The organism is Actinoallomurus iriomotensis (genome assembly GCF_030269445.1).
Classification (GTDB): domain Bacteria; phylum Actinomycetota; class Actinomycetes; order Streptosporangiales; family Streptosporangiaceae; genus Actinoallomurus; species Actinoallomurus iriomotensis.
The window spans coordinates 1-57,671 of sequence record NZ_BSTJ01000004.1; the positions used below are offsets into that span (position 1 = coordinate 1).

Annotated in this window: 37 protein-coding genes; 15 read left to right on the forward strand and 22 right to left on the reverse strand. The window is 71.8% G+C overall.

Annotation, left to right across the window (positions count from 1 at the left end; genetic code table 11):
* Nucleotides 1–268: 268 nt before the first annotated feature.
* Nucleotides 269–2,113 (forward strand): substrate-binding domain-containing protein, encoded by a 1,845-nt coding sequence (locus tag QSK37_RS17460; RefSeq protein ID WP_285622055.1) that lies wholly within the window; start codon nt 269–271, stop codon nt 2,111–2,113.
* 16 nt (nt 2,114–2,129) lie between these two features.
* Here the strand turns inward: QSK37_RS17460 and QSK37_RS17465 are convergent, their stop codons facing one another.
* The 3 genes from QSK37_RS17465 to QSK37_RS17475 form a co-directional block, all read right to left on the reverse strand.
* On the reverse strand, nt 2,130–2,858 hold the full coding sequence (locus tag QSK37_RS17465; protein WP_285622057.1) for a hypothetical protein: 729 nt from the start codon (nt 2,856–2,858) through the stop codon (nt 2,130–2,132).
* Nucleotides 2,859–3,048: 190 nt separating this feature from the next.
* Nucleotides 3,049–4,473 (reverse strand): glycoside hydrolase family 28 protein, encoded by a 1,425-nt coding sequence (locus QSK37_RS17470; RefSeq protein ID WP_285622059.1) that lies wholly within the window; start codon nt 4,471–4,473, stop codon nt 3,049–3,051.
* Between the two features lie 33 nt (nt 4,474–4,506).
* On the reverse strand, nt 4,507–7,053 hold the full coding sequence (locus QSK37_RS17475) for a TIM-barrel domain-containing protein (protein ID WP_285622061.1): 2,547 nt from the start codon (nt 7,051–7,053) through the stop codon (nt 4,507–4,509).
* Nucleotides 7,054–7,180: 127 nt separating this feature from the next.
* On the opposite strand from QSK37_RS17475, the gene QSK37_RS17480 reads away from it, so the two are divergent.
* Both QSK37_RS17480 and QSK37_RS17485 read left to right on the forward strand, forming a co-directional pair.
* The gene (locus QSK37_RS17480) at nt 7,181–8,242 is read left to right on the forward strand and encodes a LacI family DNA-binding transcriptional regulator (protein WP_285622062.1); all 1,062 of its coding nucleotides are present in this window, start codon (nt 7,181–7,183) and stop codon (nt 8,240–8,242) included.
* A 613-nt stretch (nt 8,243–8,855) separates the two neighbouring features.
* Nucleotides 8,856–12,713, forward strand: a complete 3,858-nt coding sequence (locus QSK37_RS17485; protein WP_285622065.1) for a glycoside hydrolase family 2 TIM barrel-domain containing protein — start codon at nt 8,856–8,858, stop codon at nt 12,711–12,713.
* A gap of 184 nt (nt 12,714–12,897) precedes the next feature.
* Here the strand turns inward: QSK37_RS17485 and QSK37_RS17490 are convergent, their stop codons facing one another.
* The 3 genes from QSK37_RS17490 to QSK37_RS17500 are packed head-to-tail and all read right to left on the reverse strand — an operon-like array spanning nt 12,898 to nt 20,277.
* Complete coding sequence (locus tag QSK37_RS17490) at nt 12,898–16,545, reverse strand: glycosyl hydrolase (RefSeq protein WP_285622068.1); 3,648 nt, start codon at nt 16,543–16,545, stop codon at nt 12,898–12,900.
* Nucleotides 16,546–16,574: 29 nt separating this feature from the next.
* On the reverse strand, nt 16,575–17,798 hold the full coding sequence (locus QSK37_RS17495) for a hypothetical protein (RefSeq protein ID WP_285622070.1): 1,224 nt from the start codon (nt 17,796–17,798) through the stop codon (nt 16,575–16,577).
* Nucleotides 17,799–17,802: 4 nt separating this feature from the next.
* Nucleotides 17,803–20,277, reverse strand: coding sequence for a pectinesterase family protein (locus QSK37_RS17500; protein ID WP_285622073.1), 2,475 nt, complete (start codon nt 20,275–20,277; stop codon nt 17,803–17,805).
* 642 nt (nt 20,278–20,919) lie between these two features.
* On the opposite strand from QSK37_RS17500, the gene QSK37_RS17505 reads away from it, so the two are divergent.
* The 3 genes from QSK37_RS17505 to QSK37_RS17515 all read left to right on the forward strand — a co-directional run bounded on the left by QSK37_RS17505 (nt 20,920) and on the right by QSK37_RS17515 (nt 27,603).
* The gene (locus QSK37_RS17505; protein WP_285622076.1) at nt 20,920–22,389 is read left to right on the forward strand and encodes an ABC transporter substrate-binding protein; all 1,470 of its coding nucleotides are present in this window, start codon (nt 20,920–20,922) and stop codon (nt 22,387–22,389) included.
* A 235-nt stretch (nt 22,390–22,624) separates the two neighbouring features.
* On the forward strand, nt 22,625–24,172 hold the full coding sequence (locus QSK37_RS17510; RefSeq protein ID WP_285622079.1) for an FAD-binding oxidoreductase: 1,548 nt from the start codon (nt 22,625–22,627) through the stop codon (nt 24,170–24,172).
* A 47-nt stretch (nt 24,173–24,219) separates the two neighbouring features.
* Nucleotides 24,220–27,603, forward strand: a complete 3,384-nt coding sequence (locus QSK37_RS17515) for a hypothetical protein (protein WP_285622082.1) — start codon at nt 24,220–24,222, stop codon at nt 27,601–27,603.
* Nucleotides 27,604–27,706: 103 nt separating this feature from the next.
* Here QSK37_RS17515 and QSK37_RS17520 read toward each other — a convergent pair whose 3' ends face one another.
* From QSK37_RS17520 to QSK37_RS17575, 12 genes are all read right to left on the reverse strand, one after another.
* On the reverse strand, nt 27,707–28,570 hold the full coding sequence (locus QSK37_RS17520) for a DUF6745 domain-containing protein (RefSeq protein WP_285622083.1): 864 nt from the start codon (nt 28,568–28,570) through the stop codon (nt 27,707–27,709).
* 92 nt (nt 28,571–28,662) lie between these two features.
* Nucleotides 28,663–31,194 (reverse strand): amylo-alpha-1,6-glucosidase, encoded by a 2,532-nt coding sequence (locus QSK37_RS17525; RefSeq protein WP_285622086.1) that lies wholly within the window; start codon nt 31,192–31,194, stop codon nt 28,663–28,665.
* 52 nt (nt 31,195–31,246) lie between these two features.
* Complete coding sequence (locus QSK37_RS17530) at nt 31,247–31,648, reverse strand: cupin domain-containing protein (protein WP_285622089.1); 402 nt, start codon at nt 31,646–31,648, stop codon at nt 31,247–31,249.
* Nucleotides 31,645–32,058, reverse strand: a complete 414-nt coding sequence (locus QSK37_RS17535) for a cupin domain-containing protein (protein WP_285578661.1) — start codon at nt 32,056–32,058, stop codon at nt 31,645–31,647. The genes QSK37_RS17530 and QSK37_RS17535 overlap by 4 nt, the downstream gene beginning before the upstream one ends.
* Before the next feature lie 10 nt (nt 32,059–32,068).
* Complete coding sequence (locus QSK37_RS17540; protein ID WP_285622091.1) at nt 32,069–32,890, reverse strand: phosphoenolpyruvate hydrolase family protein; 822 nt, start codon at nt 32,888–32,890, stop codon at nt 32,069–32,071.
* On the reverse strand, nt 32,887–34,113 hold the full coding sequence (locus QSK37_RS17545) for a Tm-1-like ATP-binding domain-containing protein (RefSeq protein WP_285622093.1): 1,227 nt from the start codon (nt 34,111–34,113) through the stop codon (nt 32,887–32,889). Before QSK37_RS17545 ends, QSK37_RS17540 begins: the two co-directional genes overlap by 4 nt.
* Before the next feature lies 1 nt (nt 34,114).
* On the reverse strand, nt 34,115–34,519 hold the full coding sequence (locus tag QSK37_RS17550) for a carboxymuconolactone decarboxylase family protein (RefSeq protein ID WP_285622095.1): 405 nt from the start codon (nt 34,517–34,519) through the stop codon (nt 34,115–34,117).
* A gap of 29 nt (nt 34,520–34,548) precedes the next feature.
* Nucleotides 34,549–35,298: an SDR family NAD(P)-dependent oxidoreductase gene (locus QSK37_RS17555; protein ID WP_285622097.1), complete on the reverse strand. Its 750-nt coding sequence runs from the start codon at nt 35,296–35,298 to the stop codon at nt 34,549–34,551.
* Nucleotides 35,299–35,338: 40 nt separating this feature from the next.
* A complete protein-coding gene (locus tag QSK37_RS17560; RefSeq protein ID WP_285622099.1) occupies nt 35,339–36,151 on the reverse strand; it encodes a carbohydrate ABC transporter permease in 813 nt (270 codons plus the stop codon).
* Entirely contained in the window at nt 36,148–37,089 is a 942-nt protein-coding gene (locus QSK37_RS17565) for a carbohydrate ABC transporter permease (protein WP_285622101.1), read from the reverse strand. Before QSK37_RS17565 ends, QSK37_RS17560 begins: the two co-directional genes overlap by 4 nt.
* A 38-nt stretch (nt 37,090–37,127) precedes the next feature.
* Nucleotides 37,128–38,444, reverse strand: a complete 1,317-nt coding sequence (locus tag QSK37_RS17570) for an ABC transporter substrate-binding protein (protein ID WP_285622103.1) — start codon at nt 38,442–38,444, stop codon at nt 37,128–37,130.
* On the reverse strand, nt 38,441–41,155 hold the full coding sequence (locus QSK37_RS17575; protein ID WP_285622105.1) for an alpha-L-rhamnosidase: 2,715 nt from the start codon (nt 41,153–41,155) through the stop codon (nt 38,441–38,443). The genes QSK37_RS17570 and QSK37_RS17575 overlap by 4 nt, the downstream gene beginning before the upstream one ends.
* 181 nt (nt 41,156–41,336) lie before the next feature.
* On the opposite strand from QSK37_RS17575, the gene QSK37_RS17580 reads away from it, so the two are divergent.
* From QSK37_RS17580 to QSK37_RS17615, 8 genes are all read left to right on the forward strand, one after another.
* Nucleotides 41,337–42,341, forward strand: a complete 1,005-nt coding sequence (locus tag QSK37_RS17580; RefSeq protein WP_285622108.1) for an aldo/keto reductase — start codon at nt 41,337–41,339, stop codon at nt 42,339–42,341.
* Between the two features lie 16 nt (nt 42,342–42,357).
* Complete coding sequence (locus tag QSK37_RS17585; RefSeq protein WP_285622110.1) at nt 42,358–42,480, forward strand: hypothetical protein; 123 nt, start codon at nt 42,358–42,360, stop codon at nt 42,478–42,480.
* A gap of 133 nt (nt 42,481–42,613) precedes the next feature.
* Nucleotides 42,614–44,353 (forward strand): D-apionate lactonase family protein, encoded by a 1,740-nt coding sequence (locus QSK37_RS17590; protein WP_285622113.1) that lies wholly within the window; start codon nt 42,614–42,616, stop codon nt 44,351–44,353.
* Nucleotides 44,346–45,401, forward strand: coding sequence for an NAD(P)-dependent oxidoreductase (locus QSK37_RS17595; RefSeq protein ID WP_285622116.1), 1,056 nt, complete (start codon nt 44,346–44,348; stop codon nt 45,399–45,401). The genes QSK37_RS17590 and QSK37_RS17595 overlap by 8 nt, the downstream gene beginning before the upstream one ends.
* Nucleotides 45,398–46,162: an HpcH/HpaI aldolase family protein gene (locus QSK37_RS17600; RefSeq protein ID WP_285622118.1), complete on the forward strand. Its 765-nt coding sequence runs from the start codon at nt 45,398–45,400 to the stop codon at nt 46,160–46,162. The genes QSK37_RS17595 and QSK37_RS17600 overlap by 4 nt, the downstream gene beginning before the upstream one ends.
* Entirely contained in the window at nt 46,155–46,574 is a 420-nt protein-coding gene (locus QSK37_RS17605; protein WP_285622120.1) for a VOC family protein, read from the forward strand. The genes QSK37_RS17600 and QSK37_RS17605 overlap by 8 nt, the downstream gene beginning before the upstream one ends.
* A complete protein-coding gene (locus QSK37_RS17610) occupies nt 46,571–47,815 on the forward strand; it encodes a four-carbon acid sugar kinase family protein (protein WP_285622122.1) in 1,245 nt (414 codons plus the stop codon). The genes QSK37_RS17605 and QSK37_RS17610 overlap by 4 nt, the downstream gene beginning before the upstream one ends.
* A gap of 13 nt (nt 47,816–47,828) precedes the next feature.
* Nucleotides 47,829–48,611 carry a FadR/GntR family transcriptional regulator gene (locus QSK37_RS17615; RefSeq protein WP_285622126.1) on the forward strand — a complete coding sequence of 261 codons (783 nt, stop codon included), beginning with the start codon at nt 47,829–47,831 and terminating at the stop codon, nt 48,609–48,611.
* Between the two features lie 26 nt (nt 48,612–48,637).
* Here QSK37_RS17615 and QSK37_RS17620 read toward each other — a convergent pair whose 3' ends face one another.
* The 4 genes from QSK37_RS17620 to QSK37_RS17635 are packed head-to-tail and all read right to left on the reverse strand — an operon-like array spanning nt 48,638 to nt 55,625.
* The gene (locus QSK37_RS17620) at nt 48,638–50,332 is read right to left on the reverse strand and encodes a glycoside hydrolase family 43 protein (protein WP_285622128.1); all 1,695 of its coding nucleotides are present in this window, start codon (nt 50,330–50,332) and stop codon (nt 48,638–48,640) included.
* A gap of 35 nt (nt 50,333–50,367) precedes the next feature.
* The gene (locus QSK37_RS17625) at nt 50,368–51,726 is read right to left on the reverse strand and encodes a DUF1593 domain-containing protein (RefSeq protein ID WP_285622130.1); all 1,359 of its coding nucleotides are present in this window, start codon (nt 51,724–51,726) and stop codon (nt 50,368–50,370) included.
* An 11-nt stretch (nt 51,727–51,737) separates the two neighbouring features.
* A complete protein-coding gene (locus tag QSK37_RS17630) occupies nt 51,738–53,210 on the reverse strand; it encodes a glycoside hydrolase family 28 protein (protein WP_285622133.1) in 1,473 nt (490 codons plus the stop codon).
* A gap of 21 nt (nt 53,211–53,231) precedes the next feature.
* Entirely contained in the window at nt 53,232–55,625 is a 2,394-nt protein-coding gene (locus QSK37_RS17635; RefSeq protein WP_285622136.1) for a hypothetical protein, read from the reverse strand.
* A 513-nt stretch (nt 55,626–56,138) separates the two neighbouring features.
* Between QSK37_RS17635 and QSK37_RS17640 the strand changes: the two genes are divergently transcribed.
* On the forward strand, nt 56,139–57,635 hold the full coding sequence (locus QSK37_RS17640) for an exo-alpha-sialidase (RefSeq protein ID WP_285622139.1): 1,497 nt from the start codon (nt 56,139–56,141) through the stop codon (nt 57,633–57,635).
* The last annotated feature ends 36 nt before the right edge of the window (nt 57,636–57,671 follow it).

Sequence of the window (57,671 nt, forward strand, 5' to 3'; positions counted from 1 at the left end):
GGCGCATGAAAGCCAGCGTGGCCGATCACCGACGCGAACCGGCGATCAGCGGGCGTCCTGGTGCGATTCCGCCCGTTCCAGGTGCCTCCCGGAATTCCTGGTGCGTTCCTGGAATCCCCCCGGACGGGGTCTCGGCGGTACAGACAGGAACAAGAACGCGAACTTCTGGATAACTCGCGGCGCCCGGCACCGCCCGGGCCGCAGTGTGGATAGCCGCCCCGCAACGGGCGCTCAGGGGCGAGAACGCGCGAGACGGACGGAGCGGGTGTTGGACTCCTACGCCGATCAGAAGGCGGAGTTCATCCGTGATCTGGTCGTCCGCATGGGCGGAATCGAGGCGGACGTCCTGGCGCGGCGCACCGGGCTGCTGGACGCGACGGTCCGCGCGTTGCTGGCCGGGGACGGCGAGCTGATGTCCTGGGAGGTCGTCAGCGCCTGCTTGGCCGCGGCGGGCGTGGACGGCGTCGAGGTGAGCGAGGTACGCGGCCGGTGGGCGGCGGCCGAGGCCGCCCGGTGGGAGGAGTGGGGAGGGCAACTGGTCGGCGCGTTCGAACGGAACGGGAACGGCAAACCGACGAAGGCGATCGAGACCTACCGGACGAAGGTCCCGTGGCGGCAGCTGACCGAACGGTACCCGGTGACGTTCAAGCCCTGGACCGAGCCGACGTTCACCGTCGACCGGCGGCTGCCCGACCCGTCCACGGCCAACGACATCCGGCACTTCTACGTGCTCCTGGCGGAGCTGCGGAAATGGGCGGGCTCGCCCCGGCAGTCCGAGATCGAGAAACGCTCGTGGGGCACGCTCCCCGACGCCACGATCAGCGCGATGCTCCAGAAGGATCGCTGGCGCACCACCAGCGACCGGGAACGCACCCGCGTCGGTCACTTCGCGCGAGCCTGCGGGCTACCCGCCGCGGAGATCGCACGCTGGGTCGAGGCGTACGAACGGGTCCGGCACATCCTGCCGACGGACGACCTGGCCGGTGCCCGCGCCGAGGGCGCCGAGCTGCGGCGGCGACTCGCCGCCGTCCAGACGGAGGCGGCGGAGCTGCGGGAACGCCTGGCGGCGGCCGAGAGCGAACGACACGCCGGCCCGGAGGCCCGCCCGGACACGACCACGGCCACGCGGCGGTGGAGAGCCGGCCGGCGGTGGTCACTGTCGGTCGCCACCGCCGCGGTGGTGGTGTTCGCCGCCGGTGCCGGCGTGGGCCGGCTGGCCGGCGGAGCCGCCTCGCCCGGCTCCCTGTGCTTCACCGGGACACTGCACCTCGTCGGCTCCACCGCGTTCGAACGGACGGCCGACATCATCCGGCGGGGCTATGAGGACCGGTGCCCGCACGCGAAGATCGAGGTGAGCGCGATCGGGTCGAACGAGGGAGTACGCGCCCTCACCGCCGGCAACGCCGCGTCGACCGTCGCGATGCACGACGGCTATCTCGCGCCCGACTCCGATGAGGTCAGGCTGCGCGGTTTCCGTGGCTACCCGGTCGCCCTGGTCGCGTTCGCCGTCATCGCCAACAGGGACACGAACGTGACCGGTCTGTCCCTGCGCGACCTGCGTTCCATCTACGCGCAGAACACCGGCCCGACCGACTGGAACCGGTTCAAGGGCGGCGCCGACCTGCCGATACGGCTGGTCAGCAGGACCGAGGGCTCGGGCACCCGGGGCATCTTCGAGGAGCACGTGCTGAAAGGACCCGAGCCGGACCTGTCGTCCAGCGACTGCCGGCGCAAGGACGACCTCCGCGTCGCGCTCCACGTCATCCGCTGCGAGCGCAGCAGCCAGGCGCAGGTCCTCGACACCGTCGACACCGTCCCCGGCACGATCGGTTACGCCGAAGTGCACGTCGCTTCGGACGCCCGCCGCTACCCCAACGTGCGCATCCTCGCCCTGGACGGCAGGACGCCGACGGCGTCCCGGGCGATGGACCGCTACTCGTTCGTCGCCCCGGAGATCTTCTACACCGACGGGCCACCGCCCAACGGCAGCTCCGCTTCGGCGTTCCTCACGTTCCTCGCCACCGACGACGCCAGGAGGCTGCTCCAGCAGGCGGGCGCTCCCGCCTGCGTCACCCCGGCCGCACTGCTCTCGGCTCCCTGCCAGGCGAACTGAGACCCAACGCGTCCCCTCAGACGTGGCAGCGCACGTTGACCAGGAGCGTGTCACCGGACAGGCCGGCCAGATAGCCGTCGATGTGGTCTTGGCCCGCCGTCAGCTCCGGTTCGTGGGGGCACCGGGCAGGACTGTGGCAGGCTCCGTGGATCCCCGGGCCACCGTCCTCGTACCACCAGCCCTCCAGGGTGAGGACATCGCGTTGGCGCAGAGCTCTCCGTTCGATGAACTCCTCCCTGCTTACGCGTCCGACCTCGACGACCGGGTCGGCGAATCGCAGGAACTGGTACCGGTAGCGTTCGGTGGGCAGCGTCTCCAGATAGCCGTCGAAGGCCTTGACGAGCGGCTGGGCGCGGTAGTCGGCTGCGGCCTGATCGAGTGAGTAGGTCCGGAACTCGGCCACCTTGCGGTCGTGATAGACCTGCCAGGGCCGAGATGGTGGCAGTTCCGCCGCCAGTTTCCGCCACATCTGCCACGCCGCGTCGGCCAAATCACGGGCTTCCTCGCGCGACGAGGAGAAGTCGAGGAGTTCGCGAGGCCCGCCCGCGCACCAGCCGAAGTCGTTGGAGACCGGCTCGTGCCCGGTCAGCCACCGGTTCGGGAGCTCGTGGATCAGTCTGGGGTCCCGCTCATGGCCGGGAAGAACGTTGAACCCGCCGCCGTGCGCCGTGCCACCGGTGATGCACCAGGAGTCCCAGATATCCAGCTCGTCGCCGCGCAGGTAGTCGATCGCGAAGGGCGCCATCGCCGCTGCGACCGCTGCTTCTACTCGACCGGCCTCTCGCGCAGGTAGACACACCGTAATACCCATTCCGGCCATGGGGACATTGGAGCATTCTTCCGGCACCGTCGACCAGGGAAGATCGCCGCTTCACCATCTCTCAGGCTCCGGACGGCCGGGGCCCGGCACCGGCGGACCGGTGCCGGGCCGGGGTTCAGTTGGTCGCCGGCTCGAGCGGCTTGCCGTTGACGGTGACGTCGTTGAGCACAAGCCCCTCGACGTCCTCCACGATGTCGGTGTTGGTCGCCTTGTCGAACACGCAGTGGGTGAGGGTGATGTCGCGGATCGGGTCGTCGGGGTAGCCGCGCATCTCGAACACCCTGTTGGTGGTGCCGACGTGCAGGTTCTCGACGTTGATGCCGCTCACCGAGGGGTTGTACGGGTGGCCGGGGCCTTCGTCGTAGTAGAAGTCGATCTGGATCGCGGCGTCCGCGATCTGGGTCACCTCGACGTCGCGCATGTGGACGTCGTGGATGTAGCCGCCGCGTACGGAGTTGGTCTTGAGGCGCAGGCCGTATCCGAGGTTCGGGCTGGTCATCCGCAGGTTCTGGGCGAAGACCCCGCTGATGCCCCCGCTCTCCTCACTGCCCATCGTCACGCCGCCGTGGCCGTCGCGCATCTCACAGTTCTCGACCAGGATGTTCCGGCTGGGCACGTTGACCCGGCGGCCGTCGGCGTTGCGCCCGGACTTGATGGCGATGCAGTCGTCGCCGGTGTCGAAGGTACTGCCGGTGATGACCACGTCGGTGCACGACTCGGGGTCGCAGCCGTCGTTGTTGGGCCCGTGGCTGGAGACCGTGACGTTCCGTACGAGCACCCGCTGCGAGAGCACCGGGTGGATCTCCCACATCGGCGAGTTGACGATGGTGACGTCCTCGATGAGCACGTCACGGCAGCGGTACGGCTGGACCATGTTCGGCCGGAGGTAGTGCCCGGGGCCGAAGACGCGTTCGCGCACCGGGACGCCGCGGTCGGCCATGTCCTGCAGTGCGTTCCAGTCGTCGCCCTGCGTCGGGATGCCCTGCGTCCAGCCGTAGCGCGTGCTGCCCGTCCACGGCCACCAGGCGGTGTTGCCGGCCTGCCCGTCGAGCGTGCCCTTGCCGGTGACCGCGACGTTGCGGGCGCCGTACGCGTAGATGAAGGGCGAGTAGTTGTAGCACTCGATGCCCTGCCAGCGGGTGTAGACGGGCGGGTACTTCTGGGGGTCCGTGCTGAACAGGATCGTGGCGCCCTCGCTCACGTGGAGGTCCACGAAGCTGCGCAGGTTGATCGGCCCGGTCAGGTACCGGCCGGGCGGCACGATCACGTGGCCGCCGCCGCGTCGCGCGCAGGTGCCGATCGCCGCCTCGAACGCCCGGGTGCAGTCGGTGACCCCGTCGCCCTTCGCGCCGAAGTCGGTGATCCGGTACTCATGGTGCGGGAACTTCGGCGCCCGCACCCGTCTGCGGATCGCGTCGGCGGTCTTCCAGGGATCCGTCTGGGCGAAGGCCGGTCGGCCGACCGCCGCGGCCAGCAGGCCGCCGCCCAGTATCGCCCCGCCCATTCCCAGCACCCGGCGTCGTGGCCAGTTTTCGGTCATTTGTCCTCCTGAGACGGAAGTTGACGGTCAAGGTCATCGAATGGTCACGTTCGCGGCGCCCGCGTGCGGGAGCAGCTTGAGGACGACGCCGCCGAACGGGCCCTGGGTGAAGGTCCAGCCGTCGTCCGCGGCCCCCAGCGCAGCGGCGTCCGCCGCCTTCGGGAGCGGGCGGCCGTTCACGGTCACGGAGCGGGGCGCGCTCGGCAGCAGCACCCGGACCTGGGCCCTGGCCGGGGCGCCGGTCAGCCGCAGCCGTACCGTCCCGCCTCGGGTGGACGCGTCGAGTCGTCCCTGGTCGGAGCCGACGGGCCGGGCGTCGCCCGCGCCCGGGGCGTACATCCACCCGGACCGGCCCTGCCTGGACAGGTCGTCGGTGCCCCAGTCACCGGTGGCCCGGTCGTGGAAGCCGATGGCGGTGCCCGCCCGCAGGTAGAGCGGGAACTCGTCCGGGCCCGTCCTCCGGGTGACCGTACGCCCGCCGGTGACGGTCTGGCCGCTGTACAGGTCGACCCAGGTTCCGGCGGGCAGGGAGACGCTCACCGGTGTCGGCTCGCCCGCCGCGCCGTCGGTGCCGGCGCGGTCGGCGGTGACCGGCGCGGCGAGCAGGTCCGGGCCGACCATGAACTCCTGGTCCTGGGCCCAGGCGGTCTGGTCTCCGGGGTACTGGAAACCGACCGCGCGCATGATGGGCACGCCGGTGCGGGCGGCCTGGCGGGCCAGGCCGTACAGGTAGGGGAAGAGCTCGTAGTGCAGCACGACGGCGTCGCGGAAGCGCCGGACGGTGTCCGCGTCGTACTTCCACGGGGTGGCGTTCAGCCCCGCTCCCCCGACCTCGAACACCGGGCTGACCGCGCTGAACTGCGCCCAGCGGCTGAACAGCGACGGCGCCGGGCTGTTCGTCGCGTCGGCGGGTTTCTGGGGGTCGATGCCGCCGGTGTCCGATCCCCAGGCGAAGTGCCCGGTCAGTGACTCGCTCACGCCGTAGCGGAGCTCGGTGCGCAGCGCGGCGAAGGTCTCGTAGCCGTCGCTGCCCCACATGCCGTGCGTGTTCTCGGCGGTGCCGGGCGCTCCGGCGCGGACCAGCGTCTCGAAGTCGTTCCCGTGCACGGCGCGCAGCGCTTCGGTGACCGCGGCGTGGTACAGCTCGGGGTAACGCAGGTAGAGCCCGGCCCCGGATCCGCCGGCGAGCGGCGTGGTCTCCAGCCGGTACTCCTCGCCCCGATCCTCCTTGACCATGTCGACGCCCATGCCAAACAGGCGCGTCAGCTGGTCGACGTAGTACTTCCGCGCCGCCGGGATGGTGAAGTCGATGTAGTTCGTGCCCGGGACGAGCCAGTCGTTCTCGGCCCAGACGTCATTGATCCCGGCGCAGGACCCGCCGCCCTGCGAGGACGACGGTGAGGACGCCGTCGACGTCACCCAGAGCCCGAATCTCACCCCCTGGGCGTGGATGGTGTCGATCATCTGCCGCGGATCGGGGAAGAAGGTCGGGTCGAACCGGCCGCTGTTCGTGCAGGCGCTGCCGTTGATCCGGTGGGTGTTGCCGGCGGGCTGCCGCTCCCACGGGTTGTCGATGAAGACGGTGCCGAGCGGGATGTTCAGCTTCTTCATCTCGGCGACGTCGTCGAGCACCTGGGCCTGGTCGGCGTTGACGTCCCGCCACTTGATCAGCGCGAACTGGCCGGGAGGCGGCAGGCTCGGCATGCCGACGGTGCGGTAGTAGCCGGTGGTGACCTCCGACGGCGAGCCGGCGTACACGTCGTAGGTCAGTTCGCTGTCCTTCACGCAGATCTGCACGCGGTCGGGCTGGGCGGTCGCGGCCACCGGGCAGGCGTACGGCTGCGGCTCGCCGGACGGGACGCTCGGCGTGCGCCCGCAGTTCGGCCCGTCGCTCACCTGGGTCGCGCCGGGGAAGGCGAACCGGCCGATGTGCGTCGTGTCCGCGTGGAACCCGTAGCCGCCGGAGCTCAGGTAGAAGGTGCTGGCGCTCTGCTCCTGGTTCTGGCAGTAGTCGCCCGCCTCGTTGCCCTCCTTGCCGGGGCTCCACCCCCGGATGTGCCCGCGCAGGTCGACGTAGGCCGCCGAACTGCCGCCGAGGTAGTGCTCGTCGCCACGTGCGGTCAGCGCCTCGAAGACGGCGGTGACGTCGCTCGCGGGCGAGAACGACCAGCGGACGTGGAGGCCCTGGGCCGTACGGGTGACGTTCACGGTGGCGGTACGCCCGGGTTCGTCGGTCGCCACGGTGTACGCGATGCCGCCGGGGATCGTGTGCCGCGAGACGAGATCCGTCAGCCGGTGGTACGTGGCGCCGTCCCGGCTGGAGGCGGTCCCGCCGACCTGGTACGACAGCCGGCCCCCCGGTCCTGCCGCCGATCCGCCCGCCTCGGCCGTGACCGGCCGCCCGTTCCGCAGGAAGCTCAGCCCGAACGGGCCGGCGGTGGCCCGCCAGCCGATCACGGCCGGAGCCGCGGCGGACCGGGCCGCGGGCGCGGACGGCGCGAGGGACGCCGGTATCAGCAGGGCGACCGGCAGTATCGCCGACCGCCGTCGCAGGGATGTGGTCGTTGTTCGGGGGATCACGAGCCGATGCCTCCGCCGGAAAACCTTTTCCCCAAAAAATCACACGGAGGACCGGTTCCGTCAACCTCCAGCTCGATCTGACCGGCCGCATGCGCCAGGAGAGGCCGCCATGTGGTGCAATGCCGCCATGGACAGGGTGCGAACCGACGCGGGGGCGCGGCCGCCCCGAGCGACCATCATCGATGTCGCGCGGGAGGCCGCCGTATCGCCGGCAACCGTCTCGCGAGTCCTGACCGGCACCAAGCCGGTCTCGGCCGACCTGGAACAACGGGTACGCGACGCGGTGAACCGGCTGGGGTACCGGCCGAATCCGGCGGCGCAGGGACTGCTGCGCGGCGCCACCCACGCAGTGGGCGTCGTCGTGCCGGACGTCGGCAACCCGTACTTCGCCGAGGTGCTCAAGGGAGTGACGAACGCCGCCGAGGAGTCGGACTTCCGCACCCTCGTCGCGGACACCGGGGAGAAGGGCGGCGCCGAGCACGACGCGGCCTTGGAACTGTCCCGGTGGGCGGACGGCGTGGTGCTGTGCTCACCGCGGATGCCCCAGCGGGAGCTGGCGAAACTCGCCCAGGCGGTGCCCCACCTCGTGTGCGTGAACCGGGTGGGCCGGGGCGGCCAGGTCCCCGCCGTCGTCGTGGACTTCGAGGCGGGAATGGCCGGGATCTGCCGGCATCTGCGGGAGCTCGGCCACCGCCGGGTCGCCTACCTGCGCGGCCCGGCACGTGCGTGGTCGGAACGGGCCAGACAGCGGGCCCTGCGCGCGGCGTCCGGCCCGGACTTCGAGGTGTTCCAGGTGCCGTGCGGATCGAGCAGCGTCGACGGGCACCGCGCCGCCGACGCCGCCCTCGCCACCGGTGCGACCGCCGTGATGGCGTTCAGCGACTACGTCGCTCTGGGCGTGCTCGCCCGGTTCGACGAACTCGGCGTCTCGGTGCCTCGCGACGTCTCGCTCACCGGCTTCGACGACATCGCGCTGAGCGAGTTGCTGCGCCCCCGCCTGACGACGGTGAGGGTGAGCAAACAGGACCTGGGCCGCCGGGCATGGGAACTGTTCGCCTCGAGCGGCGCCATCGACGGCGCCGGCGAGACCGGCCGGGTCGTCACGGCGAGCGCGGAACTGATCACCCGCGACTCGACCGCACCACCGGCGGGCGCCATCACCCCCCTACCGAAAACCGCCAAGGCCTGACCAACGGTCGGAAGGCCTCCCCCGCCCGGACCCCGACCGACGCCACACGACCCGACCGGACGGGCACAGCCCGACACCGCTCGAGCGAACCCGTACGGTCCCACCCGGTCAGCCGCACACGGCCCGGCACCTCGGACCGGGACGGAAGTGGCCCGGCCACGCCCGACCGGACGGGTGCAACCCGGCCGGGCCAGTGGGCCGGCCAGGCGGACGTGATCCGGCCCCGACCGAACCGGACGGAAGCGGTCCGGACGCCGTCCCACCAGGCGAGGGCAGATGGCTTCCGACCGGACGGATGCGACCCGGCTCCAGCTGACCGGGCAGGTCCCGTCCGGTGCCGCCCACCGGACGGATGCCGTCCGACCTCACCTGGCCGGGCGAGTGCCTCGACCCCACCTGACCTGACGGGTCCCGTCCCGCCGCTTGGCCGGCCGGACTCAACGCTCGCCCGGTCGGGTCGGCGCGGGCCAGCGCCACCCCCGACCCGGCGGTGGCGCTGGGGAAAGACGGGGCCGGAGGGCTGTTGACCTCGCCTTCCTCTCGGGCCTACTTTGAGGAAAACCTTTTCCCACCAAGGTGCGGATTCCACCCGGCCGCCCGGAGAGGACGGCAGATGTTCAGCCGGAGGACGGTACTCAAGCTCGGCGCGCTCGGCATCGCGGCGCAGCCGCCGGCCGGTCAGGGTACGGCGTCGGCCGCGGGGGGCCCTGGCGCGTCGGCGCCGATGAAGTCCGAGGTCGCGTACCTGTCGGGCACCGACAAGGACCACGTGGTCGACTGGCGCTTCATGCTGACCAGCGGACGGAACTCCGGCCGATGGACCACCGTTCCCGTGCCGTCGAACTGGGAGTTCCACGGCTTCGGCGCGTACGACTACGGCGACTTCGTCGACGACCACCCCGACCAGCCGAACGAGCAGGGCGTGTACGAGCACGCGTTCACGGTTCCCGCGGCCTGGCGCGGCCGGAAGGTGTTCATCGTCTTCGAAGGAAGCATGACGGACACCCGTGTGTGGATCAACGGGTCGGCCGTCGGGCCGGTGCATCAGGGTGGGTTCGTCCGCTTCACGTACGACGTCACCAAGGTGCTCGCGTTCGGTGGCTCGAACCAGTTGAAGGTGATCGTCGACAAGGAGTCCGCCAACGCCTCGATCAACGGCGCGGAGCGGAGGGGCGACTACTGGATCTTCGGCGGCATCTACCGGCCGGTCTACCTGCTGGCGCACCCCGCCGAGTACATCGACCGTGTGGCGATCGACGCGCAGGCCGACGGGTCGCTGTCCGTGGACGTCTTCCTGGGCGCGGTCGCCGGGGCCGACGGCCTGCGAGCGCAGATCAAGTCCACGGACGGGACCGACGTCGGCCCCGCCTTCTCGGCGGCCGTCCGCGCCGGCGCGGACAAGGCGTCCCTCTCCACCCGGGTGCGGAACCCCGATCTGTGGACGGCGGAGACCCCGAACCTCTACCAGCTGGAAGTCACGCTGACCAAGGGCGGCCAGGTGCTGCACGTGGTCACCGAGCGGTTCGGCTTCCGCACCGTCGAAGTACGGCCGGGCAAGGGGATCTTCGTCAACGGCAAGCGGATCATGCTCAAGGGCATCACGCGGCACGCCGAATGGCCGGACTCCGGCCGTACGACCAGCCCGGCGCTCAACCGCGACGACATCCTGCTGATGAAGCAGATGAACATCAACGCCGTCCGGCTGTCGCACTACCCGCAGGACCAGAACTTCTACGACTACGCCGACGAACTCGGCCTGTACGTGCTGAACGAGCTGCCCGGCTGGCACAACGCGTACGACACGCCGAGCGCGAAACGGCTCGTGGAGGAGATGGTCGTCCGGGACGTCAACCATCCGTGCGTCATCTTCTGGGACAACGGCAACGAGGGCGGCTGGAACACCGCCGTGGACGGCGACTTCGCGTCCTACGACCCGCAGCGCCGGGCCGTCCTGCACCCGTCGAGCGCACCGTTCAACGGCATCCGGACCACCCACTACCCGTCGTACGCGGAGACGCAGGGCTACCTGGAGAACGAGCCGGACGCCGTCTACCTGCCGACGGAGTTCCTCCACTCCATGTACGACGGTGGCGGCGGCGCCGGGCTGGCGGACTACTGGAACCTCATGACGAGCCGGCCGAACTCCGGCGGAGGCTTCATCTGGGCGCTGTTCGACAGCGGGATCGTCCGCACCGACCAGGGCGACCGGATCAACGTGGCGGCCGACCGCGCCCCGGACGGCGTCGTGGGGCCGTACCGTCAGAAGGAGGGGAGCGTCGACGCGATCAGGGAGATCTGGTCGCCGATCCTCGCCACCCTGAAGGATTCCGGCGATCCGGCGGTCTTCGCCATCGAGCTCACCAACAGGTACGACTTCACCGACCTCGGCGCGTGCCGGTTCAACTGGCGACTGATCGGATTCCGTGGGCCGTACGAGGAGGCCACCGGGCACACGGTGGTGGCGAGTGGCGCGGTGAAGGGCGTACGCGGCACCGGGCCGGGCGAGAGCACGACGCTGACGCTCCGTCTCCCGGCTCCCACGGTGAAGCGGTCCGACGCGCTGGCGCTGACCGCCGTCGACCCCGCCGGCCGCGAGGTGTGCTCGTGGGTGTGGCCGATCAAGGAGGCCGCGAGCCACAAGGACCGCATCGTGGCGGCCGGCTCCGGCACCGTGACGGCGACGGAGACGCCGGACGCGATCACGATGACCGCCTCGGGGACCGAGGTCACGGTCAGCAAGCACACCGGCCTGCTGACCGGCGTCCGCAAGAACGGCTCCCCCATCTCGCTCACCAACGGGCCCGTGGCGACCGCCGGGAGCCCGACGCTCTCCGGCATCACTCATCGGCAGGAGGGCGCCGCGCACGTCGTCGAGGCCGAGTACACCGGCGACCTGTCGTACGTCAGCTGGCGCATGCTCGGCAGCGGGTGGCTGCAGATGGAGTACCGGTACCGCGTGTCCGGCGACCGGGACTTCTCGGGTGTCTCCTTCGACTATCCCGAGAACCAGGTGGGCGCGGTCAGATGGCTGGGTAAGGGGCCGTACCGCGTCTGGAAGAACCGGATGCAGGGCCCGGTCACCGACACCTGGTACAAGAGGTACAACGACACTTCGACCGGCGCCGATCTCTGGGGAGCCGATCACTGGAAGTACCCGGAGTTCAAGGGCTACCACGCCGGCACCTACTGGGCGGTGCTGAACGCCCGTGAGGGCGACATCACGATCGTCGCGGAGGAGGACATGTTCCTCCGCCTGTACACGCCGAAGTTCGGGCCCAATCCCGGCCACGCGACGGCGGCCTTCCCCGGCGGGAGCATCTCCTTCCTCGACGGCATCGCCGCCATCGGCGACAAGAACCATGTCCCGGACCAGACCGGACCTTCGGGGCAGCGGAACTCGGGGGCGGGAGACTACCGGCGGACGATCTGGTTCTCCTTCGACCGCAAGACGGCGCGGCTGGCGGTCGACGGCGTCGGCGAGGTCGGCCCCGGCGAGACCGCCGAGATCACGGCCAGGTTCTCCAACGACGCCCAGGCGGGGTCGCCCGCCCGCGACGTACGCCTCACGATCGAGGCGCCACCGGGGTGGACCGTCAAGGCGCGCACGCCGGATCACTTCGGCCGCGTCGCCCCAGGGAAGACCGTGAAGACGACCTGGGCCGTCACACCGCCGGCCGGTGTCTTCGGCAGGTTCTCCGTGAAGGCCGAGGCGGGCTATGCGGACCAGGCGGCTCGCCGGCGGCTCCAGGTCTGGAGCGAGGCGACGAACGTCGTCGTGGCCGGCGGCCCCGAGCCGCCGGAGACGATCGCCTGGTACAAGTTCGACGAGAGCACGGGGCGGACCGCGAGCGACTCGAGCGGCCGGCGCGACCGGGACATGACGGCGACCCTCGTCGGCGACGCCGCCTGGGGCTCCGGGCGAACCGGCAACGCCGTACGGCTCAACGCCGCCGGCTCCGGCGACGGCCACGTCCGGCTGCCGCAGGGGGTCCTGGCCGGGGCCCGCGAGGCCACCGTCGCCTGCTGGGTCAACCTGACCTCCCTGCCGCGGTGGCTGCGGATCTTCGACTTCGGCTTCGACCGGGTCACCTACATGTTCCTGACCCAGGGCACCAAGCTGCGTCCTCCGGAGCTCACCGACGACATGCTGATGTTCGCCATCACGATGAACGGCTCGGGCGCGGAGCAGCACCTGCACGCGCCGCCCCTGCCGGCCGGCGAATGGAAGCACCTCGCGGTCACCCTGGCCGGCGCCAACGGCGGCGGTCGCCTGTACGTGGACGGCGTCCAGGTCGACGCCAACCCCGCCATGGACCTCATGCCGATGTACCTGGGCGAGACGACGCGCAACCACATCGGCCGGTCGCAGATCGAGGGCGATCCCTACCTGCCCGGCGCCGTGGACGACTTCCGCGTCTTCGGACGCGCGCTGTCCGAGAGCCGGATCCGCGCGCTGTACGAGGGGAAGTAACGGCTTCTCGCATCACCCGGGTGCCCTGCTCCGCGGATGTTCGTCGGTCCGCGGAGCCGGGCATCGCGCGTCTGATGCCTTCACGACACCCGCCGTGCCCCACGCACCGACGGACGCATGGAGCCCGCGCGGACAGGACGGTGCCGTCCGCGCGGGCTCTCCGCGGGCTCGGCCCGCGGTCCGGTCACTTCGTGGTGGTGAGCCTCACCGGTCCCATCAGGCCGTTGTCCGTACGCCGGCGGCCGGCCGCGCCGGCTCCCGGGGCGACGCGTACCGCGTTGATCAGCGGGCTGGCGACCCGCACCGTGATCGTGTTGTCCCCCGGCCGCAGGTAGCGGCCGACGTCGACCCGGCTGAGGTCGAGCAGGTCCTGCGGTGGCAGCGTGTGGCCGTTGACCGACACCCTGGACGTGTCCACGACGGCGCCGAGATCGAGGGAGGCGTCGCGTGCGGGGCCGTCGAGCCGTACGTGGGTGGTGTAGGTGCCCACGCCCGCCACGTCGGCCAGATCCGCCGGGAAGCCCGCCGACCTGGTGATGTGGGACCAGGCGGGGAGCTCGCCGGTGGAACCCGCGGTGACCGTGAGCGGTCCGATCGCGGTGTGGGCCGTGTCGTCGGGGCGGCCCGAGGGCCCCGGCGTCCAGCTGTCCACGGTCAGCTGCCAGGACGTCAGCGGCTGCGCGGTGGGCGTTCCGCCCGGCTCACCGGATGGGGCCGCCGGGCCGCCGAACCGGCCGTCGCGGGCCACCGCGATCACGGTCGCGTCATGGGCGGCGAGCCGCACCGGCAGCGTCACCGCGTGCGAGCCGTTGGCCCGCTCGGCGAGCCGGGTGACCTGCCCGCTCCACGTGTCGAGGCGGTACGCGGCGCCGTCGCCGGTCAGCCGCAGGGTCTGCTCGGCGGTCGTGCCGGAGTCGTTGTAGAGGAAGTAGTAGTCGGTGTCGGCGGTGTGACGGCGCACGTCCACGATCCGCCCGGACGCCGTGCCGACGTGCGCGGCCGCCGCCGTCACGCCGAGGGAGGTCAGCGCCGCGGGCACGTCGTCCTGCGTCGCGGCCCGTACGACGTGGTGTCGCCCGTCGCCGATGTAGGAGTACAGCGTCGCGATGTCCTTCCGCACCGCGGCCTCGTCAGCGGGGCCGTAGCCGGGGGTGGTGACGGCCGGCGGCTGGTCCGAGCCGACGACGACGATCGGCAGGCCCTGCCGCGCCAGGTCGAGGATCTTGTCCGCGGCGTCGCGACGGTACGTCTGCTGGTTGTTGAGCAGCAGTGCCCGGTAACCGGATTTGCCCGGGAACAGCTGCCCGCCGGTGTACTCGGCCGCGGGCTCCTTGAGGAACTCCGGGCTGATGTACCCGTAGGTGTATCCGGCGGTCGCCATCGCGGACGTGTTGGGGATGATGGCGTCAGACCGGTCGTTCGCCTGCCCGGACAGGCCGGTGTTCTGGTAGTAGACGCCCACGTCGAACCGCGGCGTGCCCTGTCGCAGCACGAGCGACAGCCGGGCGATGTGGTCGTTGACCGCCTTCACGTCGGACCACTGCGGCATCCGCGGACCCCATGCCTCCGCGAAGCTGGTGTTCCCGCCGTAGCTGAACCCCGGCCACTGCGTCTGCGCGCCGGAGCCGGCCGGCGACTCCAGGTACGGAAACCCGTGCCAGACGACCTGGTTGTCGCCACCGGCCAGACCGGCGTAGAGCTGGGTCGAGAGGTTCTCCGCGACGGTCGTCCCCCACACCTTGCCGGAGATCGCGCAGCACTCGCTCGAGACCACGGGCGCCCCGCTCATGTACGCCCCGGACGCGATCACCTTGAACTGCTGGTCCGAATTGTGACCGGAGAACTCCAGGCCCTCCCCCTCGGGAATGCCGATGTGCTCCGCGGCATGCGCCGCGTCGATCGGATCGCCGTACGGCTGGGCCCGGAGCGTCATGCCGTTGCTCTCCGTCCACCGTCGCAGGGCGGGCAGGTACCGGTCGGAGTACAGGTCGCTCCAGGTCTGCGCGTAGTCCCAGCGCGCCTTGTCACTGCTGCCGTCGGAGAAGTCGAAGGCGGCCGGGTACACCCCCTTGCGGTGGATGGCGTAGCCGGCCAGCGCCGGCAGGAACGTCGTCACCGAGTAGCCCCGTAGCTTCTGGAACCGCTGGGCGAAGTCCGAGGTCCAGGTCTCGTTGTAGCCCAGTTCCAGTGAGTCCTCGAAGAAGGCGCCCCCGGAGGTCCGCGGACCGTCGGGACCGCCGAGAACCGAGTGGTCCCAGAAGTCGCCGGTGGCCTTGGCGCCGGACGCGCTCAGGTGATCGAGGGCGTAGTCGGGTGACTTGGCGGCCGTCGTCGACTGCAGTCGCCCGTCGGCGGTCTGGTAGAAGTCCATCAGGACCCACGGGTGACCGTTCCCGGTGGGGAACGTGTAGTGGAGCCCGCCGCTCGCGTCGACCAGTTTCGTCACGTCGCGCACGGACGCGCGGTCGAGCTTCTGCGGTCCGGTGCCTCCGGGAGCGCAGTCGGCGCTGCACTGGACGGCGACCACCTCCACGAGGGAGGTCTTCGCCGTGTCCATGGCCTCCGCGCCCGCGGAATGCGCATGGGCGGACGGGGTCACGACGGTCGGAGTCGCGCCGATCCCGTCCCGCCGGACCAGTTCCCCGGCCGGATGCGGATGGGCCGGCGTGGGCTTGACCGTGATGCCGCCGCCGGGAGTCGCGGTCGCCGCACCGCGGGCGTGGGCGCGTTCGAGCGGGGTGTCGAACGTCAGCGTGCCCGGCTTTCCGCTGCCGCTGGACGCGACCTTGGTGAGCTTTCGCGTCTCCTGGCCGGATCCGAAGCCGATCACGACCGTGCCGCCCGGATCGAGGTTCATATCGTTGGCGACCATCACACTGGTGGCGCCCGCGGCGGCCGCCGCGTACAGGGTCGACTTCATGCTCTGCGTGCCGAGGCCGGTGACGGTGGCGACGTCCTGGTCCGCTCCGGAGCCGAGGACGATCCGGTCGCCGGCCCGCAGGCCGTCCGGCACGTCCGCGACCGATACGGCGGTCGCGCCGGCGGCCGCGTCCGTCGCCACGGTCGTGCAGCCCGCCGAGGTTCCCACCCGTTTGATCGTGACGGTGTCGGCGTCCGCGTCCGAACCGAGCGTGATCCGGTCTCCGGCGGCCAGGCCGGCGATGTTCGAGAGCCGAACGTCCGTCGCACCGGACGGCGTCGCCGCGCAGGCGAGGGTGTCCACGGTCGGCGGGCTCGTGGCCGTCGGCGGGAGCGCCCCATCGCGGCTGCCGGCGGCAGCGGTGAACTCGGCGCCGTAGATCAGTTGCTGCTGCGCGGACGGCTGGTTGAAGTTGTGCACCGAAGGCACGACCACCGGCCACGACGGGCCGAGGGCCATATCCAGGATCACGCCGTCCTTCCGGGCGGCGTCGGCGATCACCTTGAGCTTGTGCCGCCACTTCGGCGAGCCGAAGCCGTTCTCGTCAAGGTAGCTGTCGCTGCCGAAAACGGGATCGGTGGTGGCGCCCGGCGCCGCGAACGCGGTGACCTCGACGCCACCGCCGCCGGCCTGAGCGATCTGGCCGATCTCCCGGCGTAGCTCGTCGTCGCTGGTGTTGGCTCCCGGAAGCCACCACCGGTACTTCGGGCGTACCGCCGTCGGTGGATCGGCGAAGTTCCGGGCGGTCAGCGCGGGCGCGGGATCGCCTGCCCCCGCCGACCCGCCCCGGTCCGGCGATCCCGGGGAGGCCCCGGCGAGCGCCGACGGCGCCGCGAGGCCTCCCAGCAGGGCCGCCGCGGCGAACGCGCGGAGGCACAGGTTCGCTCTCCGTTTCGCTGTCCGTCCACGCATGGTCGTCTCCTGTCGCCGCTGCTGTCGGTCTAGGGGAGGTGGGCGCAGTTGACGTCGAGGTCCCAGAGGATGACGGACAGCGCGAACGGGCTGATCTGGTGCTGACTGTGGGTGGCGTCCTCGAGCAGCTCCCAGTGGCCGCCGGCCCCGTCACCACCGCCGATGACCGCGATCCGCTGCCGTACGGCCGCCTCGTAGCCGCGGTGCCCGACGCCGTTGAAGCAGCACTCGTCGAACCGGTTGAGGATCTGCATCTGCCGGCGGTTCGACCCGACCGAGGCGAGCGCGTAGATGTCGGGGAAGTCGGCGACGCCGTAGAAGCCGGGCTGCATGTCCTGACGCTGCTCCCAGTCGCCGCGGGTCGGGCTCGGCTTCGGCGATCCGGGCCGCACGAAGAACGGCAGTGAGCCGGCCGTCGGGTACGAGCGGGTGATCCGGGGGTCCAGCGCCGGGTAGACCGTGGTCGTCCATCCCCCACCGGACAGCCCGACCATCTGCACCGACGACGGCCGGTACGTCGCCCGCACGTGGTTCATCGCCACGGCCGGCGGCTCCAGGAAGAAGGCCAGCGGCGAGAACGTCGCCGACTCCCACAGGCCCAGGTCGTTGTGCGACGGCTTCCGGGTCACCGACGGGTCGTTCGGGTCCCGCAGCGTCGTCGGGTTCCAGTGGTAGAACGGCATCGCGAACAGCAGCACGACGTAGCCGTGGTCGAGCAGCCCCTGGGCGGTGCGCTGCATGGTGTCCAGCGGCTCGCCGTGGCCGTTGTGGTAGAACGCGACCCGGCTGTGCGGCCGGCGCCGCGGTTCGAGCACGAACACCGTCGAGTACAGCCCGAACAGCAGACGGACGGTGAGCCGGTCGTACCGCCGTACGCCTTCGAACGCCGGCAGTTCGGCCGGAGCGCCGACGTCGCGCTGGACCTCGGGCAGGCCGTCCGGCAGCACACCGGTGGACTTCCAGACCTGGGCGACGAGCCGGGGCCGCATCGCCTGGACGTCGGCCGCGGTGTGGATCGTCATCAGCTCCTCGACGTCCACGCCGACCACCACCTGCGGCAGCGTCTTGTACGCCGCGCTGTGCGCGGCCGCCACCTCGGCGTTGACCGGCGCCACCGGGCGCGGCGCCGAACGCGGCCGGTCGCCTCCCCCGGTGCTCGCCTCCGCGGCGGCCGGGAGCGTCCAGCTGACGGAGGCCGACGCGGCGGCGGCGCCGAGCGTGCCCAGCATCGATCTACGGTTCACGGAGGTCATCGGTTCACCTTTCTCGCAGGGTCTGGAGCGCGGGCCGCGGATCCCAGCCGAGGACGTACGACGGGTCGCGCAGCTTGGCCGCCTCGTCGTCCGTCAGCTGCCGCGAGCACGCGAGCCGAGCGCTCGTGTCGAGCGGTTTCCCGGCCAGGTCGGTGCTGTGGTACTCCCAGAACCGCAGTTGTCCGGCGGCCGCGCAGTCGTTCGGGCTGGTGATCTGCCAGCCGGCCCGCTTCACGTGCTTGTCCATCGCGGAGTCGATGAACACCACCTGGCTCGTCGGGAACCGGCTCAGCTCGACACGGCCCAGGAAGACGCTGTCGTCCGGCACGTCCGGCGCCCGGGTCAGCCGGACGTTCACGAACACGTTCCCGGGGCCGGTGTCGGTGTTGCGGACCTGGTTGTAGTAGCCCTCGTGGAGCGCCTTCAGCTCCGAGTCCCGCATGAACACCCCGCCGGTGCCCCACACGAAGTCGACGTCGCCCTCGACGTAGGCGCCGGTCACGACCGCCTTCCCTTGGAGCCGCAGGCTGTCCTGGTAGCCGAGGATCCGGACCCGGTCCAGCACGATCCGGTCACCGTTGCCGCGGAACGCCTCCGCCTGCGAGCCGTGGTACGGGGTCAGGTTCCGCACCGTGACGCCGGACATCGCGAAGTCGTCGGCGTCGACCCCCATCGCGGCCCGCCAGCAGTTGAACCGGTCCGGGTCGGCCAGCACCCGGCGCGGGCAGTACGCCTGCTCGATCGGCACGTTGGCCATCGCGTAGTCGCCGTTCAGCAGGTTGTTGTTCGGGTAGCCGATCGTGGTGCGTCCGGCGCCGGCGCCGCGGATGGCGATGTGCGGCTTCGTCTGCGGGACGTACACCAGCTCGCGGTAGAACCCCGGGGCGACGTCGATCCGCACCGGCCTGTCATTGCCCTCCGCCACGAAGTCGACCGCGCCCTGCACGGTGCAGAAGTCCGCGCCGCCGCCACCGTCGACGGTCAGCCGGGCGGTGCCGGGTTTCGGGTCGGGCCCGGTGCGGAACGTCCAGGCCGTCCGGGAGCCGATGCCGCCGTTTCCGACGAAGAAGCCGGGGTCGACGGTCACGTGGTAGACCTGGCCGGGCGGGAGCTTCGCGTGCAGGTAGACCGTTGCCGTACGCCCCTCGACGACCACCGGCTCGTACGCCCACCGATGCGGTTCGCCGAAGTCGGAGCGGGCGCCGCCGACGGTGCGCTGGTAGCTCGCCGGGTCCGCGAGGTCGATGGTGTCGACCACCGCGCCGCCGGCGCGACGCACCTGGAGCCGGCCGCGCACACCGAGCTCGACCGGTCCGGCGAAGGTCAGCCGCAACGGGCTGTCGGTGCAGGTGGACCGCCGCACGCCGTCCGGAGCCAGCCGGGGGGCGGCGTCGTCGCCGGGCGCGGCCGCGTGCCAGCCGGTCAGCCGCTCCATCACCGCGCTCAGCCGGGTGGCGGCCTTGCGGTGCCCCTCGATGTTCGGGTGCGAGCCGCCGTTGTAGTCGCTCGCACCGAGCCAGCCGGTGGTGTCGACGTACACGGTGCGCCGGTCGTGCTGCGCCTTGACGGCGGCGGCGATGTCGGAGGCGTGGGTGCCGTCGAAGGGCCGCATCGCGAGGATCAGCGCGCCGGGGGCCGCGGCCCTGATCTGGCGCAGGTACGCCTCGTAGCGCGGCGTGAACCGGTCTCCGGAGTAGGCCGCGTCGTTGGCGCCGAAGTTGACCACCACCGCGTCGGGATCGAACGGCGCCGCCGGATGGCCGGACAGATTCCAGCCGAAGGACTCCGCGGCGGTACCGACGTTGCCGTGGCCGGGTTGGATGATGCCCTGCTTGCCGAAGCCGACCTGGTTGGTCTGGGCGTCGAACGCCTTGCCGACCAGGTAGGCGTAGTCCTTCGTGCCGTCGGCGCAGTCGACTCCGAGCGTCGGGCAGAGCGCCATCACGCCCTCGGTGATCGAGTCGCCGTAGAACTCCAGCCGGTGCTGTGGGGTGCGCGGCAGCGACTCCAGCGTCGCGCCGGGCGCGAGTTCGATCTTCGACAGCACGATGCCGGACTGCAGCGGCATGCTCCAGCGGTTCTCGTACTCGTCGACGTCCTTGACGACGATCTCCGCGGTGTGGGTCACCGCCGGATCGAGGCCCTCCGCCAGCACGATCCGGTCGCTGTCGACCTTCACCGGCTTCGGCTCACCGCGGTCGACCGAGACGTAGACCTGCGACGGCACGGTGATGCTCGCCGTCTTGAACTGCGCGGCCAGCGTGCCGCCGGTGAACCGGAACCGCAGCGACGAGCCGGAGTTCACGGTGATCGCCAGGTCGTCGTCCTTCGCCCAGTGACCCTCGAACTCGATCCGCGGGTCGTTCGGCCCGAAGGTCGCCGGGCTCGGCGCCGCGAAGGCCTCCGGGCCTGCGGGCACGACCATCAGCGCCGCCGCGCACAGACTCACGACCATCAGGAACCGGCAGAGAAGTCGCACGGCGGTCTCCCTCACGCAGCCCGAGCCCGCCTCACCAGGGCGGGTTTCGGGAAATCCTTTTCCCGAGCAACGGTCGCTGTTGCAACGCGGAGGCGTCAAGACCTTGACGCCGGACATTCGTGGCGCTACCGGGCGTTTGCGGCGTCATATCGCAGACAGCCCCCGGCGCGGCGTCGCGACCGTCCCCCGCGGAGGCGGTCCGCCGCTCCACCCGGGGCGTCGCGCGCCGCCGGTCCGAGGCGGCCGCGCGGAACGGATTCACCTGAGGCGTCGCACGTCGGAGGTCCGTGGCGCCGCCGCCGGAGGCGCTCCGTCCGAGGCGTCACGCGGCACCGGTCCTCGCGTCGGCGGCAGGTGTCGAGGGAGGTCACGGCGGCATGGCAGGCCGCCCGGCGCGGCGGTGTCCGACCGGCCGTGGCCGGGACCGGCCACCCGGTCAAACGATTGACGAGCCCCGGGAAGTCGGTTACACACTTGGGAAAACCTTTTCCTCGCCGAAACGCCGAGATCGCGGAAGGAGTGGCCGGCGATGAGCATCCGGCGGCGGCTCTCAGCCTCGTGCGGGTGGGCCAGGGAGATGCCCGACCAGCACGGCGTTGATCGAGACGACCGCGGAACCCGATACGTGGAGGTACAAGGAACGTGAAAGGCAAGTTCGCACGACGGCTGATCGCCTCGGCGGTCGCGGCGCTGTTGCTCGGCTGGGCGCCGCATGCGGCGGTCGCCGGTCAGAAGGCGGGCACCGCCGCGGATGACTGCACCGACGGCGTCAACGTGCCCAACCGCTACAACGTGCCCTTCTGCGTCAAGAAGGATGAAGTCTTCATCTTCGCGGCCAACTACAAGCCGTTCGAGGCGAACGCCGACGGTCAGCGCGAGGCCGAGAGCGTCTTCAACAACGTCATCGGCAACAAGCTGCGGCAGGCCTTCCCGAACCTCAAGATCAAGTACGCCACCTGGGACTACCCGGTGCGCTATGAGGACCTTCAGGCGGCCGGCGTCGTGCCTGACATCATCCTCGACAATCCGTACCAGCGGATCGCCCGGGACCTCAAGCCGCGCGGCTGGGTGCAGGACATGACGTCCATGGTCCAGCAGGCCGGGCTCGACCTCAGCAAGCTCAACCAGGGCGCGGTGGAGCAGGTGAAGTCGCGCTCCGAGGGCAAGCTGTACGGCGTTCCCGTCTTCGAGGACGACTACGTCCTTTACTACAACAAAAAGATCTTCGACAAGTTCGGGGTGAAGTACCCGAAGTCGGGGATGACCTACGACCAGATCTACAAGCTGGCCAAGAAGCTGACCCGGCAGGTGGGAACCGACGCCTACAAGGGGTACATGCAGCACCCCGACCAATACCTGCAGTACAACCAGTCGGGTCTGTACCCGTTCACGCCGACCGACAGCTGGACCCCGAAGCCCGAGGACGCGAAGGTGGACCTCACCACACCGGGGTGGCAAGAGCTCGGCGACAACCTCAACCGGTTCCTCTCGATCCCGCACAACGGATTCACCACGGTCGACGACTTCCTCAAGGGCGACATGAGCCGTCCGGGCCACGTCGCGATGGCCGTGGACACGCTGAGCAGACTCCCCACCTACGCCGGCAGCAACGAGTTCATCAAGCAGAGCGACACGGCGAAATACGACGAGCTGCGCAAGAGCATCGACGTCGGTGTCACTTCGATCCCGGTGCTCAAGCAGGGTTCGACGTCGACGTACCAGCCCAACCAGACCGCGGCCTTCATCCCGCCGCAGTCGACCCACCAGCAGGACGCGCTCAACATCGTGAAGTGGCTGGTGTCCGAGCAGGGGCAGACCGAGTTGTCGAGCCACGGCATCAAGGGAGTTCTGCGGACCCCGGCGGTCGAGGACAGCTTCGGTAAGGCCGTTCCGGAGCTTTCCAAGGTCGACACGTCCGGCGTGTACTGGGGGTCGAACGCGGTACTGAAGAACTACCAGAACACCAAGTACTGGGACATCCCGATGTACTCGGTGTTCCGCCAGCACGTGCTGCGGGACGGTATGACGGTCGAGTCGGCCCTCGCTGTCGCGGAGCAGACGGACATTCCCGCCTACATCAAGAACCAGACCGCCGCCGGTCTGGACTGGTAGCCCACCCGCATCGCACCGGTGGCCGCGGTGCCCGGTTTCCACTGGGCACCGCGGCCACCGGCATGTTCGCGGGCCTGCCATACCCGTTCCCGTTGACCCGGGACACGGCGACGCACGAACTCTTCCGGTCTCGGCCGCATCTACACAGATGTGCCCGATCGCGGGAATTCCCCGGAGAAAGGACCCTGGTAACCGCATGAGGCGGAGAGAGTTCATACGCGCCGCAGGACTCACGGTGACCGGGGCGCTCACAACGACCGTCGGCGGTGCGTGCAGGCCCACCGGCACCAGTGCGACGTCGCACGGTCCACGCCGCGCGTCTTCCACGCCGAAGAACGCGGACTGGTCGGCGCTGAAGCAATCTCTGCAGGGGCGGCTCATCAGGCCGGGTGACACCGATTACGCGATGGCGCGCAAGAACTTCAATCCACGCTTCGACACGATCAGGCCTTCGGGCATCGCCTACTGCGAGAATCCGCACGATGTCGCGGAGTGCGTGAATTTCGTCCGGCGTTATGGCCTGCCGGTGGCGCCGCGGTGCGGAGGGCACAGCTACACCGGTGCGTCGCTCGTCGAGGGCCTGGTCATCGACGTGAGCCCGATGTCGTCGATTCGGGCCGACACGTCGTCGGGCACCGCGCGGATCGGCGCCGGGGCACGGCTGGTCGACGTCTATGACCGGCTGACCGCCCAGGGCGTCGCGATACCGGCGGGATCCTGTCCGACCGTCGGCATCTCCGGCCTGACTCTCGGCGGTGGCGTCGGCGTGGTCGCCCGCAAATACGGGATCCTCTCCGACCGGCTCCGCGCGGTCGAACTGGTGACCGCGGACGGGCGGCGGCTCACCTGTGACGACGGGAACAACCCCGATCTGTTCTGGGCCTGCCGTGGAGGGGGCGGAGCCACCTTCGGCATAGCGACCGATTTCACCTTCTCCACCCATTCCACCTCCGATATCGTCGTGTTCTTCATCGGCTGGCCATGGCCCGTGGCCACATCGGTGATCGACGCGTGGCAGCGTTGGGCGCCGTTCGCGCCGGATGAACTGTGGTCGAATCTCCACGTTCTGAACGGCCAAGGCCAGGCCGGCCCCACGGTCCAGGTAGGGGGCACCTACCTCGGCGCCCAGGAGGACGCCGAACGGCTGATCGAAACCTTGAAGTCCCGGATCGGCGCGGAACCCTCCTCACAGGTGATCGAGCCGACCACCTACGGGCACGCGATGATGATCGAAGCCGGTTGCACGACACTCAGCGCCGATCAATGCCATCTCCCGGGCGGCCTTCCCGGGCAGACGTCCGCCGGACGGGAAACCCGCGAATGCGAGTATGCGGCCTCGCACATCTTCACCCGCCCGATGACGACGGCGGGCATCGACGCGATCCTGTCCGCGGTCCGTACCCGCGGCGGCCTCGCAGGCGGCGGCCAGGGCGGGATCGCCTTCGACGCACTGGGCGGCGCCGTGAACCGAGTGCGCGCGGACGCCACCGCGTTCGTGCACCGCGACGGCCTCTTCAACGGGCAGTTCACCACGACGTGGGAAACGACCGCGCCGAGCGCCGCGGTCCGAGCTCAGCAAGCCTGGCTGCGCGCGCTCCACACCGCGATGAAGCCGTACGCGAGCGGGCAGGCGTATCAGAACTACGCCGACGCCGGACTCACGGATTGGAAGCAGGCCTACTTCGGTAGTAACTACTCAAAGCTGCTCAAGGTCAAAGACCGCTACGATCCGGATCGCCTCTTCCGCTCTCCCCAAACGGTCGGCGCATCCGGCCGAGAATGACAAAAAGCGGTCGTATCCCTGAGCGGCCGTCCGGCAGGATCTTGGTCATGCATGCCGACGAGCTGCTGGCCGAGATCGAGCCACTGACCTATCGGGCGCGATGCGCACGTCTCGCCGGGCTCCGCACACGACTGGACCCCGCAGAGCGGGCTCGCCTGCTCGGCGAGCTGGGCGAGCGCGGTGCCTATGAGCGTTCGCTGGGCCTGTTCATCGCGGCGGCCGCGCGTGATGAGGCTGCGCTGGACCACATCGCCGCCGCGGTCGGAGACGCCGATGCCGACGTCGCCGCCACGGCGATCGGCGCGGCCGTACGGCTCGGCGCCACCGACGCGACGGCGCTGGCCGCCTTCCTCAGGGACGCGCCGGCGGAGTCGCGCGCCCTGCTGTACCGGACCGTCCGCCGGCACCGCCGTGCCGATCTCGCCGAGAGCCTGCTCGGACCGGTCCGCGACCGGTGGGGCGACCGGGAGGCCGCGGCGTTGCTTCCCGCCTGCGGTGCCGAGGCGGTGGACCGCCTGCTGCCGGAGCTCTCCTACGCCGTTCCCAACTGGAGCACGCTGGGCTATCTTCATCCTCGGTCAATGCTCGACCAGGCCGAACGGGAACTGGCCCAGCTCCCCCGGCAGCTGCGCCGGGGGTGGTGGACGTCGCGGGGCCCCGGCCTGGCCGAGGCCGTACGCCACTTCCCGCTGCGGGTGATCGGCCTGCTGGAGGGGTACTGGGAGCCGACCGGGCCGAGCAGCGCGCTCGTACCCAAGCTGGGTGTGCTGATCGCCGCTGCTCCCGAGCGGATGTGCGACCTGTTGCTGCGTCCGGACGCCCGCCCGTCGCTGGGCCGGCTGCTCCGGGCCAGGAGCGTGCGCGAACGGCTGGTCCGGCTGCTGCCCGAACCCCGGCTGGCCGAGCTGCTGCGGGCCGTGCGGGAGGACGACGCCGCGCTGGTCCTCCTGCTCAGGGCGTTCCCGCCCGCCCGCAGGGAGCCGGTCTTCGACGCGGCCATGGCGGGCATCGACCTTTCCGCCAGGGAACTCGCGCCCGCGGTGCTCGACGTCCTGCCCCTGGCCCGGCGCGGCCGCGAGGCCCACCGGATGCTGGGGCTGCGCAAGGTCGCCGATGACCCGTGGCGGATCCTCGAGGTCACCGCCTTCCTCCCCTACGAGCAGGCCGCCGACACGCTGCGGGAGGTGACGCGGCGCGCCGATGCCGAGGAGCGAGGGCGCGGCTACGAGCTGCTGATCGCCTGCGCGGGACGCGGCCGGGACCCGGAGATCTTCAGCGACGCGCTCGGGTCACTGGCGAGGCTCCGCAATGAGCAGGACCCGGTGCGGCAGCGGGCGTTGCGGGCGCTCACCGCGGTGCCGCCGGGCCTGTTGCGGGCCGGGCACACCGCCGCGCTCGGCCGGTTCGTCGAGGACGCCCTCAACGCACGTGACCTGTCCCATCAGACCGTGCACGCGCTCTCCCGGCTCGTCGCGTCGGCCTTCCGGCAGGGTGCCTCCCGTGGCGACCGCGACCTGACGGCCTTCGCGCTCGACGCGCTCGGCACGCTCGCCGACCGCGGCAGCGGGGTCCTCATCGGCCGTCTCGACGACTGCCTGCGTCGCGGCGACGAGCACGCGCTGGTGCGTGGCCTCGTGCCCTGGCTGGAGCGGGACAGCGCCAGGGACGAGTTCCGGCTCACCTTCGCCCTGGCGACGGCGCTCGGCCGCCGGGGCGACGACGTGCCGGAGCTGCAGGCGGCCCTGGAGAGCGCCCTGCACGCCAAGCGCGACAGCGTCATCACCCGGGCGATCGAGCATTGGCTCCGCCCATCGCGCACCCGGGCCGAACGCGTGGAGCACGTCATCGGGGTGGACCGTTCGTCCGTGGTGCTGCCCACGGTGTTCCGCGTCCTCGCGACGGAACGGACCGATCTCCTGGGGAGCGTGCTGTCGGGCGACATCCCGGGCGGCCGGTTCTGGCGTCGCTCGATCACCTTCGTCCCCTACGTCGCGCGGCCGTGGCCGCGCCGGTGGACCGCCGCGCAGCGAGCGGCCTACCTCAGGCTGCTGCACCGGGCCGCCACCGACCGCTCCGTGCCCGAGCGCGAACGCGCCCGTGCGGTCCGCCTGATCGGTGACGTGCCCTCCACCTCGGCCGATGAGCTGCGCCGTTACCTGCGTGCGCGGGAACCGCTGGTCCGGCGGGCGGCGCTGACCGCCGCCGCCTGGACCGCGAGCCCGCGATCCGTGCTCGGCGACCTGCTGGCCCACGTCACCGGCGATGACGCGCACGTCGCCGCGTACGCCGCCACGCGGGCGGCCCGGTTCACCCCGCCGAGCGCGTTGCCGGCCGCGCTCGCACCGGTCCTCGCGGAGGGAAAGATCACCGCCCGCAAGGAGGCGGTACGGCTGATCGCCCACCATCGCGTCCCCGACGCCGGGGGCATCCTCGCGCAGGCCTGGGACCGGGAGGGACAGCACCGCGACGTCCGTACCGCCATCGTCTCGGCCGCCCGGCAGCTCCTCGACCTGCCGGTCGGCGAGCGGATCCTGACCGAGGCGGTCGCGGGCTCCCGCGACCTGGCCCGCCAGGTTCTCGGCGCCGCGCCGCTCACCGTCGAGCCGCGCCACCGCGCCCGGTACGCGGGTCTGGTCGTGAACGCCGCACGCTCCGCCGACCCGGCGGTACGGGGCGAGGCGCTCGGCTGGCTGCCCTCGTGGGCGTCCTGGTCACCGGAGGCCACCGGCACGCTCGCCGCCCGGTTCCAGGACCTCACCGAGACCGCCACCTGGCGGATCGCCCTCGACGGGCTCGTCACCTGCGCGATGAGCGGTGACGCGGGAACGGAACTGCGGAATGCCGTCGCGGCACTCGCCACCGCCGACGAGCCCGCCGACGCGGAACCGGAACGCGACCTTCCCGTCGCGCAGCGCCTCGACGCCGCCGTCACCGCGCTCGCCCGGGCGGCGCGAGCCGACCGCGACCACGCCGATCCGGTCCTCGCGGCGGTGGACGATGTGCTGCCCGAACCGCTCGGCGCACTGCTCGCGGCCTCCACCCTCCGCTGGGACCGGCCGGGAACCCTCGCCGCGCTGCTGGACCGGCCGATCGGCTCGGCCTTCGCGATCGCCGAGGTCGCCGGGGTGCTGACGCGGAGAGCGGGCGGCACCGAGGCGTTCGCGGACGGGCCCGCCCGGTACGCCCGCGCGGCCGGGACGGTTCCTTCCTCCGCGGACACGCCGGATCCGGCCGACGTGCTCCCCCACGCGACCGCCGCGGCCGGACGCGACGACCTCGTCGCCGGGGCCGCCGCCGTGGCGCTCGTCCAGGCCTGCGGGCCCCGCGCCGGATGGTCGGCTCCCTGGCGCGGGCTGCTGCGCCGGCTTCGCACCCACCCCCACCCGGACGTCTCCTACCTGGCCCGCCGCGTCCGTACGGCCACCGAATAACGGCCCGCGGTCACGGACCGGGTTCGTACTCAGGGCCGCCCCCCGCATCGGGGCGGGCCGGGACGAGAGAAGCGATCTCGTCCCGGCCCGCCGGTCGGTCAGGTCAGGTCAGGAGCGGATGCCAGCCGTCGCGGTAGCGGACGCCGCCGCGACGGAGGCGGACCTCGTCGTGCCAGGTTCCGGGAACCGGTTCGGTCTGCACCAGTTCGGGGCGTTCCACGACGACGCACACGTCCTCGCCCGGCCACCACCAGCCGCAGGAACGCGCCAGCGCCGCCCAGTCGCCGAGGTGGTCGAGTGCGTCCGGCCCGTACCTGGCCAGTCCGAGCCGGTGCAGGGTGTCGTAGTACGCGACCCACGCCGCGTCCTGTTGCCCGTACCAGCACACCGGGACGGGGCGTCCGCCGGCCAGCGTGCGAAGAACGGGTTCGCGGAACCCCGTGGCGAGGCTCCGGTGGAGTGCGGTGCGGATGCCCTGGTGCAGCACCACGCCCAGAGGCACACCGGTGTCGAGCGCCGTCAGCGGCGGCAGTTCGGGCCAGGGCTTGTCCTTGTCCTTCCGCGCCGCGGACAGCTCAGGGTCCAGATGGGCGACACCGGCACTGAGCGTGCCGCGCAGCTGGGACGCGACCATGGCCAGATCGCTGGCCAGTGGTGGTGTCCCCCGCGGACGAAGATCCCGGATCCACGCGTACAGCTGGTCGAGCGTCGGCGAACCCGCGATGAGCGGGATCGCCTGATGCGGAGACTCGACCCATGTGAACCGGGGTTTCGGCCGCGCCATCCTCGCGTAGACGGCGGTCAGTGCCGCTTCGGCGGTCCGCCGGTCGGCCGGCCGGGTGGACAGGCCGTGGTCGAGCCACTCCTGCCGGATCTTGAGAGCTTCCCGCCATCGGTCGTGAGCGTTCTTGCCACGGACGCGGATGACGGTCTCGGCGGCGTCTTCGCGCCGCGCGGGCGCGATCAACGCGCGAGGGCGTCGCCGCCCTTTCGGTTGGAGATCATGCTCTGATGATGGCCTGTCTCCCCGGCCCGCGCAAGCGGCGCCCCTGCCCGGCGTCAGAGCTCGACGTGGCGGTGTCCGGCCGGCACCCGCACGGAGTGGGCCCGGCCGTTCCCGGGGATCACCTTCACGTCCGTGGGCGCGGCGGCGGTGATGTCGAAGGAGGCGCCCTTCTCGGTCAGTACGAAGTCGCGCACGGCGACCCGTCCGCCCTCGCTGCGGAAGATCGGCCGCCCGTCCCTGGTCACGGTCGTCGATCGAGGGCCCGCGGTGACCGCGTACCGGTGACCGCGCAGCACCAGGTTCGACACCGAGTTCGTGCCCGGGAGCGTCAGGCTGCCGAACATCAGCGCCTCCGGGTCGTCCCACGGGTCGTCCGACAGCAGTTCGTGAATGGTCTGGATGGCCATCGCGTTGCTCCACGAGTAGGTGCGCCACGCCGTGTCGACGGCCGAGTCCATGATCGACTGATCGGGCTCCGGGTCGAACGACTCCGGGAACCATCCGTCGCGGTCGTAGGCGTCCAGGTACATGCGGGTGCTCCGCGCCGCGAACTCACCGGCCTCCCGGTCGAAGCCGTACCGCTTGAGTCCCTCGTACACGGTGAAGTTCATCGGCGGCCACGCCGCGCCCTTCCACTGCTCCGGCGCCGTGCCGTCGTTGTACTTGGTGAAGAACTTGAAGTGCTTCGACCGCGGATGCACCGGGCCTCCCGAGCAGTACGTCGGGTCGTCGCGTGCGACGCTGGGGATGACGTAGTCACCCCAGAACTCCTCCGGGTCGAGCAGGTGATCCGCGACGAGCACGCGGGCACGCTCCGGCGTGGCGATCCCGGCGAACAGCGGATAGAAGACCGTCGGTGTCACGACCTCGTTCCAGCCGCCGTCCAGGTAACGGCTGAGGTACAGCCCGCGCTCCTCGTTCCAGAGCCGGTCGTTGACGCCTGCCTTGATCCGCTCGTACACCGCCTCGAACCGGGCCGCGTCGGCCGCCTTGCCCTGCAGGCGCGCCATCTTCGCCAGGAGCTCGGCCATCAGCGCGTAGTAGGCGTTGAGCGCCACGTCGGTCAGGTTGGTGTTCGGACGCGGGTCGCCGCTTCCGCCCTTCTTCGGGACCTTCTGGTAGTCGGCGTAGACGGGGCTGTCGTCCAGCCCCAGATGGTTGCCGCGCCCGCCGATCCGATCACCGAAGTACGGCGTTTCGAGCAGGCCGTCGCCGTCGGCGTCCCACTCCGGCAGCAGATCGAAGAACGCGACCAGCTGGGGATAGACGGCGACGACGAGGTCCCGGTCCCCGAGCCTGGTGTACAGGCGCCACACCGCGTACGCGTGCATGGGTCCGGAGTTCTGCTGGTCGTAGCGCGGTCCGTTGATCTTCACTTGGTTGGGCGGTGGCGGCGCGGCGAAGACGTCGCGCTCGTGCTGCATGGCCAGCTCGACGCTCACCGACGTGGCCTCGATCGCGTCGAAGGCGGAGTCCCAGCCGGTGAACAGGCCGCCGGCGCCACCCCAGCCCCACATCACGAAGTTCCGCAGGGTCGTCTTGTCGTAGTTGGTGTTGAGCGACAGCGCGTCCCGTACGGCGTCGGCGACGCGGCCCACCGGCCCGGTTCCGGTGAGATATCCACGGGCGACACGCGCCTGGGCGGCGTCGAGCCGGGCCGTCGTCTCGTCCCGCGGGGCGGGTTTCAGGGTGACGGGCGCGTCGTCGCAGGTCGCGGTGAAGGTGATCGTCTGTCCCTTGGCCAGGTCGTAGCGCAGCGCCGCGACGGCGGTGCCGGCCGCGCCGGACCCGCCGGTCTCACCGGCGACCATGTCGGCGACCGAGGCGTAGAGCGTCGTACGCTCGGCCGGCTCGCCCGGCGCGAGCGCGAAGTAGCCGGTCCTCGACGCGTTCGCGACGCCGGGTTCGCTGCCGAGCACGCATCCGTTCGCCACCGCGAACTTCGGGGTCTCGGTCCACGGCGCCGCGACCTCGAGCACGATCGACAGGTCCGCGTCGAGCGCGGTCACCGCCGCGACGACGCCGCGGCCGCCGTCGGTCCGCGCGTAGCGGACGCGGATGGTGCGCTTCTGCGCCTGGACCGTCGCGTACTTCTGCTCCAGCTGCGGGAGCGACGCCTGCGCGTCGGTGAGCTCCTGCGCGGTGAACCAGTCGGGATGGGCGATCACCTCACGCAGCGCGTCGAGGTGCGCCGGCATGATCTTGCGGTCGTCCGAGCTGACCGTGACCTGCTTGTAGACGCCGTCGGGGGCGGAGGGACCGAAGCGCCACAGGTTGTTGGTCATCTTCTCCCGGATCAGGCCTCCCGTGGCCGTCAGCAGGCCCACCCGGACCGCGAACCGGGCCTCGTCGCGGGTGACGAACAGCGCGCCGGTCCAGTCCTGGTCCTTCACCCCCGGCATGGCGAACGGACGGGCGAGCGTCGGGTACGGGATCTCGCCGGGCCCGGCCGTACGGCCCGCGGCGGCCGGTGACTCATCGGCCGCCGAGGCCCGGGCCGCCGATCCGAGCGGCCCCGCGGTCAGTCCGCCCAGCCCTGCCAGTCCAGTGCCGGCCAGGAACTGCCGGCGTGCCATGCCTGTCATCGCGGACCCTTTCGCATCGCTCTGTCAACGCTCGTGATCGGCCGTCGGCCGGTCAGGTGGTGCGGGGAAGGCCGGCCGGGGGCTCCGGGCGGCAGGGAACGCCGTGGCCGGTGGCCTGGGCGGGGTCGCGGTGCAGGTGACCGGGGCGTCCGCCGGGGCGCAGCGGGCCCTCGAAGAAGAACCCGGTCAGCTCCCCGTAGATCTCGACGATGTCGTGCTCCTCACCGGCCGGGGTGCACAGCAGGTCGCCCGGTCCGACGAGGTGGGTGTGCGGGCCGCTGGTGACGGTGGCCCGGCCGGTGATGATGAGCCAGTACTCGTCGCAGTCGTGGTGGTGGCGGTCGAACCGCCCACCGGCGGCCGGCACCCGGAAGGGGCCGGCCGCCGTGAGGGTGGACCACGCGGGGCGGTCCCGGCTCCAGGTGCCGCCGTGCGCCGTCCTGATCAGGGTCACCGGCCGGCCTGCGACCATTCCGGGACGGCACCGGCCTCGTGCAGGCAGAAGTCCGGGGCGCTCTCCAGCGCCTTCTCCTCGCCGCCGGGCGTGTAGGTGACGATCAGGCGCAGCGGCCGCCAGGTGTCGTTCTGGGTGGAGTGGTAGGCGCCCTTGGGGATGTGGACGGTGTCGCCCTCCCGGATGGTGAACGGCTCACCGTCGTCCACCATCTGGGTGGCCTCGCCGGAGATGACGTAGATGATCTCCTCGGCGCCGGGGTGGTTGTGCCGGGCGTGGCCGCGGCCCGGATTGATGATCACCTCACCGAGGGTGCTGCCCGCCCCGGGCACGCGGGACGGGGTGACGAACCACTTGATCGATCCCCAGTCGAAGGACATGGTGGCGACGTCGCCGGGAGTGACGTGCATGGCGGTCCTCTCAGATCTGCAGTGACTTGAAGGCGGACACCTGGGCGGTGATGGCCTGTTCGGTCGGCAGCCGTTCGACCGATGAGGCTCCGAAGAAGCCGGCCACGCCCGTGGTGTGCTCCAGGACGTACGCGGCGTCGGCGGGCTCGGCGATGGGACCGCCGTGGCACAGCACGATGACGTCCGGGCGGACGGCCACCGCCGCGTCGCGCATCGCCTGGACGCGTTCGACCGCCTCGTCCAGCCCGATCGCGGTGTTCGCGCCGATGCTGCCCTTGGTGGTCAGGCCCATGTGCGGCACCAGCACGTCGGCGCCGGCCGCGGCCATCGCCTCGGCCTGGGCGGTGTCGAAGACGTACGGCGCGGTCAGCAGGTCCCGCTCGGCGGCGAGCCGGATCATGTCGACCTCCAGCTCGAAGCCCATTCCCGTCTCTTCCAGGTTCTGCCGGAACACCCCGTCGATCAGGCCGACCGTGGGGAAGTTCTGCACGCCGCTGAAGCCCGTCTCGGCGAGCCGGTCCAGGAACCGGGGCATCAGCCGGAAGGGGTCGGTGCCGCACACTCCGGCCAGGACGGGGGTGTCGCGCACCACCGGCAGCACCTCGCCCGCCATGTCCAGGACGATCTGGTTCGCGTCGCCGTACGGCATCAGCCCGGCGAGCGAGCCCCGGCCGGCCATCCGGTAGCGGCCGGAGTTGTAGATGATGATCAGGTCGGCGCCGCCGGCCTCGGCGCACTTGGCCGACAGCCCGGTGCCGGCCCCGGCGCCGATGATCGGGGTGCCTGCCGCGACCGTGCCGCGGAGGCGGTCCAGTGCGGTGCTGCGGTTCACGTGGTCCCTCCCGCATCTTTGATCATTAGGTCCAGCCGTTCGGCCATGGCCCGGCCGAACTCCGGGTCGTTGATGTGCAGGTCGAGGTCGACCAGTTCCACGGACGACCCGGCCACGCCCTTGGCCAGCTCGGCGAAGCACTCCCCGTCGGCCTCGGGCCGGTGGAAGGCGGCGCCCTCGGCGTCCAGCGCGGACACTCCACGGCGCGGCAGGTAGAGCGCGACCGGGCCGCGCGCCGCCCGGAGCCGGCCGGCGATCCGCCGGCCCAGCTCGGCCATCTCCTCGGCGGTGGTGCGCATGAGCGTCACCGTCGGGTTGTGGACGTACAGGTCGCGGTCCGCGAAGCGGTCCGGGACGGTGTCGCGGGGGCCGAAGTTGACCATGTCGAGGGCACCCGGCGCGGCCACCTGCGGCACGCCGTGCGCGCCGGCGGCGGTCAGCCGGTCCGGCCCCGCCGACAGCACGCCGCCGACCAGGTCGTCGGCGAGTTCGGTGGTGGTCAGGTCGAGCACCCCGGCCAGCATCCCGCTCTCGGCCAGCCCCTCCAGCGCCCGGCCGCCCGCACCGGTGGCGTGGAAGACCAGCACCTCGTAGCCGAGTTCCTCCAGCCGGGCCCGCGCCGCCTCGACGGCGGGCGTGGTGACGCCGAACATCGACGCGGCGACCAGCGGGCGCTCGTCGGCGCCGGCCGGGATGGACGCGGTGGCCATCCCGGCGACCGCCGCGGCCGCGTTGCCGAGGATCCGCCGCGACACCCGGTTGACACCGGCGATGTCCACGACGCTGTAGGTCAGCGTGACGTCCTTGGCCCCGACATAGGGGGAGACCTCGCCCGAGGCCATGGTCGACACCAGCAGCTTCGGCACGCCGATGGGCAGCTCCCGCATCGCGCGGGCGGCGATGGCCGAGCCGCCGCTGCCGCCGACGGCCAGCACGCCGTCGACCCGGCCCCCGGCGTACAGGCCGGCGAGCACGGCGGCGGCGCCCTCGGACATGGTCGCGACGGCGGCTCCCCGGTCACCGGCGGCGCGCAGCTCCGCCAGGTCGCTGTCGGCGGCCCGGGCCACCGCGACGTTGCTCACGTCCGGGACGATGCCGTCCGGGTCGCCGGTGCCGGCGTCCACGACGAACGGCGTGCAGCCGTGCTCCCGCAACCGGTCGCGCAACCAGGCGTACTCCCGGCCCTTGGTGTCCAGGGTGCCGATGAGAACGATCGTCGTCACCTCAGCCGTCCTTCCCGTTACCGGCCGCGACGGCCCGGTCCGCGAAGACGCCCTTGGCCACGTTCACCGCGTTGATGGCGCGCGGGAAACCGGTGTACTGGACGCAGTGGATGATCACCTCGACGATCTCCTCCGGGGTGAGGCCGACGTTGAGCCCCGCGTTGATGTGCCCTTTGAGCTGCGGCGCGCAGTCGCCCATGCCGACCAGCGCGGCGATCGAGGCGATCTGCCGCTGCCGCAGGTCCAGGCCGGGCCGGGAGTAGATCTCGCCGAAGTTGAAGTCGATGCCGTAGCGTCCGAGATCGGCGCCGGGGCCGCTGAGCGCGGCCAGCAGCCGGTCCGCCGCGCCCTCTCCGTACACCTCGTCGTAGCGGTGCCGACCCCGCTGCGAACCAGAACCGTCCATGTGGTGGTCGTTCCTTCCCGGGTGGGCTTTCAGATGGAGTGGCCGCCGTCCTGCGGCAGGATCACGCCGGTCAGGTACGCGGCCGACGGCAGGCACAGGAAGACGATCGTCTCGGCGAGGTCCTCGGGACGGCCGAGGGTACGCGTGGGGATCTGGGCGAGCAGCGCCTCCCGGACCTCGGGGGTGTCCCGGTCGCGGCCCGGAGTGTGCTGCGCGCCCGGCGCGACGCAGTTCACGGTGATCCCCTCCTCGGCCAGCTCGATCGCCAGCGCCTTGGTCAGCCCGACCACGCCTGCCTTGGCCGCCGCGTAGCCGGTGGCGTTCCGTACGAGTCTCCCTCCGCGCAGCGCGGCGATCGAGGCGATGCTGACGATCCGGCCGCCGTCCCGGCCCCGCATGGCCGGCAGCGCCGCACGGGTCATGTTGAACACGCTGGTCAGGTTGGTGTCGACCATCCGCCGCCAGTCCTGCGGCGTCATCTCGGCGAACGGCCGCACCATGCCGCCGCCGGCGTTGTTGACCAGGACGTCGATGCCGCCCCAGTCGTCCCGTACCTGGTCGGCCGCCCGCTGGACGTCGTCGAAGTCGGTGAGGTCGGCCTCCAGTTCGAGGGCCTCGCGTCCCACCTCCCGTACCGTCTTGCCGAACCGGGTCAGCCCCTCCTGCGCCAGGTCGACCCCGGCCACGTCGCAGCCCTCCCGGGCCAGCGCCCGGCTGATGACCTGGCCGAGCGCACCGCCCGCGCCGGTGACGACCGCCTTCTTGCCGGCCAGCCGCATGGTGGATCCCCTTTCGTCGATGTGCGTCAGTGCGAGTGCGTCATTTGAGGGCACCCGAGGTCATGCCCTGGATGAAGTGCCGTTGCAGCACCAGGTAGACGACGATGATCGGGACGCTGGCCAGAGTGACCCCGGCGGCGATCATGGAGCGGTCGACGCTGTACTCGCCGATGAAGAACATGATCCCGGTGGACACCGGCCGCAGGTTCTCGTCCTGCCCGTACAGCAGCGGGATCAGGAACATGTTCCAGGTGAACATGAACTGCAGCACCACCATGGTGATCAGCCCCGGCCGGGCCAGCGGCAGCATGATCCGGCTGAACACCCGCCACTCCCCCGCGCCGTCCAGCCGGGCCGCGTTGCCGATCTCCTCGGGCAGCTCGCGGAAGAACGAGCGCATCAGGAAGGTGCCGAAGGCCAGGCCCAGCGCGATGCTCGGCACGATGACGCCCCAATAGCTGCCGAGCAGGTCGAGGTCGCGCACCAGGTAATACTGCGGCACCATGATCGACTGGAACGGGATCATGATGCCCAGCAGGAACAGCCCCAGCAGGTACCGCTCGCCGGGCAGCCGCCGGGTGCCCAGCGCGTAGCCCGCCAGGCAGGACAGCACGGTCACCCCGGGCACCACGAACGCGCAGTACAGCACGGTGTTGCCGAGGTACTTGCCGAACCGCCCGGTGGTCCAGGCGTCGGCCAGGTTCCCCCACTGCGGGCTGGTGGGCAGCCCGAACGGATCGGCGTTGATCTCGCTGTTGGACTTCAGCGCCGACGACCAGATCCACACGAACGGCAGCAGGAAGAGCACCAGGAACATCGCCAGGATCACGTACCGGGAAGTGCGCGTGGTCATCGGTCGCCCCTCTCCCGCAGGCGTACGACGGCCAGCGACACCACCAGCGACAGGACGGTGAGCACCAGCGAGATCGCCGCGCCGTAGCCGACGTCGTTCTCCATGAAGGCCTTCTGGTACGTGTAGGTGGCCAGCAGCTGGGTGCTGTTGTCCGGGCCGCCCTTGGTCATGATCCAGACGTGGTCGAACGCCTGGAACCCGTGCACCAGCAGCAGCACCGTGACCAGCGTGACCGCGCTGGACAGCTGCGGCACGACGACGTGCCGGAACCGCTGCCAGGCGCCGGCGCCGTCCACCCGGGCGGCGTCCAGCAGGTCCTGGTCGACGTTGTGCAGCGCGGCAGTGAAGATGACGAAGGCCAGCCCGATGGTGGCCCAGACCGAGGCGACCAGCACCGCGTAGAGCGCGAAGTCCGGGTCGCCCAGCCAGCCGCGGCTCCACGACCCCAGGCCGACCGCGGACAGGCCGCGGTCGAGGATGCCGAAGGCGGGGCTGTAGATCCAGCTCCACACGATGCCGACGATGATGGCCGGGAGGATCTGCGGCATGAAGTAGACGGTGCGGAACACCGTGAACCCCCGTGGCCGGCTCCACACCAGCATGGCCAGCAGCAGGCTGACCGCCATCGCCAGCGCGGTGCCGAGCACCACCCAGATCAGGTTGTGCCACAGCGCCCGCCAGAACAGGGTGTCGTGCACGAGCCGGTCGAAGTTGCCCAGGCCGATGAAGGTCTTGTGGGGCTTCGCGCCGTCCCAGTCGGTGAGGCTCAGATAGACCGACTGGACCAGCGGATACAGGATGAACAGGGCGTACACGGCGAGCGCCGGCAGCACGAACAGGTAGCCGGACACGCGCCGGTCGCCGGGCCGGCGTCGGGCGGCGGGCGCGGTGGAGCGCCCGGCGAGCGGCGGCCTGGACCGGATCATCGTGGTCGCCATGCCGCCTCCCTCCGCGGAGGGGGGAACGTCTCCATCACCTACCGTCCCTTCTCCCACGCCTTCTGCAGGTCGTCGGCCTGCCGCGCCGGAGTCTTGCGACCCTGGACGACCGCCTGGAAGCCGCTGGTCATCGCGTTGAGGAAGCCGGGCGACGCCTTGCCGTGGTTGACCGAGTAGCCGAGGTTGCGGGTGGCGTCGCCGCCGCCGTTCTGCGCGGCGCCGAGCGCCTGCTTCTGCAGGGGCGACAGCGACCAGCCGGAGGAGTCGAACGGCACGGGCGGGAAGATCTTGCCCTGCTCCACCCAGACGCGCAGTGCCTCCGGCTGGTAGAGGGAGTCCAGGAACGCGCCGGCCTCCTCGCCGCGCTTGGACTTTGCCGAGATGTAGTAGGCCGAGCCGGTGCCCGCCGGGTAGACGCGGTCGCCGCCGTCGATGGACGGCATCGGCATGATGCCGACCTCCTGGCCCGGCAGCCCCTTCTCGACGGCGCCGACGGCCCAGGTGCCGTTGAGGTTCATCAGGGCCTTGCCGGACAGGAACATCGACTGCGCGTCGGGGCCGTGCAGGGAGTTGAGGCCGTCGATGAACGCGCCGGCCTTGACCAGGTCGACGAAGAACAGCTGGATGGCCTGCTTCATCTGCGGGGTGTTCCAGCTGCCCTTGCCGTCGAAGACCAGATCTCCCATGGCCCTGCCGCCCACGATGTTGTTGGTCATCAGGGAGAAGGCCCACCAGCACGGGTAGACGTCGGCCTGGCCGTAGGCGATCGGGATGAGCTTCTTGGCCTTGGCCTTGGCGCAGAAGCTCAGCAGTTCGTCGAAGGTCCGCGGGACGGTCAGCCCGGACTTGTCGATCAGCGTCTTGTTGTAGAACAGGGCGGTGGTCTCGGTCTCGTTGGGCAGGCCGTAGAGCTTGCCGTCCAGCCGGGCCTCGCGCTGGGCGAACGGCGTGATCTTGTTCAGCCAGCCGTGCTCGGCGGCCAGGTCGTCCAGCGGGAGGAGCAGCCCGGCCTCGGCCAGCACTCCGGCGTTGCCCTTGCCCACCTCGTAGTAGATGACGTCCGGACCGGTGCCGGAGGCCAGCGCGGTCTTGCCCACGGTGGTCATCTGGTCGCCCGGCTGGGTGGTGCGGTCGATGGTGACGCCGGACGACCGCCGGTAGAGGTCGTAGACCTTCCGGACGGCCTCGTTCTGCGGCGACGTGGTGAACTGGTCCCAGACCTTGAGCGCGCTGCCGCCGCCGTCCGAGCGGCCGAAGCCGCAGGCGCTCAGCCCCAGCGCCGCGCCGGCCGCGCCGCTCAGCCGCATGAAGTCGCGGCGGCTCGGACCCGGGGCGGTTCGTCTGCCGATGTTCATGGGATCCTCCGGTGGGTGGGGTGCCAGGCGGCCGTGAGACGGTGGCGGCCGGACGGGACGGCGCAGACCAGTTCGCCGTCGTGCCGGGCGAGGACCTCCACCCGTTCGGCGGCGGGGCGGCCGTCCACGAGGACGGTGCCGGGGTCGGTGGTCGGCACGTGGACGGTGGCGGGCTCGCCCGGCGGGACCAGCACGTCGAGGGCGATGCGGTCATCGGTCAGCGACCAGGCCGACTCGATCCGTCCGCGTACGGTCTCCTGGGCGGCCGAGGCCCAGGTCAGCCTGCCGCCGGGACGCGGGCGCACCACGATGTGGCGGTAGCCGGCGGAGTCGGGCGCCTGCCCGATGCCGGCCACTCCCCCGTAGAGCCAGTCGCCGACGGCCCCGAGGCTGTAGTGGTTGAGGGAGTTCATGTTGGCGGACTGGAAGCCGCCGTCCGGGGTCCAGCCGTCCCAGCGCTCCCAGACGGTGGTGGCGCCGTGCCGTACCGAGAACAGCCAGCTCGGGAACGTGTCCTGGTGGAGCAGGGCGTACGCGAGGTCGGCGCGGCCGGCGCGGGTCAGCACCGGGCACAGCAGGGAGACGCCGATGAACCCGGTGGTCAGGTGATGGTCGTGCTTCTCCACGTCGGCCGCCAGGTGTCCGGCGGCGGCCTGCTCCAGTTCCGGCGGGACGAGCCCGAACTCCAGGGCCAGCAGGTAGCCGGTCTGGGTGTCGCCGTGGACGCGGCCGTCCGGGCCCACGAACCGGTCGGCGAAGACCCGCCGCACCTCCGCCGCCAGCGCCTCGTACCGCGCCGCGTCTCCGGGACGGCCGAGCACCCGCGCGGCCCTTCCCACCAGCTCGGCGGACCGGGCGAAGTAGGCGGTGGCCAGCACCTCCCGGGGAGTCTCGGCGCCGATCTGCAGCCAGTCGCCGTAGTGCCGTCCGGTGCGATGGCGCCAGACCAGGTCGGGGTTGTGCCGCCAGATGTGTTCGACCCAGCGCGTCATCGCCGGGAAGGAGCGGTCCAGTATCCGTTCGTCGCCGTACAGCCGGTACAGCGTCCACGGCACGATCACCCCGGCGTCACCCCAGCCCGGTGCGCCCTCACGCAGGATCGACACCTTGGGCGCGACGTCGCCGAACGCGCCGTCCTCGTCCTGGCCGGCCAGGACGTCCTCCATCCAGCCGGCGAAGAACGCGGCGACGTCCGCGCCGCGGGCCGCGGTGGGCAGGAAGACCTGGGCGTCGGCGAGCCAGCCGAGCCGCTCGTCCCGCTGCGGGCAGTCGGTCGGCACCGAGACGAAGTTGCCGCGCTGCCCCCAGCGGATGTTGGCGTGCAGCCGCTCCACGTCGGGGTCGCCGCAGGAGAACTCGCCCGTCCACGGAGTGTCGCTGTGCAGCACCGCGCCCACCACGTCGCCCGGTTCCGGCACCCCCGGATAACCGGACAGCTCGACGTACCGGAAGCCGTGGCAGGTGAAGACGGGTTCGTAGACCTCCACCGGCTCGCCTGAGCAGACGTACACGTCGCGTGCCTCCGCGCGGCGCAGGTTGGCGGTGTAGAGGCCGCCGTCCGGGTCGAGCGTCTCGGCGTGGCGGAGCACGATGTGGCGGCCGGGCTCGGCGCCGCGTACGGTCAGCCGGACCCGGCCGACGATGTTCTGGCCGAGGTCGGCGATGACCGTGCCGTCGGGCCGGGCCGACACCTCGACCGCCGGGAGGCGGCTCGTCACCCGGACGGGCTGGGCACGGGCGGCGCGCAGCTTCGTGGTGTCGCGGCCGGCGACGATCGCCCGCGGCCAGCCGGAGTCGTCGAAGCCCGGCCTGTCCCAGCCCCCGTGCGGCTCCCGCGCGTCGTGGAACTCGCCCATCAGCAGGTCGGAGTGGCGGACCGGGCCGGGCGACTCCCGCCAGGTCTCGTCCGTACCGAGCCACATCCGTTCCCCGTCGGGGAACTCCACCAGCAGCCGGGCGACGAACGCGGGCCGGTCTCCGTAGATCTTGCCGGCGCGGCGCGGGTCGAAGCCGACGAAGCCGCTCCACCAGCCGTCTCCGACGAGCGCCGCGAGGACGTTCGCGCCTTCGCCGACCAGGGCGGTGACGTCGTAGGCCCGGTACTGGACGCGGTCGCGGTAGTCGCTCCAGCCGGGTTCGAGCTCGGCGTCCGACACGGGCCGGCCGTTGACGCTCGCCCGGTAGACGCCCTGCGCGGAGGCGTACAGCCGGGCTCGGGCGGGCCGCCGGGGCAGCGCGAAGGCCCTGCGCAGCCGCAGGCAGGGCGCCAGGTGACGGGTGTTGAGGGTGCGGTGGTCGTCGCGGGGCGGCTCGAACAGCGGCAGCGTGTTCTCGTCCCGGGTGATCCAGGCGGCGCCGGCCCAGCCGTCCGGGCTCAGCAGCCCGGTCTCGAACCAGGACGACGCGTGCCCGTCGGGCCGGCCGTCGCGGTTCCAGACCTCGACGTCCCACCGGTAGCGGGTGCACGGCCGCAGCGCCGCCCCGTGGTAGGCCGCCGAGGTGGCGTCGGACTCGATGCGGCCGGTGTCCCAAACCCCGGTGCCGCCGGAGCCCGTGGCGGGTTCGGCGGTCACCCGGATCCGGTAGGCGCTCTGCCGGTCCGCGACGCGAGAGGAGCGCAGCCGCCACGACAGGCGTGGCGCCGGCTCATCGACGGTGGTCGGCTCATCAAGGAACTCGCAGGCCAGGCCGTAGGGAACGAGGCTCCGCACGGATCGGCCACCTCCTTTCGGACGGACCCGGCCGCCGTATAAGGGGCACGACAGGTGATCCAGGTCACGTACCGGCCGTGATCGTAAGTCGCGTTTTTCGGATTGGTCAACCGGTTGACCAATTTGCGAGGCCGGTTTACGGTCCGGGAACAAACCAGGCATTCAGAAGGGCGGCCGGGCGATGGAGTACTCCCTCCTCGGGCCTTCGGGCATCCGGGTGTCGCGGATCTGCCTCGGCACGGCGACGTTCGGAGTGGCCCCCGCCGCCGACGACGCGACGCGTCTCGTGCACGCCGCCCTCGACCGCGGGGTCAACTTCGTCGACACCGCGAACTCCTACGGCCATCTCCCGCACTTCGACCGTCCCGGTACGCCGCCGGCCGCGGCACGTGAGCCCGCCGAGGAACTGGTCGGCCGGGCGCTGCACGGGCGGCGCGACGAGGTGGTGCTGGCCACCAAGGCGGGCGAGCCGGTCGGACCGGGTGTGGGCGACCGGGGGCTGTCCCGGCGGCACCTGTTCCGCCAGCTCGAGGCCAGCCTGCGCCGGCTGCGCACCGACCACGTCGACGTCTACTACGCCCACCACCCCGACCCGGACACGCCGCTGGCGCAGACGCTGCGGGCGTTCGACGACATGGTGCGGCAGGGCAAGGTGCGGTACGCGGCGCTGTCCACCTACCCGGCCTGGCAGCTGACCCACGCCCTGTGGATCGGCAGCGACCTGGGGCTCGACCCGCCGGTGTGCGCCCAGGTCCGCTACAACCTCGTGGACCGCGCGGTGGAGCGGGAGGTGGTGCCCGCCGCCCGGCGGTTCGGGCTGTCCCTCGTGGCCTTCAGCCCGTTGAGCGGCGGCCTGCTGGCCGGAGAGGACGCGGCCTCCCGCGAGTACGCCGGCGAGCGGCGGTGGGGCGGACAGGGCTACTCGGCCCGGCAGCGGGAGGCGGCCGGACGGCTGTCCTCGCTGGCCGGGGAGTGGGGGCAGCCGCCCGAACGGCTGGCGCTGGCCTGGCTGCTGGCCCGCCCCGGTGTGGCCAGCGCCATCGTCGGCCCCGAGACCCCCGCCGAGCTGGACGCGAGCGTGGCGGCCGCCGGACTCACCCTCGCCCCGGAGCAGGTCGCGGCGCTCGATGAGATCGGCGAGAGCGGCCGGGACCTCGTCGAGCTCGTCCGCCGGTCGACCGGGTGATCAGAAGGTGACCGCCATGACCGCAGCCGCCTCCCCGGAGCCCACGCCCCGGCCGACGCGCGCCGACCCGCGCGACGCGACGCTCGACCGCACCCGACCCGCCACCGGACCGCACGACCGGACCCGGACCGGAAGATGACCGCCATGACCGCAGCCGCCTCTCCAGAGCCCACGCCCCGGCGCACGCGCGCCGACCCGCGCGACGCGACGCTCGACCGCACCCGACCCGCCACCGGACCGCACGACCGGACCCGGACCGGAAGATGACCGCCATGACCGCAGCCGCCTCCACGGAGCCCACGCCCCGGCCGCTCGGGCACGGGCCGCTGCGGGCCGATCTGCTCGGCGCGGCGCTGGACCGCGTCCGGTTCGCCGGTACGCCGGTGCTGCGGCGGGTCTACGTCGGCGTCCGCGACCGTGACTGGCGGACCGTGCCCGCGCAGGTGCTCGGCGTCGAATCCGAGGGCGGCGACCGCGTCACGGTCCACGTCCGGCACGACAACGGCGACGTCGGCTTCCGCTGGACCGGCACGATCAGCCTCACCGACCGCGAGCTCACCTTCGAGATGGACGGTCAGGCCGAACGCGACTTCCTGCGCAGCCGCGTCGGGCTGTGCCTGCTGCACCCGCTGCGCCTGGCCGGGACGCCCGTGCTCGTGCGGGGGCCCGACGGCGAGCACACCGGCCGGTTCCCCGAGCGGATCAGCCCCCACCAGCCGCTGCGCGACATCGTCGCGATGCGATACCACGACGGCGGGCTGGAGGTGTCGATCGAGCTGGACGGCGACGTCTTCGAGACCGAGGACCAGCGCAACTGGACCGACGCCTCCTACAAGACCTACGGCACTCCCCTGTCGCTGCCCTTCCCCGTCCGGCTGCGGCGCGGCCGGCGCGTTCGCCAGCGGATGCGCCTGAGCGTCACCGGCCGGCCCGCCCCCGCCCGGACGCCCGCGCGAGGTCCCGCCGGAGTGCGGCTCGGCGCGGACGGGCCGCCGCTTCCGGCGATCGGGTTGCAGCACCGCGGCCCGGTCCCCGCCGAGTCGCGGGCTCTGGCCGAGGCCGGGCCCGCCTTCGTCCACGCGGACGTCCGGATGGATCTGGACGGCTGGCGGGAACACGTCGCCGAGGCGGGCGAGGTCGCGCGGGGGCTCGGCGTCCCGCTGCGGGTCGGCGCGGTGCGCGCGACCCCCGGCCAGGTCGCCGAGCTGGCCGGAACGCCCATGGACACGCTCCTGCTGTTCGGCCCCCGCCTGACCACGACGCGCGAGCTCGCCGAGGCGGCGCGGCGGGTGTTCGCGGGCACCGGCTTACGGATCGGCGGCGGCAGCCGGGCGCACTTCGCCGAGCTGAACCGGGCGGACGGGCTGCCCGTCGACCTGCTGGACCTCGTGTGCTTCCCGATCACGGCGACCGCGCACGCCGACGACACCGCCAGCGTCCGGGAGACCCTGCGGGTCCATCCCCGGGTGGTGGCGCAGGCCCGCGAGCTGGCGGGCGGACGGCCGGTGCTGGTCGGCCCGGTGAGCCTGCGGCCCGCCTGGGATCCGTGGGCGCCGGACGCGCCGCCCCCGCCGCCCGATCCCCGGCATCGCGGCCCGTTCGGCGCGGCCTGGACGGTCGGTGCGCTGGCGGCACTGGGTCTCGCGGGCGCGGCGGAGATCTCCCTGTACGAGACGACCGGCCCGCGCGGCGTGGTGGGGGCGCCGGTGTGGCACGTGCTCGCCGCGCTTCGCCCGTACGCGGGCGGGCGGCTCGTCCGGCTGGACCTGCCGGACGGGCTGACCGGCCTGGCCGTCCGCAAGGACGCCCGCCATCTGATCATCGTCGCCAACCCGTCGGACGAGCCACGCGCCCTCGACCCCGGCGGGCGCGACTGGGAACTGCTCGCGGAGTCCCCGCTCGCGGACGGCGTACGGCCTGCGCGCGACGGCCCGCTCGTCCTGCCCGGCCCGTCCGTCGCCTTCAGTCCCCCGACCACCCGTACCCGCCAGGAGAGGACTCCGGATGCCTGAGCCGTTCCGCGTCGGCCTGACACGCGACTTCCTGACCGACGACGGCCGCATCGGCTGGGGCGACATCGGCCTGCGCCGGCTCGACGAGGCGGCGCTCGAGGACGGCGTCGTCTGGGACTTCCTGCCCGCCGCCGAGAACGGAGAGCTCGCCGCCGCCGACGTCGCCGAGTACGACGCGCTCATCGTGCTGGGCCCCCGGGTGACCGCGGCCACCGTCGCCGACGCCGACCGGCTCTCACTGGTGGCGCGCTTCGGCGTCGGCTACGACAACGTGGACGTCGCGGCCTGCACCGAGGCGGGGGTGCTGGTGACCATCACGCCCGACGGTGTCCGCAGGCCGGTCGCGGTGTCCGCGCTCACCCTGCTGCTCGCGCTGTCCCACCGGGTGCTCGACAAGGACCGGCTGGTCCGTACCGGCCGGTGGAACGACAAACTCGACCACATGGGCGTCTCCCCGTCCGGGCGCACCCTCGGCCTGATCGGGTGGGGCAACATCGGACGCGAGGTGTCGCGGCTGTGCGAGCCGCTCGGCATGACGCAGCTGGCCGCCGACCCGTACGCCGATCCGCAGGCCGCCGCCGCGCGGGGCGTCGAACTCGTCGAGCTGGAGGAACTGCTGGCCCGCGCCGACTTCGCGGTCGTCACCTGCGCACTCACCCCGCGGACGCATCACCTCCTCGACGCCGGCCGGCTCGCCCTGATGAAGCCCACCGCGTTCTTGGTCAATGTGGCGCGCGGGCCCATCGTCGAGCAGAGCGCGCTGACCGAGATCCTGGCCGAAAGGCGCATCGCGGGCGCCGCCCTCGACGTCCTCGAAGCCGAACCGCCGCGCCCCGACGATCCCCTGCTGTCGCTGCCGAACGTGCTGCTCGCCCCGCACGCCATCGCGTGGACCGACGAGCTGGCCCTGGGCAACGGCGAGGGCGCCATCGCCGCAGTACTCGACCTGGCCGCCGGCCGGGAGCCGGCACACCCGGTCAACCCGCAGGCACTGGACCATCCCCGGCTGCGGGCACGCATCCGCCACTCACGGAAGGCCGTTCGTTGACCACGACCCTGAAGCAGGGGCTCCGCGACGGAGACCTCGTCCTGGGCACCTTCGTCTTCGAGTTCGCCACCCTGGGCATCGGCCGGCTGGCCGCCGGGGCCGGGGCGCAGTTCGTCATCTACGACGCCGAGCACACCGGCTGGGGCTGGGAGACGCTCGGCAGGCTGGTCGCCACCACGCGGGACGCCGCCCCTCTCATCCGGGTACCGCACGCCGCCCGTACGACCATCTCCCGCGCGCTGGACACCGGGGCACGCGGCGTCATGGTGCCGATGGTGGAGTCGGCCGAGGAGGCCCGCGACATCGTGCGCTGGGCCAAGTACCCCCCGGACGGGGTGCGCGGCGCCGCGTTCGGCGTCGCCCACGACGACTACGCGGCCACGGACAACGTCGCCTACATGCGGCGAGTCAACGACGAGCACCTGGTCATCACGCAGATCGAGACGGTGGCGGGGCTGGCCGCGGTCGAGGAGATCGCCGCCGTCGACGGGGTGGACGTGCTGTGGGTCGGCCACTTCGACCTGACCAACAGCATGGGCATCCCCGGGCGGTTCGACCACCCCGACTACCTGGCCGCGCTGGACCGGGTCGCGGCGGCGGCGCGGGCGGCGGGCAAGCACGCCGGGTTCATGGCCGGCGGCCCGCAGGAGGCGGAGATGCTGATCAAGCGCGGCTTCCGGATCCTGGCGTACGGCGGCGACCTGTGGATCTACCAGGCGGCGCTGCGGTCCGGCCTGAGCGAGGTACGGGGACTTGGCTGACATTCCCGGCCGCCCGCCGCGGGTGGACTTCGTCGACCACGTGGCGGTCGCGGTGCACGACGCGGACGCGGCGCTGCCGTTCTACGTGTCCCGGCTCGGGCTGAAGGTCGTCGGTGATGAGGAGGCCGACGAGCCCGGTGTCCGGCTCACCTACCTGGACGGCGGCAACGTGCTGATCCAGCTCGTCCAGCCGTTGCGGCCCGGCCCGGTCGCCGACTTCCTGCGCACCCGCGGCGAGGGACTGCACCACCTGTGCTTCAACGTGAAGCGGATCGAGCCGGTGCTGGACGCGCTGCCCGGCGAGGAGGGCGCGAGGATCTTCGCCGGCGGCCGGGGGCGGCGGGCCTGCTTCCTGCTGCACGAGCCGAACGGAGTCCGCGTCGAACTCACCGAAAGGAAGCCCGTCCGATGACCCGTCCGATCACCATCGTGCTGGACGACGACCCGACCGGCACCCAGTCGGCCCGGGGCGTCCCGGTGCTCCTTGATCCGGAGGCCGATCCCACCCGGGTGCCCGGCACCGACGACGCGGTGTACGTGCTCACCAACACCCGGGCGATGGAGGAGGACGAGGCCGTGGCCCTGTTGCGGCGCGTTCGCGCCCGGGTCGACGCCGCCGGGGTGCGGGCGGAGTACGTCCTGCGCGGCGACTCCACGCTGCGCGGGCACGTCTTCGCCGAGTCGGACGTGTTCGGCGGGGACGTGCTGCTGTTCGTCCCGGCGTTCCCCGCGGGCGGGCGGACCACGGTCGACGGCGTGCACTACGTCACCGTGGACGGGCGCCGGCAGGTGGCCGCCGACACGGAGTTCGCGGCCGATCCGGTCTTCGGCTACCGGGCCCGTACCCTGCCCGGCTGGGTCCGCGAGATCGGCGGCCGCGACGCGCGTCCGGTCGGCCTGGCGGCGCTGCGCGCCGACGGGCCGGACGCGGTGGCGCGGGCGCTGTGCGCGGCCCCGGCCGGCACGGTCGTGGTGCCGGACGCCGAGACCGACGACGATCTCGCCGTCATCTCCGCGGGGCTGGACCGGGCGCGGGCGGCCGGTCGCGCGGTGACGCTGCGGTGCGCCGCCCCGCTGGCCGCCATGCGGGCGGGCCGGCACTCCGCCCGGCCGGTTTCACCCCCCGCGCGGGGTCGCACCGGCGGTACCCTTGTCGTCTGCGGCTCGCACACCGACGCGAGCAGTCGGCAACTCGCCGCGCTCTCCCGCGACCTGAAGACACCAGTGCACACCGTATCGACGACCGCCGCCCTGTCCGACCCGGACCGGGAGGGGGCGCGCCTGGCCGCGGCGCTGGGCGCCGAACTCGCTCGTGGCGGCGTGGCCATCGTGGCCAGTGAGCGGACGCGGCGGGCGGAGCACGGCGCCCTCCGGCACGGGGCCCAGGTCATGCGGGCGTTGTGCGGGGCCGTCACCCCGAACGCGCGGCTGCTGGCGGCCGTCATCGCCAAGGGCGGCATCACCTCCGCCGAGGTGGCGCGCCGCGGGCTGGGCGCACGGACGGCCCGGGTGGTGGGTCCCCTGCTGCCCGGAATCGCCGTGTGGGAGGTCCCCGCTTCGGCGGGCGGCCCCATCCCGTACGCCGTCGTGCCCGGCAACGTCGGCGGCGAACGGACCCTGGTCGACATCGCGCACGTCTTCGGGCTGATCTGAGAAGGGACCTGGTGTGGTGGAACCCTCCAACGCCTCGACGGGCGAGGCACGGCCCAAATCTCCGCGAGAGCCGACTCCCCGCGCGGAGACACCGCAGATCCTGCTGTCCGCCCCGCAGCGGGAGAGCGCGGTCGTCGACATCGCACGGCAACTGCTGTCGCAGCTGCTGTCGGGGCAGCTCTCCCCCGGCACCCGGCTGCCCTCCGAACGGCAGCTGGCCGAGAGCCTCGCCGTCGGGCGATCCACGATCCGCGAGGCGCTCAAGGCGCTGGACGTGCTGGGCATCATCGAGGTACGCCAGGGCGACGGCACGTACCTCAAGCAGAACACCTCGAGCCTGCTGCCCAGCGCGATCGAGTGGGGTCTGATGCTCGGCCAGCCGCAGGTGCTCGACCTCATCGAGGCCCGCCGGCACATCGAGACGATCATCGCCGGGCTGGCCGCCGAGCGCGCCGACGACCAGGCCGTCGCCGAACTCGCCGAGCACCTGGAGGAGATGCGCGCCGCCCCGGACAGCGCCGCGTTCGTCGAGGCCGACGTCGCCTTCCACCTGACGCTGGCCAACGCGGCGGGCAACTCCGTGCTCAACGACATCCTGGGCAGCATCCGGTCGCTGCTGCGGGTGTGGATCCGCCGGGCGATCCACGAGGTGGGCAGCACCGACACCACGATCGCCGAGCACGCCGCCATCCTGACCGCCGTCCGCGAACGCGTGCCCGAGGCCGCGGCCGAGGCCATGCGGGCCCACATGCGGGCCGCGGGCGCACGCCTCGAACGCTCCCTGCGGGACCACTAGGGCCCCGCAGGGTCGCGTCCGGCTTCTCAGGCCGGGCCGGCACGGAACCAGTCGACCTCGGCGGTGTCGCCCTGGTCCGGGCCGGAGGGGGCGGTGGCGAACAGGCCGAGCGTGGCTCCCACCCAGGTGCTCGGGGCCGCGGTGAACGTCCCGCCGACCGGCCGCAGGCCGCGTCCGTCCGGGTCGGCCGAGAACCGGCACACGGCGCCCGGTCCGACCTCGACCCGGAGCACCACGGAGTCGCGGCCGCGCGGTAGCGGGATCGAGGCGGCGGCGTCCACCTCACCCTGGCCCTTGGCCGCGGTCCGGTACTGCAGGACGAGCTGCGAGCCGACGCGTCGCAACCCGATCCACGCGTAGGCGTCTCCGAGTACCACCAGCCCGGCCCGCACGTCCTCTCTCGTCGCGCGGAGGGAGAGCGACGTGGTCGCCACGAACGACTCGGCCGGGAAACGCTGACCCAGCACGTTCGGCAGCAGCCGCAGGTCCGCGGTGTCGGCGCTGGGCGGGCAGGCCAGGCGGAGCCGGCCGCCGTGCGGTGAACCCCAGGACGGGTCGGAGTTCGCCTGCCAGAACCACTGCTCGCCGAGCCGGTGGCCCGTGAACTCGTCGCTGCCGGCGGGGGCGCAGATCTTCGACGGCCGTCCCACCGCCGGCTTGCGGTGGACCAGCACCGGCGTGCCGCGCCCGCTGCCGTCGTCGTCGCCCATCACCGGCCAGCCGTCGTCGCGCCACCGCATCGGCTGCAGGTGGACCACCCGGCCGTACGCCCCGCGGTCCTGGAAGTGCAGGAACCAGTCCTCGCCCCGGGGCGTGGTGACCCAGGCCCCCTGGTGCGGCCCGTTGATCGGCGTGTCGCCCTGGGCGAGCACGATGCGGTTCTCGTACGGGCCGAAGATGTCGCGCGACCGGAACGCCGACTGCCATCCGGGCTTCACCCCGCCCGCCGGCGCGAAGATCCAGTACCAGCCGTCGCGCTTGTACAGCTTGGGGCCCTCCAACGTGGTGTAGCCCGGGATCTCGTCCCCGTTCACCACGACCTGGCCGTCGTCCAGCAGCTCTTTCCCGTCCGGGCTCATCCGGTGCAACGTCAGCCGGTTGTTGATCCCCGACCGGCTCTTGGCCCAGGCGTGGATCAGGTAGGCGCTGCCGTCCGAGTCCCACAGCGGGCACGGGTCGATCAGGCCGAGTCCCGGCTTCAGCGCGTACGGCTTGGTCCACGGGCCCGCCGGGTCGACGGCGGTGGTGACGAAGATGCCGTAGTCCGGATCCGGATAGACGATCCAGAACCTGCCGTCGTGATGCCGGATCGCCGGCGCCCACACGCCGTTCCCGTGCTGCGGCACGCTGAAGTGGTCGCGCGGCTCCAGCTCGGTCAGCGCGTGCCCGATGATCGTCCAGTTCACCAGGTCCCGCGACCGCAGGATCGGCAGCCCCGGGGTCCGGTTGAACGTCGACGCGGTGAGATAGAAGTACGAGCCGACGCGTACCGCGTCCGGGTCGGACCAGTCCGCGTTCAGCACCGGATTCTGGTAACGGCCGTCGCCGAGGTCGGCGACCCACGGAAGATCGGGCCGCGACCGGTCCGCCGGAACGGCCGCGGCGCCTGCCCGGATCGGTTCCGCCGCGCCGGCCGTGCCGGCGAGCCGGCCCAGGACCACCGAGCCGGCCACCGCCCCCAGGCCCGTCTGCAGGGCCCGCCTGCGACTCTGCTCACCCATCATGTCCCTTCCTCTGGTCGTCCAGAATTGCCGCGTCATGCGCCGGATCGCACTCTCGGCGGCCGGGCCGGTGCGGCGCAGCGGAGCATCCGGTCGGCGAAGTCGCGCAGGTACTCCAGACGCCACTGGCTCACGCTCTTCGCGCCGGGATAGATCCCTACGGCGACCGCGGGATCCTGGTCGTCACACCACCAGTTCGGATGGGTGGCGGACGGCCTGCTCGCGCGTTCGATCGGCGGCGCCACGGCGGTGAACCGGCCGGAGAGGCCGTCGAGCCCGGCGAAGTCGCTCTGGATCACGTACGACCAGACCTGCGGCGTCTTCGGGGAGAAACGGAACCGCAGCGCCTTGCCGTCGTTCACGGCGAGCGAGGGGACCCGGCCATCCGTCAGCAGCTGCGCGGTGTCGCCGGAGGCGAAGCCGTCGGGGATCGGCAGGGCGATCTCGGTGACGCCGTAGGTCTCGACCGTGTCCGCCGAGGTGGTCAGGCGGTCGAAGACGGTCCTGCGGTCGTCCCAGAGGCGCGCGTACCTGCCGCCCCAGCCGGGCTTCGACGGGTTCTGAACGCCGTTCAGGAACCAGCCGATGGCCGGGCTGTCGCCCATCTTCAGCTCACCGCCGCGCTCCCCCGCGAAGAAGTCGCCGAGCGCTCCCTTGCCGGCGACGTGCGTCGTCACGAACGCGGTGTTCCCCCACTCGCCGGTCTGATCGCCGCCGGTGAACCAGCCGCGATACGTGGAGTTCGACTCGATCATCCAGAGCTTCGGATGGTGGGTCTCGATGTAGTCGTAGGCCTCCACGCTCCACATCTTGTTCGGCCCGCCGATCCAGTAGACGCGGAGCTTCGGCAGGATGTCGGGAGCGTCGTGCAGCGCCTGCGCCAGGTCGTCGATTCCCCCTGCCATCAGGAGATACAGCGGGCGCCGGTCATGGCGACGAGCGCGTTCGACGATCCATTGGGACCCTTCGGTCGGGCGGTCGAACCCCGCGGGCCGCTGCCAGCCGTACCCGGCCGCTCCCTGCTTGGTGATCGCCCGCAGCCGGTCGGGCTTCGGGTAACGAGGTGAGTACGTCCGCAGGTTCGGGTAGTCACGCTCGTACACGTCGATGACGTCGAGGATCGGCTGAGCGCTGTTCGTTCCGGGCGGCGAGTGGACGAGCCCCTCGATGTCGAAGCGGTCCGCGTACACCAGGAGATGGACGAGGGACTGCCAGTCGTCCGGATCGCTGCCACCGATGTCGGTGTTCCAGATGATGCGCGGGCGGGCGTTCGGCGGAGTGTGGTCGGCGACGGAGCCCAGGGCCCCCGCGGGCGAGCTCGCCATGGCGGCCGTGCCCAGCGCCGTTCCGGCCGCCAGCGCCGTGTAGCGCAGGAAGTCTCGTCTCTCGATCATGCGGGGGCTCCTCAGGTGTTTCCGATGACCGGCGGCGTGGTCACCGGCTGACCGCCGACGGTCACCCGGTCGAAGCTCAGGCCGTCGATGTTCGCGATGGTGCTGTCGCGCTGAACATTCGTAAACGTGCAGTTCACGAGGCTGATGTCGTGCAACGGGTCGTCCGGGTAGCCCCGGATGAACAAGGGGGCGCGGCTCGTGTCGCAGTACAGGTTGCGGATGTCGATGTTCCGCACGAGCGGCGGGTAGGAGCCGGTGTCCCCCTCGCCGTGGTACAGGTCGATCGAGATGGTCTCCTTCAGCAGCGAGCTGATGTGGATGTCGCGCAGGTAGACGTTCTCGACGAAGCCGCCGCGCACCGAGTTGGTCTTGATGTACAGGCCGAAGTACAGGTTCGGGCTGCCCATGGTGCAGCGGCGCACGAACACGTTGCGGATGCCGCCGGTCGTGTCGCTGCCGATCGCCACCGCGCCGTAGCGGATCCGCATGTCGCAGTCCTCGATGAGGACGTCCTCACAGGGCACGTTCACCCGCCGTCCGTCGGCGCCACGGCCGGCCTTGATGGCGATGGAGTCGTCGCCCGCGTCGAACACGCACCGCTGGATCACCACCCCGGAGCACGACTCCGGGTCGCAGCCGTCGTTGTTGGGCCCCCTGCTGTCGACGTGGACGTCGCGCACGGTGACGTTCTCCGAGAGCACCGGGTGGATCTGCCACATCGGCGACCGGTGCAGCGTGACGCCCTCGACCAGCACGGAGCGGCAGCGGTAGAACTGCAGGAAGTTCGGCCGCAGGTAGTGCCCGGCGCCGAACACCCGTTGCTCCACGGGCACGCCCCGGTCGGCCATGTCCTGCAGCGCCGCCCAGTCGGCGCTCTCCTCGGGGTCGCCCGGCTTCCAGCCGTACGCCGCGTTGCCCACCCACGGCCACCAGTGCTCCGTGCCGCCCTGCCCGTCGAGCGTTCCCGAGCCCGTGACCGCGATGTTCTCCTGGTCGTACGCGTAGATGAAGGGCGAGTAGTTGTAGCACTCGATGGAGGAGAAGCGGGTGTAGACGGCCGGCAGGTAGGCGGCCGGGTCGGTGCTGAACAGGATCGTCGCTCCGTCGCCGACGTGCAGGTCGACACCGCTGAGCAGGTGGATCGCGCCGGTGAGGAACGTCCCCGCCGGGACGTCGACGTGACCGCCGCCGGCGGCGTGGCAGGCGCCGATCGCCCGGCGGAACGCCTCGGTGCAGTCGGTCGTGCCGTCGCCGGCCGCGCCGAAGTCGGTGACGGCGAACCGGCGGGCGGGAAACCGCGGCGGCCGGACGCGCCTGGTGATCTCCGCGGCGCGCCGCCACCCCGGTGCCCCGCCGGTTCCCGGTGGTGTGCCGGCGGCCGTCGCCGCCCGGGCCGGCGACGCGGGGCCGATCCCGCCCAGCGCCGCGCCGCCGGCGGTCGCCGCGACGCTCGTGGCGAGGAAGTTACGTCGTGACCATGTCATGTCGGCCTCCGTGAATGGCGCCTACAGTGCGGGGCTGAGGTTCTCCCAGCGGACGGTCCAGGTGCCGTCGCCGGGGAACCCGGGAGCGTGCCGGTCGGGGGCGCCGTCCCAGCCGGCGCACATGAACGCGATCGCGTAGAGCAGGCCGCCGTTGTCCGGGAGGTACGGGTAGCCGTGCGTGTCGCCGTACCCGGCGTCGTCGATGTTGTCGGCCCCGCCCGGATAGAGCAGCCAGTGCAGCGCCTGCTCGGGCTCGCCGATGCGGGCGGCGGTCATCGCGATCATCGGGAAGTCCCAGCTCCACCGGTCGACCTGCCATTCGGCGAAGACCTTGTGCGCGGTGCGAAGGAAGGTGTCCATGTCGACGCCGTCGCCGGGCAGCCAGCCGTACACGACCGCCGGCCCGGGATGGTCGAAGTTGTACTTCGTCCACATGTCGGGCACGCCCTCGTAGAGGACGTACACACCGTCCTCCACGGGCAGTTCGGCGAGGCCGTGCAGGACCTTGTCCCAGTCGGAGTCGCGGTCCAGGCCGAGGCGCTCGCGCCACGTCTGGGCGATGCGCAGTCCCATCCGCCAGTACGACAGCTCGAACGTCGGGTTCATGGCGGTCTTGGAGTCGGCGTTCTCGGACATCACCTGCAGCGGGGGGCCGAGGATGTAGCGCTTCGTGGGTTCGTCCCAGAAGGCGTAGGACGCGAGGAAGTCGGCGGTGGCGAAGAGCACCTCCCGCCATTTCTCCAGCGTCTGCCGGGTGGGATGGGCGCGGTAGTCGAGTTCGGCCAGGAACATCGGGTGCGGCTGCTGCCAGATGAGCAGCACGTTGGTCTCACCCGGCGACTGGCGCAGGTCGGGGCCGATCATCTTGGGCCATTTGGCACCCTTGTAGCCCTGCGCCGCGGCCCGTTTCCGCGACGAGGCGAGCAGCCGCTGGTAGATGGTGACGGATCGGTCGAGGATGTCCCAGCGGTTCCACAGCGCCCAGTGCGCCGCGTGCCACCAGTACATCTCCATCTGCGCCTTGCCCCACCAGGTGCGCAGGACCAGGCCGCTCTCCTGGGTCGGGAACGATCCGGCGTCGTTCACCGCTTCGAGGTACTGCGAGAGCACGATGCGGCGTTCGAGTTCGAACCAGCGCGAATCGGTGCTGCCGGACAGGTCGACCGCGCCGCCGGACTTCCAGTGCCGCGGCCAGTGGCGGGCGCCGGCCGCGAACACCGAGTCCGGCTGCGGAAGCGACCGTGCGGTGTCCGGGGAGAACAGGACGACGAACTCGAGGCGGCCGTGCTCGCCGCCGGTGAGCGTGTAGCGGTGCTCCTCCGCGCGCCGGCCGATGCGCAGCTCGGCGCCGGTGGCGACCCGCTCGCGGCGCACGTCGTCGCCGAGACGGTAGACGACCTCGAGGACGTCGCCGGCGCCCGTCTCGGTGCCGACCAGATCGGCGTCGACGGTGGCGAACACGGAATCGCCCGCGACCTTGTCGCGCAGCCGGGCGGTCACGTCCACCCAGGTGCTCCCGGCGCCGTAGCGAGCCGAGGTGATGGTGAGCGGGCCACTCGCCGGCGCGTTCAGCTCGGCGCCGGCCGACCAGCGCACCCCCGTGTGGTAGGTCAGGTCGTGGAGGCCGCTGAGGGTGTGGGTGATGTCGGCCCGCCGCCCCGACCGGCGGGCCAGGCTGGTCCTGTGCGCGTCGGGGTGGTCCCAGTCGCCCACGTAGACCGCTCTCTTGGCCAGCGTGTCGACGAAGGGAAAGTCCACGAGGACCGACAACCGGCCCGCGTCGACGAGCGGCGACTCGACCGTGACGGCGACGGCGTCGAAGTCGGGGTGGCAGCAGGTGCGCACCCGCACCGGTTCGCCGTCGACCTGGAAGCGGCTGTCGAGCGTGCCGGTCCACAGGTCGAGCTCCTGATGGCAGTCGGTGAGGTCCTTGCTCGTGGCGTCCCAGCCGTCGCGGGTGACCAGCCGCAGCCCGGTGCGCGCGAGGCTGATGAGCTGCGGATACATCCGCATCCAGTCCGACAGCGCGGTCTGGGTGTCATTGGGGATCCAGTACCGTACCGGCCGGCCGTGGGTGTCCCAGACCTCCCCCTGGAAGTCGGACGGTTTCTGTCCCGGGGGCGGCGGAGCGGTGTACCAGGCCCAGTTCGCCAGCGTGTTGAACGGCGTGAACGTCTGCAGCCCGGTGATGTCGGCGTTGAACGCGAACGACCCGTTGCCCACCTGGAGCGGCCATTCCTGGTCCGCCGACGTGCGCACCACGTTGTGCCGCGACACCAGCGCATGGCGATCGATGGGGGCGCCGTTGCCGCCGGATCCTCGGGGAGCGGCCTGGGCCTGGCGCGGCAGCAGCGGGGCGCCCGCGGCCACCGTCGCGCCACCCGCGGCTGACAGGAACTGTCGGCGATCGAACACGAGAGACTCCTCAAGAATCGCTGGGCTCACGTGGCTGGCAGAAGGGGGAGGTTGACGCGGTGTCCTGGATCAGAGGGCGCGGCACGGCCCCACGCCCTGACGGTCGGCTTGCGGGAAAAGGTTTTCCTACGCTGCCGAGGCTCGCACCGCGGCCGACTCCGGTCAAGCACGCGGCCGAGATCGGACATACCGCCGACGAAACGCATCAAGGATCTTGTTGACAACCCTCCCGGTCCGTCGCACTATGACCGCAGCCGAGAGGCGGCCGGACGCCGCTCTCCGGCGTTGCGTGACGCCCGGTGTCTCCGGGACACGCGGCACGGCGGACCGCCGGCCCGGTCGCCGCGCCGTTCCACCGCCCCCTCACAGGTCATGAGCTCGCGCGATCCCGGCTGGCTGTCCGCGAGAGCACAACGTGGACCGGGGCGGCGTGGGAAAAGGTTTTCCGTTGGACCGGGTCGTACCCGTGGTGGGCGGGAGCGCCCGCCGTCGCGTCAGCGGAAGGGAACTCGCATGCAACTGGTACGCAGGACCGCGTGGATCACGGCGGCCATCATCGCCGTGCCGCTACCGGTGTTGGCGGCGACCGTCGCGCCCGACAAGGCGCCACCGCGCGTCGTGGCGGAGGTGCCGACGGCGGCCCGCCCGCTCGTCGACTGGACCGCCCCCTACCCCCAGAACGACCAGCCCACCCGGGGATACCCGGTGCTCGGCGACCTGTCGACGACCGAGCTGTACCACGCCACCCCCTCCACGGGGACCTACAGCCACCACCCGATGGTGACCTTCCAGAACGGCACCCTCTTCGCCTCGTGGTCCAACGGCGCGGTGAACGAGGACAACCCCGGCCAGCGGGTGCTCGGCACCGTCTCGACCGGCGGCGGCTGGGCCGCCTGGACGGTCTACTTCCCGCCCCAGGACAAGAACCCACCCGACGAACCCGGCTCCGACGGGCGCGTCCCCGGCCGCGTCGTGACCGCCGACGGGTACGCGACGATCGGCGGGAACGTCTACGCCGTCGCCGACGTCTGGGACTGGGTCCAGTCCGGCGACGACCGGACCAAGAAGGGGTGGGGCCGCGTCGCGCGGCGGGTCGCGCCGGACGGCACGCTCGGGCCGATCTTCTGGCTGGAGACGACCTCTCCGCAGCCCAAACCCGGCTTCCCGAGCTACCCGAACGCCTCGGACCCGAGGTACGGCGCGATCGCGCGGCAGATCACCGCGTACCTCGCCGACCCTCGCAACACCCCGCCGTGGGACTACAAGAGCGGGTGGACCGAGGACGCTCCCGCCGCCGACGGCCAGACGCTCGGCCACGTGACGCACGCCTATGTGCAGACCGACGGCACGTATGTTCGGCTCTGGCGCGGCAACAACACCGGCCGGCTCTACGCCCAGGCGAGCCACGACCGCGGCAGGACCTGGGACCCGCCCATCCGCACCAGCCTGCCCGACGCGCGGAGCAAGTCGTTCGTCGGCCAGTTGCCGGACGGTCAGGTGTACGTCGTCGGCAACGAACAGCCGCCCACGCAGCGCGACCCCATCTCGATCTCCCTCGCGAGCGACGGCGTGCACTTCGACCGGGTCGGCGTGATCCGCCACACCGCGCCGCCGCTCCGCTACGCGGGCGGACACAAGAACCTCGGGTTCGAGTACCCGTCCGCGATCGCCACCGACACGGACCTGTGGGTCATCTACTCGGTCAACAAGGAGGACGTCGCCATCACCAAGGTGCCGCTGTCGTCCCTTCCCGTCACCACGGACGACCTCCCCGGCATCATCCTCGAGGGCGCACAGACGCACGCCATCTCGGACGACGGACTCGCGGTCCAGCTGGTCGGCCAGGCCAACAAGATCATGAAGGAGGTCGGGGGCGGCGCGTCCGTGTCGGACGTCAAGGGCGAGCTCGCCGCCATGCGCGAACGGGTCGGCGAGCGGTCCGGCAAGGGCATCACGCCGGCGTACGCGACGCTGCTCCGACAGGACATCACCATCGCGAGCGGCGGCTGATCCCCCGGCGGCCTTTCGCGGAGACCGGGCGGGCTC

What these genes read in the sequence shown, in the direction of transcription:
- QSK37_RS17470 (WP_285622059.1), bottom strand. Translation starts at nt 4,473, where the DNA reads ATGACCGAAAACTGGCCACGACGCCGGGTGCTGGGAATGGGCGGGGCG.
- QSK37_RS17485 (WP_285622065.1), top strand. Translation starts at nt 8,856, where the DNA reads ATGTTCAGCCGGAGGACGGTACTCAAGCTCGGCGCGCTCGGCATCGCG.
- QSK37_RS17535 (WP_285578661.1), bottom strand. Translation starts at nt 32,058, where the DNA reads ATGCACGTCACTCCCGGCGACGTCGCCACCATGTCCTTCGACTGGGGA.
- QSK37_RS17590 (WP_285622113.1), top strand. Translation starts at nt 42,614, where the DNA reads ATGACCGCAGCCGCCTCCACGGAGCCCACGCCCCGGCCGCTCGGGCAC.
- QSK37_RS17580 (WP_285622108.1), top strand. Translation starts at nt 41,337, where the DNA reads ATGGAGTACTCCCTCCTCGGGCCTTCGGGCATCCGGGTGTCGCGGATC.
- QSK37_RS17565 (WP_285622101.1), bottom strand. Translation starts at nt 37,089, where the DNA reads ATGGCGACCACGATGATCCGGTCCAGGCCGCCGCTCGCCGGGCGCTCC.
- QSK37_RS17630 (WP_285622133.1), bottom strand. Translation starts at nt 53,210, where the DNA reads ATGACATGGTCACGACGTAACTTCCTCGCCACGAGCGTCGCGGCGACC.
- QSK37_RS17570 (WP_285622103.1), bottom strand. Translation starts at nt 38,444, where the DNA reads ATGAACATCGGCAGACGAACCGCCCCGGGTCCGAGCCGCCGCGACTTC.
- QSK37_RS17490 (WP_285622068.1), bottom strand. Translation starts at nt 16,545, where the DNA reads ATGCGTGGACGGACAGCGAAACGGAGAGCGAACCTGTGCCTCCGCGCG.
- QSK37_RS17560 (WP_285622099.1), bottom strand. Translation starts at nt 36,151, where the DNA reads ATGACCACGCGCACTTCCCGGTACGTGATCCTGGCGATGTTCCTGGTG.
- QSK37_RS17515 (WP_285622082.1), top strand. Translation starts at nt 24,220, where the DNA reads ATGCATGCCGACGAGCTGCTGGCCGAGATCGAGCCACTGACCTATCGG.
- QSK37_RS17550 (WP_285622095.1), bottom strand. Translation starts at nt 34,519, where the DNA reads ATGGACGGTTCTGGTTCGCAGCGGGGTCGGCACCGCTACGACGAGGTG.
- QSK37_RS17640 (WP_285622139.1), top strand. Translation starts at nt 56,139, where the DNA reads ATGCAACTGGTACGCAGGACCGCGTGGATCACGGCGGCCATCATCGCC.
- QSK37_RS17525 (WP_285622086.1), bottom strand. Translation starts at nt 31,194, where the DNA reads ATGACAGGCATGGCACGCCGGCAGTTCCTGGCCGGCACTGGACTGGCA.
- QSK37_RS17620 (WP_285622128.1), bottom strand. Translation starts at nt 50,332, where the DNA reads ATGGGTGAGCAGAGTCGCAGGCGGGCCCTGCAGACGGGCCTGGGGGCG.
- QSK37_RS17480 (WP_285622062.1), top strand. Translation starts at nt 7,181, where the DNA reads ATGGACAGGGTGCGAACCGACGCGGGGGCGCGGCCGCCCCGAGCGACC.
- QSK37_RS17555 (WP_285622097.1), bottom strand. Translation starts at nt 35,298, where the DNA reads ATGCGGCTGGCCGGCAAGAAGGCGGTCGTCACCGGCGCGGGCGGTGCG.
- QSK37_RS17595 (WP_285622116.1), top strand. Translation starts at nt 44,346, where the DNA reads ATGCCTGAGCCGTTCCGCGTCGGCCTGACACGCGACTTCCTGACCGAC.
- QSK37_RS17465 (WP_285622057.1), bottom strand. Translation starts at nt 2,858, where the DNA reads ATGGCGCCCTTCGCGATCGACTACCTGCGCGGCGACGAGCTGGATATC.
- QSK37_RS17585 (WP_285622110.1), top strand. Translation starts at nt 42,358, where the DNA reads ATGACCGCAGCCGCCTCCCCGGAGCCCACGCCCCGGCCGACGCGCGCC.
- QSK37_RS17625 (WP_285622130.1), bottom strand. Translation starts at nt 51,726, where the DNA reads ATGATCGAGAGACGAGACTTCCTGCGCTACACGGCGCTGGCGGCCGGA.
- QSK37_RS17495 (WP_285622070.1), bottom strand. Translation starts at nt 17,798, where the DNA reads ATGACCTCCGTGAACCGTAGATCGATGCTGGGCACGCTCGGCGCCGCC.
- QSK37_RS17610 (WP_285622122.1), top strand. Translation starts at nt 46,571, where the DNA reads ATGACCCGTCCGATCACCATCGTGCTGGACGACGACCCGACCGGCACC.